Consider the following 55788-nt stretch of genomic DNA (forward strand, 5'->3'; position numbering starts at 1 on the left):
GCCTGACCAACCAGCTCAGCGGCGCGCTGGGCACGGCGCAGGCGCCTGCGCAGCAAGCCGCGCAGCCGAACTCGGCCGGTCAGGGCGGCGGGGCGTCTTCGGGCGTGGTGAATGCCGCGGTGGCGGCACTGAGCAACGGCGAAGTCGATCAGGGGCTGAAGACCGCACTATCGCGCGGCGCGGACATCGCGGTGAAAGAGCTGGGCCGCGAAAACGGCTTCTATGGCAACGCCAAGTGGCGCATTCCCCTTCCGCCCGCCATCGAGAAGGCCAGCGGCCTGATGCGTATGGCCGGCATGGGCGCTCAGGCCGACCAGCTCGATCTGGCCATAAACCGCGCCGCCGAAGCCGCCGTGCCCGAGGCCAAAACCTTGCTGGTGGATGCAGTGAAAAGCATGTCGGTGCAAGACGCCAAGGGCATTCTCACCGGTGGCGACGAGGCCGCGACCGATTACTTCAAACGCAAGACCGAAGCGCCCTTGACGCAAAAATTCCTGCCCATCGTCGCCAAGGCCACTGACAAGGTCGGCCTCGCCCAGACCTACAACCGCTTCGCCGGGCAGGCCGCGCAGTTCGGCCTCGTCAAGGCCGATCAGGCCAGCATTCAGCAGTACGTCACCCAAGAGGCGCTCAACCGCCTGTACCAGGCCATCGGCGAGCAAGAAAAAGCCATTCGCACCGACCCCGTGGGTACCGGCAGCAAGCTGCTGAGTAAAGTCTTTGGCGCGGCGTTGGGAAGGTGAGGACGGGGGCGCGAGGAGTGAGGTGCTACGAAGCTAGATCTGACCCTTCTTTCGTGCGTCGAGCACGTGACCCCCGTAACTCGTACGCGCGTTCATCGATTTCACCAGCGATCTTCAAGTTTATGGAATTTTAAAGTATTTGGAAATCGACGCCTTAGGCGCAAAATAAGCCTTAGTCCTATAATTATATAGATAGCCCCTAGATATGTGTATAAATAATCTATAGGCTTGTTATTAAAATAAAATCCACTCCGAAATTGCAGTGGAAAGAATAAATTGCCCACAAAAAACACGATGCCGCCAATAAAAACTATCCAACCTGAGAATGATTTGGAAATAAAAAATCCACTTTTAAGGTGTATTCTATTTGATTTTTTGGCTGCTGCAGATGCTGGCAATAAGCCATAATTCGTCAATCCATTTGGGATGCCTTTTATGGAGCCACATAGTTCTGCAGAATTTGGGTCACCTGTATGAAGAATCTCTAATGTAAATCCATCCTTTGCGTCAATATAATCAAAATATAATTCTACTGCAATATCATCCTGCGATGGGTATATGCATTTTATGCCCAAAAAATCTCTCGTCGTTTCAATTATCCTGCTGTCTAGTATTTTAAGGGATTTATCTTTCAGCCTGACTCGAACTGGATTGGATGAAACTATGTCGCTGCCATTTATTGTATTTTCCCCAGCATTCCAAATAATCGCCGTATAACGAGAAAGCTTTGGAATTTTATTTCCATCGTAGAGTATAGTAATCGCCTTTGGGAGCATTCCGCCTAATAATTTCTCATGCATTTCCTGAAATGCAATAATTGATCTTTTGCGGGATGAATAATAAAAATATATAGCCAATATTGCTCCTGCGATCCCAATAAAAGTTCCCACCCATGCTGTAGATAGAACATCACGAATCCCATCAATCAGAGCCACGTTCATTCTCAATACCTGCCGTTCCAAGTTAGAAAATTGCCCACTATTATCGGTGTTGAGTGTCATTACGGAAGATTACACGCATGGCTGCATACGGCGCATGGTTAGGGGTCACGCATGTTTGCACAGCTGGGGTCATATGATTGGCGTCAGGTCTAGCGGTTGCATCCATAACTAGATGCTTGTTAACGAGGAGCACCATAATCCAGACAGCTTACGCACCGCGAGAATGACGTGCGACGTATTTGCGGAGAACGCTGTCCATCAAGGACTGCCAACCTTCGCCAGTGGATTTGAAATAGGTGATGACCTCGGGGCTGTAGCGCACCGACACGAGCAACTTCTTGTTTGCGGACTTGGGGCGGCTACGAACCGAGGCTAGGGGAACCATGGCCTTGAGTTGCTTGGGAGTGAGCGGTTGAGCATCGGGGTCGCTTCGAGCGGCCGCAGTGATGGCTTTGTCCTCTTCGGTCGTCGGTATACGAACGATGGGGCGATTAGAAGTTTTGGACATAGTGTTTGACCTCACGTCGATTGGCGCGGCGAAGGCTGATGATCCTTCGCGTGTTGTCGCGATCGATAAATGCCACGTAGTAGAGGGTGCCGGTTTTTGGGGCGAGGGCGATCATTCGCGTCTCGCCGTAGTCAAACCGCGCATCGATCCACACCAACGCAGCTTCCCAGTCGAGTTCACCGGCAAAAGCCAACGACACGCCGTGCTTGGCTTGGTTCGAGAGATCCTTGGCTGGGTCGAACTCGATACGCATGCTTTACTGTAGCTACAGTAAAGACGAATTTCAATGGGCAAGCAACAGGGTTTCAAGCAAAGCGTCCGCCCGCGGTAGTGCCAAGACTTGCCCGCAGCTCGGGCGGTTGGGCTCTCAGTCAAGCGCGCCGCCGTTCGCAGCCAACCACTGCGTCCATTGCGCAAACAATCCCGCATCGCCCGCGCACACGGCCGAGCGTTTTTCCAGGGTGTTGTTGAACACGGCTTCGCCCGCCAAGGTCTGACCATGGCCGCCGGCCTCGCTGAGAATGAGGCTGCCTGCGGCGTAGTCCCATAGGCCCTGGCTGCCGTGCAGGTAGAGGTGGAAGCGGCCTGCGGCGACCCAGCACCAGTCGAGCGCCACCGAGCCGATGGAGCGTTGCGAGCTGTAGGGTGGGCGCATTGCCAACTGCGTGGCCAGCGGGGCTGAAAGCCGCTTGAAGTCGATGCAGGCGATGGTTTTGGATAGCGGCACCTGTGTTGCGGGTACGCGCAAGGGCTGGCCGTTGAGAAATGCGCCGGCGCTCAGGGCGGCGCTGAAGACTTCGTCGCGCATCACATCGACGACGACGCCCAGCCGAACCCGGCCGCCCTGCATCCACGCCAGCGAGGGGCCGAACACCGGCAGACCGGCGGAGAAGTTGCTGGTGCCGTCGAGCGGGTCGAGCACCCACAGGCCGGGGCCGTCTGGCGAGGCGGCTTCTTTCGCCATGAGTTGCTGTTGCGCTTCGGCGGACATTTCTTCGCCCAGTAAAGGGATGTGCGGCCAGAGGGCGGCGAGTTCGTGTTGCACACGGGTTTGCATGGCCAGATCGGCGTCGGTGACCCAGGTACCGTCGGCCTTCAGGCGCGGGTCGGGCGACTGCGCACGGGGCAGAATTTCGGCGCGTGCGGCGTTGCGCAGCAAGGCGCTGACCAGGGCGAGATCGGGGAGGGCGTGCGGTGTGGGCATGGGCATTCAGGGCACGAGAATGGTGGGTGCTGCGGGCGCGGCGGTCTGCGGCCAGTCGAGGCTGTAGTGCAGGCCGCGGCTTTCGTGCCGCAACTGCGCCGAGCGCACGATGAGGGCGGCGACTTGCAGCAGGTTGCGCAGCTCCAGCAGGTCGCGGGTGACGCGGAAGTTGGCGTAGAACTCGTCCACCTCGGCTTGCAGCAGGGCGATGCGATGGGCGGCGCGTTCCAGTCGCTTGTCGGTGCGCACAATGCCGACGTAGTTCCACATCATGCGGCGCAACTCGTCCCAGTTGTGGCTGATGACCACGAGTTCGTCGGCGTCGCTCACACGGCTTTCGTCCCAGCGGCGGGGCGTGGGCACGGCGGGGGGCGCGGCTTCCAGGATGGCGAGCGCAGCGGCCTTGCCGAACACCGCGCATTCAAGCAGGGAGTTGCTCGCCAGGCGATTGGCGCCGTGCAGGCCGGTGTAGGCGACTTCGCCCGCGGCGTAGAGGCCGGGCAGATCGGTGCGGCCCGACAGGTCGGTGAGCACGCCGCCGCAGGTGAAATGCACTGCGGGCACCACAGGTATGGGCTCGCGCGCCATGTCGATGCCGAGTTCGAGCAGGCGGGCGTGAATGGTGGGGAAGTGCTGACGGATGAAGGCTTCTCCCTTGTGGGTGATGTCGAGGTAGACGCAGTCGTGGCCGCGCTTTTTCATCTCGAAGTCGATGGCGCGGGCCACCACGTCGCGCGGGGCCAGTTCGGCGCGCGGGTCGTGCGCGGGCATGAAGCGGGTGCCGTCGGGCAACACGAGTTTGCCGCCTTCACCGCGCACCGCTTCGGTGATGAGGAAGCTCTTGGCTTTGGGGTGATACAGGCAGGTGGGGTGGAACTGGATGAACTCCATATTCGCCACGCGGCAGCCGGCACGCCAGGCCATGGCGATGCCGTCGCCGCTGGCGGTGTCGGGGTTGGTGGTGTAGCGATACACCTTGCCGGCGCCGCCGGTGGCCAGCACGGTGTGCGCTGCGGCGAAGGTCTCGACCCGGCCACTGGCGGTGTCGAGGGCGTAGGCGCCCCAGCAGCGCGGGCTGGCCTTGCCGTCCACATGACGGTCGGTGATGAGATCGACGGCAACATGGTTTTCCAGCAGGGTGATGTTGGGATGGGCCTTGGCGCGGGCGAGCAGCGTGGTCTGGATGGCCGCGCCCGTGGCGTCCACCACATGGGCGATGCGGCGTTGGCTGTGGCCGCCCTCGCGGGTGAGGTGCAGCGCGGCGCCCTCGGTGTCGAAGGGCACGCCTTGTTCGCGTAGCCAGGCAATGGCGTCCGGCCCGTGCTCGATGACAAAGCGTGTAGCCGGCAGATCGCCCAGCATCGCACCGGCGACCAGGGTGTCGTGTACGTGCTCCTCGAAGCTGTCGCCCTCGGCCAGCACCGCGGCAATGCCGCCCTGCGCCCATTGGCTGGACGAGACGTCAAGCGTGCGCTTGGCCAGCACCGTCACCTTGAGGCGCTCGGCAAGATGCAGTGCGGTGGACAGGCCGGCCAGACCGGCGCCGAGGATCAGAACATCACTTTGGGGCATGGTGGGTCAACGCGTGGGTCAGCGCTTGGAGGAGGGGCGTCAGTGAAGGGGTGATGAAAAGGTGATTGTCCCTTGTTCGCGCGGCCAGCGCCTTGTTCGCTGACAAGGCGCGCAAATGGGCCGAAAATCTGCTTCCGTAAGAACGAAGGAGACAAACATGAACATACCGAACCTGGAACACGCGGTGGACCCGCAGGAATGGGCGCTGCGCTGCGATCTGGCGGCTTGTTATCGGCTGGTGGCCTTGCACGGCTGGAGCGATCTGGTGTTCACTCACATCAGCGCCAAGCTGCCGCTTTCGCTGACCGGTGGCGACCACCAATTTCTCATCAATCCCTATGGCCTGATGTTCGAGGAGATCACGGCGTCGAGTCTGGTGAAGGTGGACGCCGAGTGCAACAAGCTGAGCGAGAGCCCCTATCCGGTCAATCCCGCAGGTTTCGTCATCCACAGTGCGGTGCACGAGGCAAGGCCGGACGCGGGCTGCGTGTTGCACACCCATACCCGCGCCGGAGTGGCGGTGAGCGCGCAGGAGCACGGCGTGTTGCCCATCAGTCAGCAGAGCACTTTCGTGCTGGCGTCGGTGGCCTATCACGACTATGAGGGCGTGGCGTTCCGTTCCGACGAAAAGCCGCGTCTGCAGGATGATCTCGGGGACGCCAACTTCCTCATTCTGCGCAATCACGGCCTGCTGACCGTGGGCGCGAGCATCGCCGATGCCTTTCTGGGCATGTATGTGCTGGAGAGTGCCTGTCAGATCCAGATCGCCGCGCTGGCGGGTCAGCAGGGGGCGGAAGGGCTGCGCCAGGTGCATCCGCGCATTCTCAGCGGCGTGGCAGAGGCCATGCGAGTGCAGACCGGTGGCATGGGGGGCGCCTTTGTCTGGCCTGCGCTGCTGCGCAAGCTCGAACGCACCGATCCCGGATACCGGGCTTGAGGGCGCCGTCTCAAGGTTGCCGGGGGGCGTTCAGCACTCCAGGTTGTCGATCAGCCGGGTACGGCCCAGGCGGGCGGCGGCCAGCGCGACGCAGGGCGTTCCGCGGTGCAGGTCTTGCGCGGTAGGCGGTTGCAGGTCGGCGCGGCGGCGCAGGGTGAGGTAGTCGGGCGTCCAGCCGAGTTGGTCGAGGCGGGTCATGGCCTGTTGTTCGAGCAGGTGAATCTGCTCGGGGGCGGTCGCGCTGCGGGCGTCTTCGGCCAGGGCGCGCAGCGCGGCCTGGAGTTGCGGTGCCTGCGCGCGTTCTTCGGGCGTGAGGTAGCCGTTGCGCGAAGACAGTGCCAGTCCGTCGTCGGCGCGCACCGTGTCGAGGCCGATGATGGTGATGGGCAGGGCGAACTGCTCGACCATGCGACGGATGAGAAGTAACTGCTGATAGTCCTTCTTGCCGAACACGGCATGGCGCGGCTGCACCATCTGGAACAGCTTCATCACCACGGTGGCCACGCCTTCGAAATGACCGGGGCGGGCGGCGCCGTCGAGAATGCCGGCGATGGCCGGATCGGGCAGCACGCGGAAGGTCTGCGGCTGCGGGTACATCTCGGCTTCGTCAGGGGCGAACAGCAGGTCGCAGCCGGCGTCGGCCAGCAGCGCCGCGTCGTGCGGCAGGGTGCGCGGGTAGCGGTCGAAGTCTTCGTTCGGCCCGAACTGCAGACGGTTGACGAAAATGCTTGCCACCACCGGGACGTTTTCCTGCCGCGCGCGGGCGATCAGGCCCAGATGCCCGGCGTGGAGATTGCCCATGGTGGGTACCAGGGTCCAATCGGGGTGCGGCTCGAGCGCGGCGCGCAGGTCGGCAACGGTGTGGACGGTCAGCATGGGCAAGGGCGGGAGGAAGAATCAGGCGGCATAGCCGTGCAGGGCCTCGTCGGGGAAGGTGCCTTGTTTGACGGCTTCAACATAGCCGCGCACGGCGTCGAGAAGGCTGGGCGCGCCCTGCATGAAGTTGCGCACAAAGCGCGGTTTGGGGCTGCGGGTGATATCGAGCATGTCGTGCAGCACCAGCACCTGGCCGTGGGTGCGCGCACCCGCGCCGATGCCGATGGTGATGCCGGGATAGGCCGCGCTGATCTGCGCCGCCACATCGGAGGGCACGAGTTCGAGCACCAGCATGGCCGCGCCCGCAGCGCCAACTTCGGCCGCATGACGGCGCAGGGTGTCGGCCGATTGCGCGTCGCGGCCCTGAATGCGGTACCCGCCGAGTGCGTGCACGCTCTGCGGCGTGAGGCCGAGGTGGGCGCACACCGGAATGCCGCGCTCCACGAGGGCGGCGATGACGGGCGCGGTCCAGCCGCCGCCTTCGAGCTTGACCATCTGCGCACCGGCCTGCATTAGCGCCACGCTGCTGGCCACGGCTTGCTCGACTCCGCCCTGGTAGCTGCCGAAGGGCAGATCGGCAATGAGCCAGGCGCTGCGATTGCCGCGCGCCACGCACTGCGTGTGATAGACCATTTGTTCGAGCGTGACGGGCAGGGTGGAGCCATGGCCCTGCATCACCATGCCCAGCGAGTCGCCCACCAGCAGGCAATCCACCCCGGCGGCGTCGAGCAGGCTGGCGCTGGCCGCGTCGTAAGCGGTGAGCATGGCGATTTTTTCACCGGCCTCACGTATGGCGCGCAGGCGGTGCAGGGTGAGCGGTTTGCGCGGGGCGCTATCACTGCGGGATGGAGCGCCGTAGGGAGCGGGAGAGTCTGCTGACATGGCTTGAGCTCAGGTGGAAACCGGGGCATTATGCCCGCGCCGGGTTGGTTTTTGCGAACGAGCGTTCGATTCCCAGCCTGGCGACATCAACTCGGGGTGTAAGCCAGCCGCACATAAAGCGGGGCGAAGGCTTCGGCCTGGGTGATTTCCACCAGCGCTTCCCGGGTGAGTTCGAGCAGCGCCACCAGTGTGACCACGGCGACGGGCACGCCCTGTGCGGGGTCGAACAGTTCGTGAAATTCGAGGAAGCGCTTGCCTTGCAACTGGCGCAGCACGCGGCTCATGTAGTCGCGCACCGAAAGCTGCTCGCGGGTGATCTTGTGGTGGGTATGCAACTTGGCGCGCTTGAGAATGTCGCTCCACGCCTGTTGTAGTTCGTCGGCCGCCACCTCGGGCAGGCGCGGTGCGGCGTCGCGGTCGAACAGCACTTGCGCACGCCAGAAGTCGCGTCCGAGCACGGGCAGGGCGTCGAGCTGCTGCGCGGCGAGCTTGAAGCGTTCGTATTCCAAGAGCCGGCGCACGAGTTCGGCACGGGGATCTTCGGGCTCGGCGCCGGGCTCGGTGGGCGGCCGCGGCAGCAACATGCGCGACTTGATCTCGATGAGCATGGCCGCCATCAGCAGATATTCGGCGGCCAGCTCCAGATTGTGTCGGCGGATTTGCTCGACATAGCTCAGATACTGCGCCGTGACCTGCGCCAGCGGAATGTCGAGGATGTTGAAGTTCTGCTTGCGGATGAGGTAGAGCAGCAGATCCATCGGCCCTTCGAAGGCTTCGAGAAAGACTTCGAGCGCATCGGGCGGGATGTAGAGGTCTTGCGGCAGCTCGAACAGCGGCTCGCCGTACAGCCGCGCGACCGCCATGCCATCGACCGTGGCCGGGGTGCTGTCCACCGCCGGAGACATCAGCGCGGCGTCGCCGGGCGCGGCGGTCATGGAATGGCCTGCAGCGAAGCTCGCCACGCTCGGGGCGACTTCAGTGACTGCCGTAAACGTAGGCTTTCTGCGGCACGCGGGCCGCCTGGAATTCCCGGGTCAGCTCGGGGTTTTGCGGTTTGTCCCAAAGACGGGCACGCCCTTCTTTTTGCTTGGCCTCAAGCTGCGGATCGCTGTGCTTCAGATCCTGGATGAAATGCGTCACTTCAGAAACGTAAGGTTTGACTTTGAAAGGCATGGACGTTCTCGAATGGAAACCGCAGGAGGAACAAATAGCCCGTCATTCTAAGCAAGCGGCTGCTCTGATCGATGCGCCCGAATACGGTGCGCAACGCCTTGATATGGTGCGAACCGAGCCCTGTCATGCACCGAAAATGCGCAGTTTGTGAGCGGTTGTGAACCCAACAGGGGCACCGTGCGCCATTTATGGGCACGAAGTTTGCTGTATCTATCTCACTCTTATCAGGAACCCCAACCATGCAAGACGCCTCCAGTGGAAATGTGTTGTTCATCCTTCTCGGCGCCATTCTGGTGCTCGCCATGCACGCCGGGTTCGCCTTTCTTGAGCTGGGCACGGTGCGCAAGAAAAACCAGGTCAACGCGCTCTCCAAAATCATCACCGACTTTTCCGTCTCGGCGATTGCCTACTTTCTGCTCGGCTACGGCATCGCCTACGGTCATCATTTTCTCGTGGGCGATGACGTGCTCACCCGCGACCATGGCTATGAGCTGACCCGCTTTTTCTTTTTGCTGACCTTCGCCGCGGCCATTCCCGCCATCATTTCCGGCGGCATTGCCGAGCGCGCCAAGTTCTGGCCCCAACTCATTGCCACCTTCACCATCGTCGCCTTCGTCTACCCGTTTTTCGAGGGCATTGTGTGGCACGGCAATCTGGGCATTCAGGCATGGTTGCAGTCCACTTTCGGCGCGCCCTTTCACGACTTCGCCGGCTCGGTAGTGGTGCATGCGATGGGCGGCTGGATCGCGCTGCCCGCCGTGCTCTTGCTCGGGCCGCGTCGCGGCCGCTATCACGCCAACGGGCAGATATCGGCGCATCCGCCGTCGTCCATCCCATTCCTGGCGCTGGGTTCGTGGATACTGATCGTGGGCTGGTTCGGCTTCAACGTGATGAGCGCGCAAAAGCTCGACCAGATCAGCGGTCTGGTGGCGGTGAACTCGCTCATGGCGATGGTGGGCGGCACCCTGGCGGCGCTGGCCGCGGGCAAAAACGACCCCGGCTTTCTGCACAACGGGCCTTTGGCCGGTTTGGTGGCGGTGTGCGCGGGCTCAAACGTGATGCACCCGCTAGGCGCGCTGGTGGTCGGCGCGGTTGCCGGGGCGCTGTTTGTCTGGATGTTCACCCTGACGCAAAACCGCTGGAAGATCGACGACGTGCTGGGCGTCTGGCCGCTGCACGGCCTGTGTGGCACCTGGGGCGGCATTGCCGCGGGCATTTTCGGCATGAAGGCGCTGGGCGGGCTGGGCGGGGTGTCGCTGGCCTCGCAGATCGTCGGCACGCTGATGGGCATCACAGTGGCCCTGATCGGCGGCTTCGTGGTCTATGGCGTGCTGAAAAAGACCCTCGGTATCCGCCTCGACGCCGAAGAGGAATTCAACGGCGCCGACCTCTCCATCCACCGCATCAGCGCCACCCCGGAGCGCGAGGCGTCGTGGTGAGGCGAAAGGTTCTAGCCCCAGCCCAGGTCGGCCAGCGCCAGGGTGTGCGACCACAGCAGCTTGCCGCCGACGTTCTTGGCTTGCAGCTCCAGCCGCCGCTCCTTGCCCTCGCCGCTGAATTTGAGCACGCCGTAGTTGCGCTCAGCGACTAGCGTGCCGGGTACGCGGTTGGGATTGCCGTCGCCTTTGGCCGGCCCGGAATTCAGCGGTGAGCAGGTGAACTCCACCAGCGGATAGTCGCGCTTGCCGCCGTAGGCCGGGCGCGGATACCGGATCAGCTCGGTGATGTGCCGGTCTCCCGAGAGAAACAACAAGCCGGGGATGCGGTATTGCTGCAGCCAGCCGAGAAATGCGGCGCGTTCTTCGGGAAACTGGTTCCAGCCCTCGTAAGCGTCGTCGTCGTTGAAAAACTGGCCGCCGGCGGCGACGATCTTGAAGCGGGCGCGCGAGAACAGCAGGGCGTTGCGCAGCCAGCGCATCTGCGCCGGGCCGAACATCACCTTGCCGCGGTCACCTGGGCTGGTGGCGTCTGCGCTGCGCCACCAACGATCATCGAGCAGAAAAATATCGGCATCGGCGATGCTGGTCTTAGTGAACACTCCGGCGACGTCGCCAACGCCATACGTCGGGTTGGCCCAATAGGTTTTGAACAGATCGAGCGAGGCGTTCTTGAACTCGAAACTCGCATCGCTGTCGTTCGGGCCGTAATCATGGTCGTCCCAGATCGCCACTTGCGGGGTTGAGCGTAAAAACGCATCCAGCGGAGCGAAGCCGCGCTGTTGGCGGTAGCGCAGCGCCATGCCTTGCGGGCTCTGACAATCCACCTCGCGGTAATAGAGGTTGTCGCCCAGCCACACCATCAGATCGGCGCCTTCCTGCGTCATCGGCTCATAAATTTCGTAGCCGCCGCCATAGGGCTGGCCCGGCCGGTCGAACAGCGGGTCGTTCAGATATGCGCAAGAACCCGTCAGGAGGGTGACATCGGGCGGCGGTGAACGAAACTGCCAGATGGGCTGCGTGCGCACGACGAGGGTGCGATTCGCAGCCGGTTTGCCATTGACCCAGGCCACAGCACGGTAGCGCGTGCCGGGAGAGAGATCGTCCATGACCAGATGAGCGCAGAACTGCCCTGCCGCATCGGTGCGAACCGACGCGGAGCGCTTTTTCTCGCCGGGCTGATTCTCTGGGGCATACTCCAACGCCACTTCGGCTGCGCCGGGCGTCTGCACCCAGATGAGGGCAGAGCGTGCAGCCACATAGCCCTGCATCGGCCCGGCGTAGAGCACGCCGGGGGCGGCTGGTTCAGCCCAGGCTGCAGGAAAGGGCCATTGCCCGGTGGCCAGCAGCGCGGAAGTCACCAGACCGCCCCGCAAGAATGCGCGGCGGGTCGGAGGGATCAACGCGGTCTTCGGCGCCGCGCCCATCAGAACTGCGCCTCCAGGCTGAGGTAGTAGCTGCGTGGCAGGTTGTATTTGATGAGCGGGTCTTTGGCGCTGCCCGGAAAGCCGGTGCTGTATTTAGTGATGTAGCGCTTGTCGAACAGATTGTTCACATTGAAGCCCACGCTGACTTTTTGCAGACCCAAGCCGCGCACCGTGTCGCCGCCCTTCCAGGTGTAGCGCAGCGAGGCATCGGCGATGGTGTGCGCCGGAATGGGGGACTTGAAGTCCGTCCAGTAAGCCTCGCTGGTGTGGCGCACGCCCAGCTTGGCTCGCCACGGGCCGACGGTGTAGATGCCGCCCAGCGCCATCGTGGAGTGTGGCGAATACGGCATGGGCACCTTGGCCGAGGTGAACTGCGCGTTGAGCAGCCCCAGGTTGGCGTAGGCCGACCAGTTTTTGTCGATCTGGAAATTGTTCTGCCAGGCGATGCCCTCATTCACAGCCTTGCCCACGTTGGCCAGAATGGAGATGGACTGGGTGGCGCCGGGCGGCGTGTAACTGAAACTCTGGATGTAGTCGTCGAAGTTGACGCGGAATACATCCACGCCGCCGCTCCACATGCCGAAGTCGTAGATCACGCCAGCGTCGTAGGTCGTGGCCTTTTGCGGGGCGAGATCAGGGTTGTAGGTGCCGGTGTAGTACTGGTTGTATTGCGGCGGATTGCTGTTGCGGGTGTAGTTGGCGTAAACGTTGATGCCCTGTGCCAGCTTGTAGTTCACGCCGAGAGAGGGCATGGTGGTCGAGAAGCTGGAGCTGTACTGCCCCGCAGTACCCTTGGATTTGGCGACTGCCGCATAGTCGATGAAGTCGCGTTCGGTTTTGAGGTATTTCAGTCCGGCCTGCAGGGTCAGGCGGTCGGTGGGCTTGAAGGTAAAGTTGAAATAGGGCTCGTAGAGTTTGGTTGAGACCGGTTCCTTGTACACCGAACCCAGATACTGACCCGTGGTGCTGCTGATGAACTGCTGGTCGTGCGTGGTGTCGTTCTTGTTGAACCAGATGCCAGCTTCCAGCCCCAGGTTGTCGGTAATGGGCGTGGTCAGCTTGAAAATATTGCCCCAGCGCCGGGTGTCGTTGATGCCATGCGACATGAACAGGCCGCCCACTGGCGCCTTGACCGAGCCATACACCCCATTGGGCTGCAGCAGGTTGTAGGTGCTGTTGGTGTAAGCGCCGCCGCTGTAGCCGTTGCCCCGGTAGTAATAAAGCTGGTTGGAGACGGTGACCTTGCCGAAGGTGGCTTCGTATTTGGCATAGGTCAGCCAGTTTTGATATTGGTTGTAGTTGTAGGTGGGCGAGAGACCGTTTTGTTTGCCATTGACGACCGGGTCGCCGCGATAGACGTTGCAGGTGTCGCCATATTTGGCGTAGTCGGCCTTGGTGCAACCGCCGTAGTAATTGAACTTCTGGTTGTTCTGGGTGTAGAACAGGGTCAGCGCGCCGGTGCCGAGTTGGGTCACGCTCTTGAACAAGTATTGCTTCTGGTCGCTGGGCGTGTTGTCGAAATAGCCGTCGCTGTGGGTTTTGTTCGCGTAGAACCACAGCGAAGTCGGGGCGCCGCTATTGGCGCCGAGCAGCCCGGAGTTGACCAGGGTGCCGAAGTTGTATTTGCCGAAGGAGCCGTATCCGCCGAGCAGGGAAACAGAAGGTTTGGCGCTCGGGTTCAGCGAATAGGTCTCGACCGAGCCGCCAAATGCGGCCAGACCCGGAATGGCGGCTGAAGCGGCTCCCGGAAAATATCGCGTCCCCGCGATCAGGCGTGTGGGGATGAACTCGTTGGTGTAGAAGGCGTAGCTGCCGTTGTCGTTCAGCGGTATGCCGTCGAGTGTCCAGTTGATGAGATTCTGTCCGAAGCCGTTGATGTACACCGTGTCGCCGTTCATGCTGTCGCCATCGCTGCTGACGACCACATTGGGCATGTTTTCCAGCCCGCGGGTGAACGAGTCGGTGGGGTCGAGCGACTGAAACTGGCCGGCAGTGATTTCGGTTTGGGCCTGTGTGGCCTCAGGGTTGAACTGCTGGATGGTGTTGAGCTGGCTTTCGGGGATGACGGTTACCGTGCCCGATGGCGCTTTGAGGAAAAAGCTGTCCCCCGGCTTTGTGGCGCTGGTCTGTCCTTGCGCCTGCACTTCGCCCAGACTGGTTTGCGCGTGGGCTTGCGCTGCGGTGCCGAATGCCAGCGCGAGGGCGACGGTGAGCTTGAGGTTTGATCGCTGGAGTGGGTTTTGTGATGGGCAATGCACAGCGGGTTTCATGGTGGTTGCAGGAGGGGGAAAGAACTCGTCATTTTTGAGACACGATGTGAAAATCTGTTGAATTCATGTGTCAGAACGATGACGTTGTTTTTCTGCAGACGCGGGATTTCTTGCCATGAAAAAGACCCATTTCGGGGCCTGGTGAGATGGGTTTGAATGCCGTTTTGGGGTGAATCGATTTCAGTCGTCGTCTTGACCGGCAATCAGGCTGGAGGCAGGTCGCCGCTGTGCTTTGGCCAGGGCTTGCACATGCGCAAGCATGGCGGCGTAGGCCGCTGGGCCTCGGCTGGCCAGCCATTCCTGCCGCATCTGCTCGGGGCCGGAAACCTTGAGCAGTGCGGTCGGGGTATAGCGGTGAGCAGGGGGCGGTGCGCTTTGGGCCACCTGGCCGACACCCGGCACGACGACTTCAGGCAGTGCGCGAAAAGGGGCGTCGACTGGGCAGACGCCAGGGTTGCGCTGCATCGGCACTAGAGACGGCAGCACGGGGTAGGGCGCGGCATCGGGCGTGCTGCGCCAGATGCCGGAAAGCACATGGGCGTTGGCGTCCCATTGCGACATCGGCGGAATGTCGGCCACGGTTTCGATGGTGCGCAGCAGATCGACCTGCGAGAGATGCTGCGTGACCCGCACGCCAGGCTTGACCCACGGCCCGGCGGCGACGGCGAAGGTGCGGTGGGCGTCGATGTGATCGGCGCCCGACTGCGCGTCGTCCTCGGTCAGCAGCACCAGGGTGTGCTTCCAACCCGGCAGTTTGGACAGGCTGTGGATGACCTGCGCGGTGGCTTCATCGTTGTTGGCCACATAGCTGTCCGGGCTGGGCAGGCAGGGGTGGCGGCCGGCGGTGTGGTCGTCGGGCAGCCAGATATAGAGCACGCGCGGCAGGGGGTGATGGCGCAGCCAGTTGTCCACGACTTTGGCGCGGTCGGTGTCGAGGATGAGGCGATCCCAGGCCGGGTAGTCCATGGCCAGATGGGCGCGCAGTGCAGGCGAGATGTCGCCGATTTTGTTGCGCGAGGCAAACTCCCCAAAGTCTTCGAAACTCACCTTGTGCGCGAGCAGATCGTTGAACAGAAACAGCCGCGCCGGGTAGGTGATCCAGGGGTTGCTCCAATGCCCGAGCGCGGAGAGATTTTTGTAGATCGCATAAGGGTTGCGCGCATCGCTGGCTCCGGGGGCGAGCGACTGCGTCCAACCCGAATTGGCGATGTAGCCGCGGTCGGAGTAGTACAACGGCCATGTGCGCTGAAGGAAGTCGGAGTCTGATCCGGCGGTCGTCCATTGATGACCTTGCGAGGTCACTTCGCCATCGGCGTAGAAATTGACGAACAGCGCACCCAGGTCGGCCATGCGGTAGAGGTTGGGCAGTTCGCGCGGGCCGTAGAGGTTGAGCGCGGGGTCGGCCCAATGACCCGCCGCAGCGTATTTGCCGAAGTCTTCATCAAAGGTCTTGTTCTCGCGCAGGATGAAAACGACATGCTGGATGTGGCCGTGCAACCAGGCTGCCGCTTTGGCGTTGTCGGACGCCAGTTGCCGACGCTGCGCGGCGCTGAAGCCGTTGTTCGACAAGGCAGCTTGCGTCCAGGCCGGGCCGTGTATGGGCAGCTCGCGCAGGTCGATGCGTTGCAGCACGCCCTGCATGAAATTGCCCACCCATTGATGGTGGATATTCGGCCCGCCATCCATGCCCTTGGCGCTAGCAACGTATAGGGCGTTGCCCTGTACCGTCACCGCTGTGGGATACCAAGCCGTCGGAATGAGGGCGATGCGTTTGCCACTGGCGAGGTCGTACACCGCGACATCGTTGTTGCCCGCGTTGGCCACGAACAACTTGCCTTGCGACACCGCCAGTGCGTCCGGGTAAGAGCCGGGCGGCGCGCCGGGGTAGGGGCTGTCGTCGATCACCCGCACGACTTTGAGGGTCTGTGTGTTCACCGCGACGAGGCGGTCGAGGTTGGCGTCGGCCACCCAGACGTTCGATGAGTCGGGCTGCGCCGCCAGCGCAGTGGGATGGGCGCCGGCCGCGCCGCTGCGCGGGCCGAGCACCGGGCCTGTGGGCACTGCGCCCAGCACCTTCCAGGCTCCGCGGTCGATGATGGTGACGCCATTGCCGCCCCAGTTGCTCACTACCAGCCGTTTGCCGCCATCGGCCAGAGTGACGGCGAAGGGGTAGCTGCCCACGTTGAGATAGTGGGTCACCCCAGTCTGCAGGTCGATGCGCGCCAGACTGTTGGCCAGCATCCCGGTTACATAGGCGTGCCGCCCGTGCGGGCCGATGACCACGCTGTCCGGATAGAAGTGACGGGTCTGCTGCCAGTCGCCGGCATATTGATAGGGGTATTGATCCCGCGGGAAGGGCTGCCACTGCAAGCGATAACGGCGAAGCAGATGCAGCGGGCCGTTGCCAGACGAGCCGAGGGCCAGAAGGTCGTCGCTATTGCCGCCCGTGGCGTAGAGCGTGCCGTCAGGCCCCGCGGCCAGCCCCTGAAACAGGCTTTGGCCCTTGATGACCTGCTCGCCGTCATCGGCTCTGCCACCATTCTGATCGCCCTGCGCCACCGTCGCTCCGGGTGCTGCATGCTTTTTGTCCTTGGCAAAAAGGGCACCCACACGGCCTTCGGGCTGCAGGGTCTCGGCAGCGAAACGCAGCACGTTTTGTTGTTTGCTCGCCCCTCCCGTGAGCACGGCCACATGACCGTCGCTGAGGGCGATCTGGGTGGGGAAGTTCGGGGTTTCAACGATTTGTCCTGCCGGGGTGAGCAGGCGGCCGCTGGGCAGGAGCGCACTTGGCGCTTGAGCCGCGAGGACGCTCTGGGACAGGCTAAGGGCGCCGAACACAAGGAGGGATGGGTAAGGGGGATAAGGGCGATAAGGGCGAGTCATCGTGGAGACCTCTGGTCATTGAATTTGGCGTTGAACAAGTAGCTGTTGAACATAGGCAGGAACAGCGTCACGGGCATGTCAAGATCAAAAAAAGAGGTGACCATTTGTGTCAGACAAGAGGCATCGCCTGCGCGAAATTGCGGTGTTGGAAAAACGGTATAAACTGTTTATTCGATTTTCATTGAAGGAGGCCGCCATGCCTGTTACCAAATCCAACCCGTCCGCCAAAGTCACTAAATCCGCCGTTGTGCCCGCACGAGCGCCCGCTTCCGCGCCACGCAAAACCGCCAAGCCCGCCACGCCGCAAAAGACCGCAGTGAAGCGGGCGACCCCTCATGCGGTAGCCAAGGGCGCTGCCAAGGGGGCGACTAAACCCGCCGTCAAGGCGCCCGCACGCAAGACGGCAGTCGCCAAGGCAGAGAAATCAACGTCCGCGCCTGCCGCCTTGAGCAAACCGCCCAAGATCAAACTGGTGCGCGACAGTTTCACCATTCCTCGCGCTGAGTACGAGATGCTCGATGCGATCAAGGATCGTCTGGTCAAGCTGACGCGTCCTGCGAAAAAAAGCGAAGTGCTGCGCGCCGGCATCGCCGTGCTGGCCGCGCTCAACGATGCCGCCTTGCTGGCCGCGCTGGAAGCCGTGCCCGCCATCAAGACCGGCAGGCCGAAAAAGGCGAAGTAAGACATTGCATCGGGGCTGAGTCCGCTCAGACTGCCTGCCAGAACGCCGCAGCGATCAGCGCGGCTACTAGCACCCAGCCGCTGGCTGCAGGCTGCCATTGCGCGGCGCCCCAGGCCAGCGCCACGGCCACGGCCACCGAGGCCACATTGCGAGCGTCGCCGAAGATGAGTTGCAAGACTTTTTTCATGCGCGGGCTCCTTGGGGGGTGAGTTGCGGTACGCGCAGCTTGAATGCAGACAGGCGGCCAGCGACGACATAAACGGCGAACAGCAAGAGCAGTGTGGCATCGCCCAGTGGCCATACCTTGGCTTCGTCGAGCAGGCCGCCAAGGCTCCAGAAAGTGCCGAAGGCCAGCAGGGCGCAGGCCACGGTGAACTTGAGGGTGTTCTCAGGCACTTTGGTCAGCGGTGCGCGCAGCACCAGGCCTACTGCGATGACGGCGAGCAAGGCGGCCACCGCGCTGCCCGCCGCCTGTCCGTAGCTGATGGAGCGGCCCAGCGCCACCACCAGCAGCCAGACTTCCAGCCCTTCGAGCAGCACGCCCTTGAAGGCCACGGCCCAGGCGACGCGGGCTTCGGCGTGGTCGATTTTGTGGCGGGTTTCGGCAAATTCCTTGGCTTCGTCGTGCAGCTTGGTGCGCCCGGCGTAGCGGCGGATGGCCTTGACGTACCAGCGCAGACCGAACAGCAGCAGAAACAGGCCGATGGCGGCGCGGATGAGGTCGATGTCGGCCTGCACCACATTCAGCGCCGTGCCGGTGACGGCGATGAGCGCGGCCACCACCGCCAATGCGGCGGCGGCTGCTCCGGCGGCGCGGGCCCAGCCGATGGTCAGCGCCACGGCGAGCACGATGGTGAAGGCTTCCACCCACTCGACGGCGGAGGCCAGGAAAATGGCGGTCATGCCGCCCCATTGGGTTGCGTTCATCAGGTGAGTTCCTCTGTCGTTGTTTTGCGTGTGGGATTCATGGTGGGGTAGAACAGGGTTTGCTCGGCGGCGATGCGCAAGGAGACGGTGCTCCCCGCAGCAGGCGCAAGGTCATCGGATACAGGCAGGCGCAGGGTCACGCCGTGCAGGTCGATGCGTAGTTCAGTGTGCTCGCCCACGGTGAGGTGACTGAGCACCCGGGCTTGCACTGGCCAGAGCAGAGCGTCCTGGTTGACGCGGGCATGGGGGAGGTGCAGCGCCGTGGTGCGCAAATACAGGCAGAGCGGCCCATCGGCCAGCGCCTTGCATTGCGGCGGGGCACACACCTCACCCCAAGGCGCATGCAGGCGCCCGGCACGCAGCTGCGCCGGCCACGGTCCATGCGCCCCGGTGAAGTGGGCGACGAACTCGGTTGACGGCTGGCGCAACAGGGCGCGCGGGCTGCTGAGCTGCAGCAGGCGGCCTTGCGCCATCACCCCCACGCGGTCGGCCAAGGCCAGAGCCTCACGATGGTCGTGGGTGATGTAGAGCGCGCTGATGCCGTGCTCGCGCACCACGCTGCCGATGAGATCGCGCAGTTCTTCGCGCAGCCCGGCGTCGAGGTTGGACAGTGGCTCGTCGCACAACAGCAGCCGAGGCCGCACCGCGAGCGCGCGGGCCAGCGCCACGCGCTGCTGCTGCCCGCCGGAGAGGGCGTGCGGATGGCGGTCGGCCAGATCGGCCAGGCCCACATCGGCCAGCATGGCGCGGGCTTGCTCGCGCGACTTGTCGCGGCCCAGGCGGTGCAGCGGCAGGGCGACGTTGTCGAGCGCGCTCAAGTGCGGCCACAGCGCATAGTCCTGGAACACCATGCCGAGCTGGCGCTGCTCTGGCGGCAGAAAGGGGCCGCCCGCGGCGTCGATCACGGTGGCGCCCAGGCGCATGCTGCCGCCATCGAGCCGCTCAAGTCCGGCCACCAGGCGCAGCAGCGTGGTTTTACCCGAGCCGGAGGGGCCGAGCAGACAGAGGATTTCCCCCTCCTGCAGTTGCAGGCTGAGGTCGTGCAGCGCGGTGGTGCCGCCGAAGCGCTTGCGCGCCGAATCGATGTGGAGCAGGGTCATGGTTCAGTGGGCGCCGAGTTGGCGCCAAGCCACGGGGGTGAAGCGCTGATAGACCCAGCGCGCCAGCAGCGCGAAGGCCAGCAGTACGGCCATGCCCAGCACCTGCAGCCGCGCCTGCTGATGCAACTGGAAACCTCCGGCGTATTGCAGCAGCGCCACGGCCAGCGGCGGATGCCCAGCGGGGTAGAGCAACTCAGAGGCCGGCAGCTCGAACGCGATCGACAGCACCGCCAGCAGCCAGCCATAGAACAGCGCGCCGGACAACAGCGGTAAATGAATATGGCGCAGGGTTTGCCAGCGCGACAGTCCATGCACCCGCGCCGCGTCGGCCAGTGAGCGGTGCAACTGCGCCACCGGCCCCATGAGCACGCGACTGGTGGCGGGCACGGCCAGCGCCACATAGGCCATGCCCAGCAGCAGGCTGCCGCCATACAGCGGCGCGTAAGGCTGGTTGTAGGCCTGCAGATAGGCGGCGGCCAGCACGATGAGCGGTAACGCCATCATCGCCAGCAAGGCCACGTCGAGCAGGCGGCCCACGCGACCGGGGCGGGCGATCAGCCAGGCAATCGGCAGGGCGATGCCCACCGTCAGGCTGGCGGCCACCAGCGCCAGTTGCAGCGAATAGCCGATGGCGGCAAGCAGCGGCGGCAATGACGCGGCAATCTGCATCCAGCCCGCCTTGGGCCAGGCCACGCCCAGTGCGGCGAAGCTGGGTAGCGCCAGGGCGAACAGGCCCAGCGCGATCAGCAAAACGCCGTGCAGCAACTGATGGCTGGCCCGCAGCCGCACCCGCGCGGCAGGGCGGTGCTTGGCGCCCAGGGTCTGGTGCTGGCTGGCGCGTTGCCCCACGCGGTGCTGCAGGATGAGCGCGGGAACCACCAGCCCGAGCAGCAGCCAGGACGTGGCCGCAGCCAGCGGAAAGTTCAGCGGCATGCCGTTGACCGCCTGATAGATGGCATACGTGCCCATGGTGAAACCGCTGCTCGCGCCCAATGTGGCCACCACCGCGAAGTTGCGCAGCGATTCGGCGTAGGCGATGGCAAACCCGGCTGCCAGTGCGGGCAGCAGGGCGTTGAGCCCGAGCCGCAGCCGCCACAGCCTGGACAGGCCATGCACGCGCGCCGCCTCCTGCTGTGCCGCGCTGGTGTGGCGCAGGCTGCCTTGCGCCACCAGAAACACATAGGGCACGACCTTGAGCGCCAGAGTGATGACGATGCCCACCGGCCCGAGCAGCCATTGCGCCGCATGCAGCGCCGCAGGCCATGCGGCCAGCGGGCCGATGGGCGCGGCCAGCAGCATCCAGCCCGAGGCGAGGAAGAAGTCGGGGAAGATCAGCAGCAGCCACACCCCGGCCTCGATCCAGCCGCGCCCGTGCAGATCGGTGCGTTCGCGCAGCCAGGCCAGCCACAGACCGAGCGGCAGCGCCGCAGCGCCCACGGTGAGCGCTACCCACAGCGAGTTGAACAGGGCGTGGAGTTCATAGCCCTGCACGGCGTGCCGCAAGGGCTCAAGCGTCGGTCGCAGGTCGCCTTGCAGTAAGTGCGGCATCGCCGCCGAAAGCAGAAAGCCCAGCAGCGGATAGGCCCAGAGTGCGATGAATACGGCGGCGGCGAGCAGCAGACCGAGGCGCGATACCCAATGTCGCAGACCAGCCGCCCTGCGGCCAGCCGCTGTTGAGGCGTCGGCGCCGGGCAGCCAGTTCATGGCTTGAAGCAGGGCGATCATGGTGCGTCGCTGTTCAATCTCAGCGGGCGATGTGCGCGGTGAACCAGTCGATCACCTGCGGCTCTTTCGGCCCCCAGACCGCGGGGTCGATCACCAGCGGCTGCACCGTGCCCAGTTGCTTGAGGCTGGGCAGCGGGGCGACGCCCTCGACCAGGGGCAGGTAGTTGGAATCTGCATTGGCATCACCCTGCTGCATCGCGGCCTGTCCCGCTGGCGACAACACCCATTGCACAAAGCGCTGCGCCTGCTGTTCGAGCGGGCCGGAAACCTGTTTGCCGATGGCCAGATCGGACGGCAGCACCGTGGCCGGAGTCGGGGTGGCGATGCGCAGACCGGGCATTTCGTGCAGGAAGCCGATGGCCGCCGAACTCTGCACCACGGCGGCGTCGATTTGGCCGTATTGCAGCGCGCGCAGGGTCACGCTATTGGTGGGGAAGACCTTGAGGCCGTTGGCCTTGAGGCGCGCGAAAAACGCCTTTCCAGGCGCATCGCCCAGGTGTTGCAGCAGACCAGCTACCAGTGGATAAGTCGGGCCGGAGATGGCCGGGTTGTCCATGCCCACCTTGCCGCGCAGCGCGGGCTTGGCCAGATCGTTCCAGGTCTTGGGCCAGTTGGCCGCAGCGATGGCCTTGGGGTTGTAGAGGATGACGCCGGCAAAGGTCACACCTACCGGCTGCCAGCAGTGGCTGAGCGGCACGAGTTGCTGGCCCAGCGCGGTGTAGCGCACCCCGGGCGTCCAGCCGCACTGCAGCAGGCCCTGCGCGGCAAAGGTCTGCATGGCCTGGTTGCCGTCGAGCCAGAGCACGTCCCACTGCGGGTTGCGGCTTTCGGCCTGCACCCGCGCCAGCAGCGGGCCGGTGCTCAGGTGAATGAGGTTGACCGGAATGCCGGTGGCCTGGGTGAAGGCCTGCGCCAAATGCTGGTCATAGCCCATGGCGCCATAGACGGTCAGGGTGGCGGCGTGTGCCGTGCCAAGGGCGGCGGCGCAAAGTGCGGTGCTGCCCAGCAGGCGCGCCAGCTTGTTGACGAAAGAACGGGTGGAGACTGACATCAGGAATCGCTCAGGTGAAACCGCACCCAGATGGTGAAGGCCATGTTCTTGCCTTGCAGTTCCTTGGGTGTTGCGGGGTAGGGGGCGTTGCGCACGGCTTCCAGCGCGGCATGGTCGAGCAGGTCGGCGCCGCTGGAGGTGACGACGCGCAGATGGCTGACGGCGCCGTCGCGGAAGTCGAAGCCCACCAGCGTCTTGCCGGTGAGCTGCATCATGCGGGCGGCCTGCGGATAGCGCACCGCGGCCTGGATGGCGCTGCGCAACTCGGCCTCGAAAGTGGCCTTGATCGAGGCCACATCTGGCGCTGGGGGAGCAGGGGGCTGCGGCGGTGCGGGCGCGGCCACCGGCATGGCGGGCCGGGTGTCGGGCGCGGGTGCGGGCGGCGCCTGCACCTTGGGTGTGGGTTCAGGTGCGGGATGGGGTGCAGGCTGCGGCGGCGGTGGCTGCACCGGCTTGGGTTGCACCTTGTGGACGATAGGCTTGGGTAGCGGCTTGACCACCGGCTTGGGCACGGGTTTGGGCTCCGGCGGTTTCGGCGTGGGCGGGGTCACGGTCTTGGGGGCGGGCTTGGGCGCTTCGAGCACGATCTGCACGGGCGGCGGCGGGGGTGGTGGCGCAGGGTGGCTGCTCCACCACACGATGGCGGCGATCAGTGCCGCTTCGAGCAACAGCGCCGCCAGCGCAGCCAGGGGCCAGCGTTTGCCGTCCTGGTCTTCGCGCCACGGGGCGGGGGGGGGATGCAGCACGGCGCTCATTGCCCGCCGTCCCTGGCTTGCCGGGCCGCCAGCCCGATTTTTGTGACCCCGGCAACGCGGCAGGCGTCCATGACCGTCATGAGTTGCTGCAGAGAAACGTCTTCTTCCCCGGCGATGGTGACCTGCATCGCATCGGTGTCCGGCTTGCTCTTGAGCAGGGCGGTGAGTTGCTGCGGCGACAACACCTTGCTGTCGTAGTGAATGGCGCCGGACTTGTCCACCGCCAGGGTGATCTGCGGCTTGGGCATGCTTTGCGCGGTGGAACTGGTGGGCAGGCGCGAGGCGATGCCAGCGTCTGGAATCATGTGCAGCGTGACCATGATGAAGAACACCAGCAGGAAAAACATGATGTCGATCATCGGAATGATCTCGATGCGCGCTTTTTTCGCTTCAAAATATTTCATGGCGATCAAACAAAAATGCCGCGGCGATTGCGCCGCAGCCCAAGCGTGCGAACTCCAGCGCACGCGACCTGGAGAAGTTGTGCGAACGGCGTCAGGCCATCTTTTGCTGCAGAGTTGCGGCTGGCTGTGCCGCCGGGCGCACGGCCTGCCCGTTCTGCGCCACGACCACCGGGCGCACGCCGCCCTCGCGGTAATGCGGGTACATGCGGTTGGACAGCATGAGCTTGATGCGCTCGAGCTGATGCATCACCAGACGCACGCGCTGGTTGAGCGCGTTGAAGGCCACCAACCCGAGCACGGCGATGAACAGCCCCGCAGCCGTGGCCAACAGCGCTTCGCCCACGCCGCCGGTGACCGCTTGCGTGGCCGCCCCCGGGTTGGACAGCGCCGAGAAGGTGTTGAACATGCCGATGATGGTGCCCAGCAGACCGAGCAGCGGCGCCAGGGTGACGATGGTGTCGAGCATCCACAGCCCGCGGTCGATGCGCGGGGCCTGATCCATCACCGCTTCTTCCAGCCGGTCGGTGAAGTGATCGAGCGGGTCGGCCAGGTCGTGCTGCAGCGCCACGGCGACCACCTGCGCCGCAGGCGAATCGGCGTCATCGTCCACCTTGGCTTTGAGCTGCTTCACATCCACATGCGCGTGGCTCTTTAGCTCGCGGATCCAGCCTTTGGCCGAAGCCAGCATGCGCGAAATCGCCCAGAAGCGCTCCACGCTGACGGCCAGCGCGACAAACAACAGCAAGGCCATGATGTAGAGAATCCCGCCCGAGGTCTGGGCCAGGTGGGTGAGGGTGTCGAGAGACATGATCTAACTCCAGATGTTCAAGGAACAAGTGTGCAGTTTGACCGGCCCAGGTGAAGAGCCGATGACGGATTGCGAGCAACCGGATTAACGTCAAAAACTTGCACTTAGACTGGCGTAAAGCGTGCGCGGCGCACCCGGAAGCCCCAGAATCTGCCCTTGCGAATTGCCGCCTAGCAGGCCACCGCTGGTCACTTCCTCAAACGGGTTGTATTGTTTGTTCAGCACGTTAAGAATATTCACGCTGAAACGTACGTCGTGCACTGCTGCATGGCTGAAGGGTACTTCGCCATCGAGCCCGACATTCAGCAGACCATAGGCAGGGATGGTTTTCTGGCTTGGGGCTCCGAGATTATTGTCGAACATATGCTGTTTGCCGACATATTGATACCATATGCGAGGTGTTAACAATATTCCAGAGATGTAGTCTTCGTAGGCAAAGCCGACATTGAAAGTCTTGTTGGGTACGTTTGAGACGGGAAGTCCTGCATAACTCACGCCGCCTGTTGTGTAGTTATTGAAATCGGCGCTCTCAAAATTCATGTTGGCAAACGCGTGCAGGTTGTACAGTATGTCGTCCGCTACCGCGATGTTGAAGCCCTTGTAAACCGAATCGCCATTGGCGTCGCCGAGGAAATTACCGTTTGCGTCACTCAGCGTGATGTACTGGTTCGTATAGTGCAGGTGGTAATACGACACACTCAGCAAGAAGTTGCGCAGCATGCCATCGTTTTTCAAATGCATCTTGAACCCGAGGTTGTAGTCCGTGCTCTTTTCCAGGTTGTAAACCGGGGGCGTGGACTGATAAATACCCCCGCCGCCGCCGACCTGTGGCTCTTTGTACGCCACTGCATAGTTTCCAAACAGCGCCAGCGTCGGTGTGATGCGCCAGTTGGCGGCGATCGACGGTTCGGTCTCATGATGTGTCACGTTCGCCGCAGGCAATTTGCCTTGGTCGTGCTGCGGATACAGTGCGTAGGCTTGGCTGAAATCGCTCTGCCCAGCAGGGTAGTAATTTGTTTGATAGTTGATAAACCGGATACCTGGAGTGATGTCGAAGTTCGCAATGGGACTGATCTTATCTTGCATGAACAGCGCTAGATCGGTCTGATCCCAATAATCACTGCGATATTTTGCGTTTGGCACGCCCTGGCTGCCGTTATAAGGCGGATTTGTATTGTAGAATGCGTTTCTGGAATTGTAATGGCTTTTCAGGAAAAAGCCACCTAGACTCACAAGATTATGAGGTAATGAAATATCTGCCCAGGCTTTGTCGCCATAAACCTGCGTGCTTGGGTTGTTGTATTCGTAAAGATTCGCAGGATTGCTCAGGCCATAATTATTGTAGTGATAATGCAGGCGTTCACCCATTCGATACCATACTAGATTGTGCAGTGACAAGGTCTCGTCCACCTGAATATTGGCCTTGCCATAAATGATGCGCGTCTTGTTGGTGTCGTCTTTGAACCAGACGTTGGCAGGGATTGAACTGTAATAGCCGGATGTGGATTGGCTGTACAAGGGTGTGTTCGGAGTGCCATCCAGTGTGACGCCACTGATCGGCTGCAAAGGGATCGGCACTGGGCGATATCCCTGACCTTCAGCCTGATAAAAGCCCAAGGAAAAATCGCCTTTTTCGAATGTCTTGCGTGTTTTCAGGAACCAGGCGTAGTTATGGCTATGGTTTTTGAAACCGTCGCTGCTGGTGCGATAACTGTCGGAGGAACCTACTCCTCCGGCGAGAACTGTGGCCCAGCCGTCGTGCATGCCGCTTTGCAGACTCAACGACAGATTGCGTGCGCCGTAGCTGCCGACACTCAGACCGACCGTGCCGCCAGCCTTGGCTGTGGGCTGCAGCGGCACGAAAGCAATTTCGCCGCCGATGTTGTTGTACCAACGATCTTTGGCGCTGCCTGGGCCATAGGTGATGCCGATTCCCTGTAGGAGGCCAAGCTGCGGCACTTCCGGCGATTCCCACAATCCGGTCGATGGATTCGACATGGGGACGCCATCGAAGGTCACGGCAATGCTGCCGTTGTCGATTTGGCCGCCTGAAAACCCGCCCCAACCCTGTTTGATGCCATTGATACTGATGGAGGTTTTGGTCGATCCCGTCGCTCCATAACCCGTTACGCCAACTCCGGGGGCCAGCGAGAGGGCTTGCGCGCTGCCGCCGACGGGGCCTGCTGCTTGTAACTCTCGCTTACTGAGTACTTTGATCGATTGGTCCGACTTGAACACATGGGTTTGTTCAAGCTTGGTTGCCTCGTGACTTTTCGCCGGCTGAGGTTTCTGACCTTCCTGCCCGCCCGCCTGCACCGTGCCCAGACTCTCGGGAGAGGTCTGCGCGTGGGCTGCGGCAAACGGCATGACGAGCAGGGCGGCCAGGACGGACTGGGTGAGTCGCGATGGCTTGAAGGTGGGTCGATGGCGAGACATGACTGATTGCTCCCTTGGGCGGTAGGCGGGTGGGTTGACGAAAGCTGTCATTCCATTCCTGCGACATGTCTGCGGGGTTGCAAGAACCTGTCTGAATCCTGTCCAGCCGTGCCAAAGATGTAAACAAATCTTGACAGTGCGAATGCTTCGCTTCACTGCATCGACTTTTCCGTGGCCCAGCGATACCCCGCGCCATGCACGGTTTGCACACGCTGATGCAGATCATGTGGACGAAGGTGCCGCCGCAGGCGAGCCACCGCGGTGTGCACGGTGTCGGCGTGCGCGCGTGCGGGAATGTCCATGGCCAATCGCAGCTCTTGCGGGCTCAGGATGTCGCCCGGACGTGCGCCCAGAGCCCACAACAGCAGAAACTGCTGCGAGGGCAGACTGAGGCAATGATCCTGAATGCGGAGCGTCCGGGTTTGTCCGTCGAGCTCCAGAAGGGGTTCCAGCTGGACGCGGTCTCCAGTCTGCGGTGCGAGGCGTTCACGCAGGCGAGCGAGCTGGGCGCGTATGAGCTGCGGCGGGCTGTCGATCGGCAGCAGGGCATCGGCGCCCGCGTTTAGCGCAGCCATGGCGCCGGGTGAGGCGCAGTCTGGCAAAAAGGCGATGACTCGGGACGTTTGGCCTCCGAGAGGATGTCGCAGGCGCATCAGCCAGTTGGTCAGTTCATGCACGTCCTCGCCGCTGACAGCCAGTACGGCCCAGGCATCACCGACTTTCAGCCGCCGTAGGGCCTCATCGGCATCGACAGGCTGGCTGTTCCTGTCCTGGCAGGGTGTGGGGGCTGAGGCGAATTGAAGCGATAGAACAGAATGTTTGATCGGCACGATCTGGGCAGGTGGTCCGCTGATGAGAGCCAAGTGTGCGTAACCGTTTTGACAAAAGCGTGACAGGTCGGCCCACTACCATGCGCAGCAATGAAACTCAGCACCCAAGCCAATCTCTACGCCCTCGGCGCCATTGCCCTGTGGGCAACGCTCGCTACCCTGGGGGTGGCGCTTTCTCAGGTGCCGGCCTTCGCGCTGACCGGGTTGGCGCTGATCATCGGCAGCGTGCCGACGTGGGGCCATTGGCGGCAGTGGCGCGTGTCTCGCGCGGCGTTGGCGTTGGGCGTGTATGGCCTGTTCGGATTCCATTTTCTGTTGTTCATCGCCTTGCGCCACGCGCCGCCGGTGCAGGCCAATCTGGTGAATTACCTCTGGCCCTTGTTCATCGTGGTGCTGGCGCCGCTGCTCTTGCCCGGGGTACGCCTGCGGTCGGCGCATGTGCTGGCGGCTGGCCTGGGTTTTCTGGGGGCGGGGCTGGCGATTCTGGGCGGTCACTCGTTAGAGGCGGCCTGGGCCTGGGGCTACCTTCCGGCCCTGGGGTCGGCTCTGATCTGGGCTACGTTCTCGCTGGGCAGCCGCCGCATGGCGCAGTCGGGCAAAGGGTTTCCCACGGCGGCGCTGGGCTTGTTCGGCCTGATTTCGGGCCTGCTCGCGCTGGCCTGTCATGTCTGGCTGGAGCCGCCTTTGCACCTCGGCCTGCGCGATGGCTTGCTGATCGGGGTGATGGGGCTGGGGCCCCTGGGCGGCGCCTTTTTGTTGTGGGACCGGGCGCTGAAACTGGGTGATCCGCGCACCATCGGGGTGTTGAGCTACCTCACGCCTTTGGCGTCGACCCTGCTGCTGATTGCCGTGACCGGGCGCACGCTGACGATCTGGATCGGTCTGGCAACGGTGCTGATCGTCGGCGCCGCGTTGTTGGCCGTGCGGGTGAAAGACTGAGTTTTTTCATCAGGTAGCGTGATTTTGGCGGGCCACACAGGCCGATCTCGATGCGCTCACCGCAGATCGGCAACTACAGGCAACTACCTCACGCGCAAGCTGGGGTTGCTGGGAGCCAGACAAGCCCTATAGAAACTTGCCCTGATTGGCCAGGGTTCGCGCTTGCTGCAAGTCCGCGGCTCGCCAGCCCAGGGTGCGCTCCGTGGCGCTATTCAGCCAGTGGGTTTGCGGTGTGACCAATATATCGGCTCGGTGTTCGGGTGGCCGGAGCAGGGGCACGGCCAGACGCACCGACATGGCGGCCGCATAAGCACCGCATCATCAACGCGGGATGCGAGTGTAGGTCAGCGCAACTCTTCGACCGCTTGCCAGGCGGCGTCAATGCTCGGCGTAATGCCATCGCCGCCAAGGGTGCGGGCCAGGTGGGGTGATGTGGGGGTGAACAGCTCGGGCCCAGTGCTGACGAACAGTCCCACCACCGGGCGACGCAGCGCCGCGGCGAGATGGGTGAAGCCGGTATCGACGCCCACCACCAGCCGACTCTGCGCAATGACGGGCAGCATGTCGAGCAGGCTGCGGCGGTCGAGAATCTGCGCGCTGCCCGCCGGAAGCGCGGCGATGATGCGCTGCGCACGCTCCTGCTCGGCGGCGTTTCCCCAGGTCAGTTGCAGCCGCAGCCCAGCCTGCACCAGACGGGCGGATAGCGCCTGCCAGTGGTCGAGCGGCCAGAGCTTTTCCGGCTTGGAAGCGCCATGCGCGAGGAAGACGGTATCGGCCTTGGCAGCGCCTGGCTCGCGGGCGTAGCGCTGATCGATCGCATAGTCCACCGGGCGGTGCAGGTCGGTGTCGAGCACAGCCTGCGCAAACACCCGCCGCCCCTCGGTGCCATGCAAGCCGACGGGTCGGGCGAAATGCAAGTGGTAAGCGCGAGCGGCGAGCGGTTCGCCGCCGCAGTCTTGCGCGCGATAGCCGACGCGCAGCGCGCCACGCGCTAGACGGGAGATGATGGCGCTTTTGAGCACGCTGTGCGGGTCCCAGATCAGGTCGTAGCGCTCGGCGCGCAGGGCGCGTAGCACAGCGCGCAACTCGCGTAATTCAGCGAGGCTGCGCTGTTGTTGCACTGCCTTGAGCGGCAGGGCAAAGACCTGACGCACGGCGGGGTGCAGCCGCGGAATGTCGGCGAAGCGGGCATCGACCGCCCAATCGATTTCGATGCCGGGCCAGCGTGCGGCGATGTCGGAAACGGCGGGCAGGGTCTGCACCTGATCGCCCATGGCGGACAACTGCACCAGCAGCATGCGCTGCGGGGCTGACGGCAGGGCGCCCTGACCCCACCGCAGTGGGAGCTGCGCTCGCGTCATGCGGCGGGCAGCAAGGCTTTGCCCATCAGGTCTTCGAGCACCTTGAGCGGCGCGGTGTGCGGATAGAGCTGGTGCCGAGGTTCGAGGTAGAAGGTTTGCTCCATCATGTATTGCCCGCCCATGACGGCGTGCAGCACCTGATCGGAAAACACCACCCAGGTCGTGCCCGGCGCGAAGTCCACACTGCGCTGCGGCGCGTCTTTCTGATAGGCCAGATCGGCCTTCATTTTGTCGTGCAACTGCAGCATGTAGTGGTCGTAGTCGGTGCGATGCGATTTGGTGATTTTGAGCGCGCGCAACACCGCCGCCGAGCCGGGCACGGGGGGGGTGAGCCGTGGTGCAAAACGCTGCAGAAATTCGGGGAAGGGCTCGCCCACCCGCCACTGACGCGGCCGCCCTTCGGGATTGAGATTGGTGAATACGCGCAGCAGCCGCACGCCATGAATCGGGTTGGAGGGGAAGGCATCGACGTGCAGCCGGGTATCGTCTTTGCGCCAGCTCGTCTCGCGACCCTCGACCTGAATTGGGCGATACGAGGCCTTGGCCGCGCGCAGCTTGCCCCGATAGTGCGGAAACAGCCGGTCGACCAGGGACTGGGCCTGATGGGAGAATCGCTGAATCATGTCGCGCAATTCGGCCTGGTCTTGGGGGCTGCCCGACGCGCCGCGAATGCTGCCGTCATCGCGCAAGCTGATATTTTTGGCTTTGCCGTCGCTGATGGACGGGGTGAGAAAGCGGCGCTCGCTTGCGCTCAGTTCGAAGTGCAGCTGCGGGAAGCACAGCACATGGCCACCTTCGAGCAGGTGCTCCACTCCTGCGGTAGGTGCGCGCTCGGTAGGGCTGGCATCCCAGGCGGTATCGGGAAAGTTGCGGATGGTGTCGTCGAGTGCGGCCATATGACCTCCTGCAAAAAATAGACTGCCTACGGTGCACAGAATAGGGTGCTCAGTGATTGTCCGCCTTGATGCCCGACAGCCGGTCCATGAGCGCAAACATCACGCCGGAAAACACCAGCACCAGATGGATGGCGATGGCCCACGCCATGTCGTCACGGCTGGCTTGGCGCACATTGATGAAATATTTGAGCAGTTCGACCCCCGAGATTGCCACGATGGAGCCGATGAGCTTGAGCTTCAGATCGGAAAAGGTGACGTGGCCCATCCAGCTGGGGCGGTCTTCGTGGCCGCCGGTGTCGATCTTGGAGACGAAGTTCTCGTAGCCGGCAAAAATGATGATGATCAGCAGATTGGCCACCAGGGCGATGTCCACCAAAGACAGAATGGCCAGCATGGCCTCGCCGCCCGTGCCGGAAAACACCACGGACACCGCGCCGACGAAGGTTTTGACAAACTTCACCAGCAGCAAAACGATGCCCAGCACCAGGCCGATATAGAACGGCGCCAGCAGCCAGCGGCTGCCGAAAATCAGAACTTCCAGAGCATGTTCGACGCGTTTCATGAGGGCTTTGCCAAAAGGAGAGACGGAGATGCGCGCGACTGTAACGAGGCTGCGTTACCGCACCCGCATGCCGGGCTGCGCTCCCGTATGCGGTTCGAGAATGTAGAGGCCGGGCTGCGCCTTTTCGTCGGCGGCGCTGGCGGCCAGCACCATGCCTTCGCTCAGGCCGAACTTCATTTTGCGCGGCGCGAGGTTGGCCACCAGTACGGTGAGCTTGCCGATCAGGTCTTCAGGCTTGTAGGCGCTGGAGATGCCGGAGAACACATTGCGGGTGCGCGGCTGGCCGTCGGGCGTGGTTTCGCCCACGTCGAGGGTGAGGCGCAGCAGTTTGGTCGAGCCTTCCACAGCTTCGGCATGGGCGATGCGAGCAATGCGCAGATCGATTTTGGCGAAGTCGTCGATGGTGATGAAGGGGTCTTGCGTGGCGTCGGCAGTCGGTGCTGTGGGCGTCATGGCTTGGGCGGCGGGCTTGGCAACTGGCTTGGCAAGGACGGGCGCTGCGGGCGGATCGGTCTCGAACAGGGCGTCGAGGCGCTTGGGGTCGATGCGGTGCATCAGGTGCTGATAGGGTGCGGCGTGTTGCGGCAGTTCGGTGGCGTCGCTCCAGACGAAATCGCGCTCCAGCCCGAACAGCTCGCGCGCCACGCGAGCGGTGAGCGCGGGCAGCACCGGGCTGAGCATGACCGACAGCAGCCAGAACCCGGCCAAGGCCTGCGAGCAGGCGTCTTGCAGCTCGGCGCGGCGGGCTTCGTCTTTCGCCAGAATCCAGGGCTGGGCGGCGTCGAACGCGGTGTTGATGCGGTCGGCGTAGGCCATGATTTCGCGCAGCGCACGGGCGTATTCGCGCGCTTCGAAAGCAGCGGCCACGTCGTCGGCGAGGGCCTTTGCGGCGTCGCGCAAATCGCCGGTGTTGTGGGCATAACCCAGCTTGCCGTCGAAGTATTGGCTGATGAATTTGGCGGCGCGGCTGGCGATGTTGACGTATTTGCCGATCAGGTCGCTGTTGACCCGGGCGACGAAATCTTCCGGCGTGAAGTCCACGTCTTCCACCCGCGCGGTCAGCTTGGCGGCGAGGTAATAGCGCAGCCACTCAGGGTTGAGGCCGATGTCGAGATACTTCAGCGGCGAGATGCCGGTGCCCCGGCTTTTGCTCATCTTCTCGCCGCCGACAGTGACAAAACCGTGCACATTGATCTGGCTCGGAGTCTTGCGGCCCGAGAAGTGCAGCATGGCCGGCCAGAACAGGGTGTGGAAGTAGACGATGTCCTTGCCGATGAAATGCACCTGCTCCACCGCCGGATCGGCGACGAAGGCGTCGAAACTCTGGGCGGTGCGCGAGGGCGCGTGCCAGTGCTGTGCGGCCTGCCCCTTGTCGAAATGGTTTTTCAGGCTGGCGAGGTAGCCGATGGGGGCGTCGAGCCAGACGTAGAAGTATTTGCCCGGCGCGTCGGGAATTTCGATGCCGAAGTAGGGCGCGTCGCGCGAGATGTCCCAGTCGGCCAGGCCGCCGTGGCCGTTTTCGTCGGTGGTGAACCACTCGCGCACCTTGTTGAGCACTTCGGTTTGCAGATGCGGCTGACCGTGGGCGTTGGCGGCCTGCGTCCAGTCGCGCAAATAGTCGGCGCAGCGGTCGGACGAGAGCTGAAAGAAGTAGTGCTCGCTCTTGCGCAACTCGGGCGTGGCGCCGGAAAGTGTGGAATAAGGGTGCTTGAGTTCGGTGGGCGCGTACACCGCCCCGCATACCTCGCAGGCGTCGCCGTACTGATCGGCCGCGCCGCACTTGGGGCACTGCCCTTTGATGTAGCGGTCGGGCAGGAACATGCCCTTGACCGGATCGAAAAACTGCTCGATGTCGCGCATCGCAATCAGGCCGTTCTTGCGCAGCGCGCGGTAGATGTCCTGCGCGAGTTGATGGTTTTCCGGCGCGTCGGTGTTGTGCCAGTTGTCGAAGCGGATGTGAAAGCCGTCGAGGTATTGCGCCCGCCCGGCGGCGATGTCGGCGACGAACTGCTGCGGCGTCTCGCCCGCCTTCTCGGCGGCGATCATGATGGGCGCGCCGTGGGCATCGTCGGCTCCGACGAAGTGCACCTCGTGGCCCTGCATGCGCTGAAAGCGCACCCAGGTGTCGGCCTGGATGTATTCCATGATGTGGCCGATGTGGAACGGGCCGTTGGCGTAGGGCAGGGCGGTGGTGACGAAGAATCGGCGCTTGGAAGTCATGGTGAACGGGGTGGAGTGCGCCCGGCCGGGAGTGCCGGGGCGTGCGGGCGTTGCCGCGCAAACGGCTATTTTAGGTGGCGACGGGCGAAAGGATTTGACGCGACAACTGGGCGATCGTGCGCCCTTCCGCTTCCACCTCGCGCAGGCGGCGCTCGATCGGGGTGTCGATGGCGCCGGTTTCGGCCGCTTCGATGCACGTCGCCTGCCCGTCTAGACCGAGACAGCCTTGCAACAGGGCTAGGGTGTGGCGCAGGCGGGCCTGCTCGGCGGCAGACAGCACCCGGTCGCCGCGCTGCGCCCTGAGCACGCGCAAGGTGGCGAGGTGGGCGCTGAGCAGATCGCTGTGGGCGATGAACGCGGCGAGTTCGCGCCGCATGAGCTGATGCTGACGCGGCTCTTCCAGCATGCGGGCGTGCAGGCCGCCCACGGCGGCGAGCGCGTCTTGAATGCGCTTGCGCTCGCGGCGGTAGTTCAGGTCGCTGACCTGCTGCGGGTCGAGCACGGCCCGCGCATAGCCCAGCGCGGCGCGCTGCAGGGCATCGACCTGGCGGCGCAGATCGTTGGCCTCCCACCTGGGCAGCACAAAGCTGAAAGCCCAGGCCAGCGCCGCACCAATCAGCGTGTCTTGCAGGCGCTGGGTGACCAGAAACTGGGTGCCCGGCTCCAGCAAGGCCACGAGCAGCAGGGCGTTGACGCTGGCGAACAGGGCGGTGAAGCGGTAGTTGAGAGTGATGAAGGTGCGCGCAAAGGCCAGGGAGACAAACACCCCCAGCGTCATCACCCCCAACGACGGGTGGGTGGAGAGCAGGGCCGCAACCAGGATGCAGCCCAGAAGCGTGCCCAGCACACGGTCTTTGATGCGCTGGCGGGTGACGCTGTAATTCGGCCGCAGAATCACGCCGATGGTCAGCAACACCCAGTAGTCATGCGGGTGATAGGGCAGGGCGCGCAGCACCAACTCGCCTGCGAACAAGGCCAGCGCTAGACGGATGGCATAACGCAGGATAGGTGATTCAAAGCGGATGGATTGCCACAGCGCGTTCGGGTCGTAGCGCAGCGGGCTGAGAAAGGCCTGCAGATCCATACCCTGCAGTGGATCGGGCTGAGTCGGCGACCCGACGGGTTTTTCTTGAGCGAGCAGATCGCTGATGCGCTGAAACTTGTCGGCACTGGCGCGCAAGGCCATGCGGGCCTGCTCGAATTCGGCGCTGGGCTGGCTGGGCTGCAGGGTGGCGAGTGCATGCTCGATGGTTTGCGCGCAGGGCAGGTGGGCCGGCAGGGTGTTGGCCGGCCTGCCGCGCAACAAGGCGTCGGCGCGCTGGTCGAGGGCATTGCCGATGCGCTGCGCCCAGTCGCGCAGCGCATCGGGCACGGGCGTGGCGTCGAACTGCTTGAGAATCAGGTCGCCATCGGTCTGGCCGGCCAGCAGGGCTTCGTTGACCTCCAGCAGCAGAATCAGCCGCGCCGCCAGGGCGCGATCCGCCGCGGTGCGCACATCCCGCAGCACGATGTCGCGCGTGTTCTGCAAGGTGTCGTTGATCGCGGTGAGTTGCGCTACCGCGCCGCTCAATCCAGAAGACTGCCCGCCGAAGTGATTCGCCAGCCAATGCGCAAACTGTCCCAACTGCGCCAGCAACTCGGCCAACGCCTGCTCTTTGGTTCGCCGACGCAGCCAGCGCGCCAGCAGCAGGGCATAGGCGGTGTAGAGCAATGCGCCGATGAAAAACAGCGCCACGGCCGCCGCCAGTTGCACCGGGCCTTGCAATGGCGGAGAACCCACGGTGATGACCGAAATGAACAGCACGCTGAAACTCATCGCCAGCGCCCGCTTGCCCCACACGGCGATCAACCCGCTGATAAAACCCAGCACGGGAATGAGCACGATCTGCACCGCAGGCCACCACAGGCTGGCGCCGACCAGCGCGAAGGCAACCGTGCTCGCCACGCTGGTAAACAACAACTCCACACGCTTGACCCGGGTGGGCGCCGGGTTGTCGGCGAAGCAGACGGTGAGCGCGCCGCTGCCCAGGGCGATCGCAGGGCCCAAGCCCGCGATTGCGTAAGTCACCAAGCCGAACAGGGCGACGCCCACGGCCGACACCAGCCCGCTAGTGAAGTAGCGGCCGTGGAGCAATACGAGGACTTGTCGCGGTGTCAGCATGGGAGGAGTTTTTTGCGTGCTATTGTCGTTGGAGAGTTGTCTATTTGCGCACGGCTGAACGTGCTACGAGGAGCAAGAGCATGGCATCCCCCTGGAAAATTCTGGTTGTTGGCGCAGGCGCCGTGGGCGGTACGCTGGCCGTTCGGCTTGCGGCAGCCGGACACACGGTCAGCGTGCTGGCGCGTGGTGCGCATCTGCAGGCGATTCAGCGCGCCGGGCTGTGTCTGGAAGACCCGCAAGAGCGGGTTTGTGTCGAGGTGCAGGCCAGCGACGATCTGGCCGATTTCGCGCCGCAAGATCTCGTGATTCTGGGCCTGAAGGCGCATCAACTCGGCCCCGTTCTGCCGCAGCTTCGCCCTTTGCTGCATGCCGATACGGTTGTGCTGCCCGCCATCAACGGCGTGCCCTGGTGGTATTTCCACGCCGACACCAGCCCGCAGGCGCGCACGGCGCAGGGGCGCACCGCGCATCTGGAAAGCATCGACCCCGGTGGCCGCTTGCTGGGCGCCATCGACCCGGCGCATCTCGTGGGCTGCGTCGTGCACGCCAGCGCCGAGGTGGCCAGCCCCGGCGTGATACGCGGCAATGGGCAATACCGCTATGTGATCGGCGAACCCACACACACGCGCAGCCCACGCGTGCAGGCGCTGGCCGACCTCTTGCGTGCGGCGGGCTGCGAGCCGGAAGTCACCGACCGCATCCGCGACGCTATCTGGATGAAACTCGTCGGCAATGCCACCTTCAACCCGGTGGCCGCGCTGACGCGAGCGCGCATGAACGCCATCTGCGACAACCCCGAACTCGTCGCCCTCATCCGCGACGGCATGGCCGAGATCATGGGCCTGGCGCGGGCCTATGGCTGCGATCCGCTGGTCAGCATCGAGCAGCGCATGGAGATCGCCCGCGGCATCGGCCCGGTGAAAACGTCCACCCTGCAAGACCTGGAGCGCGGCCGCGCACTGGAGATCGCCGCCTTGCTGCACGCTCCGCTGGAAATGGCCCGCCTCGCCCACCATCCCATGACCACCCTGCAAACGCTGAGCGCTCTGTTGGGTGAGCTTGATCGGCAGGTTTGCAAGGCTTGAAGATTGGCAAAAAAAAGCCGGTCAGAGACCGGCTGGAAGGGTACCTTTGGGGTACCGAGGAGACAACTGTTTGGGCGATAGGCGGCGCTTTTTGAATCGGCCGCTCAGCCACATGAGCCATCAACGCAGCGTGGGAGCAAAAGTTGACAAGCCACCACACCGCGAAATAACGGCTGAACGATCAGGCTGCGGCGCGCTTGGCGGCGGTGCGGCTGGTGGTTTGCGCCGCTTTCATTGCGGTGCTGGTTACGGCGTTCATATTGGCTTCCACTGCTTCGGCGGCCTGCTTGGTGACTTTCTGCACCGAGTCATAGGCGTTGTTGGCAGCGTTCATGGCGCTTTTCATCATGGCCACGGCGGTTTCCGAACCGGCCGGGGCATTCTTGGCGGCGGATTCGGCCAGGTCCATGAACTTCTTGTGGGTTTCAGAAATTTGCGACTCGGCGGTCTTGGCCAATTCGGCCTGGGCGCCAGAGGCAATTTCGTAGGCATGACGTGAGTAGGACAGAACCTTCTCGGCCATCGGCTGCATCCAGCCCGATTGCAGGGTCGACAGTTCTTGCAGGTCTTTGACCGACAGAAGCGCCATGGTGTGATCGGCGCTTTCTTGCAGCGAGGTCTTGACGGCTTGCATGTTCAGGTCAACCAGTTTTTCCATGTTGTCCATGGACTTGGCGGCCAGACCGAAAAAGGTTTCGAACTGGGCTTTTTGTGCTGCGGCGAATTGCTCGGGGGTCATCATGATGTCTCTCCTGGGTTGAGGGCGTTGGCTGCGGTTGAACTGCTAAAGGGGGCGGCAGCCAACACATTTTGAACCCGCAACGGTGTCACGAAGATGACGGCCTTCTCAGGTTCATTTGTGCACTGCACAATCCATATTGTAGAGATGACTTCTTGAATTGCAAGAAAAATTTGTGCGTTGCAGCAAAATTATTGAAATCTCAATAATTTCAATGAGTTGCCGATCTATTCCTTAGGGCGTTTGGGCTTGTAGACGGAAGGGGGAAGCGACTTTTCGGTTTGCCGCGGCTGGGCAACGTCGCTGGCTTTGATGCGGCGCGGTGCCGCCTTCACCCGTTTGCTTTCGGGTACGGCCAGAGTGCCCGATTTTTTGTCGGCCGCAGCAGTCATCAGCTCGACTTGAGCGGCGGTCATAGAGGAATCGGGCTCCGCGCGGCGCCCCGATTCTGATTCTGCTGGGGAGACTTTGGAAAACCGCTGCAACAGGCTGACGATCTGACCATAGACGCGGGGCGTGGCGGCGAGCACTTCACCGGTGAAAAGGAAGTCGCCATCGCCGGCAAAATTGCCCACCAGGCCACCGGCCTCGGTGATCAGCAGACTGCCGGCGGCAATGTCCCAGGGTTTGAGCCCTGTTTCGAAAAATCCGTCGTAGCGCCCCGCAGCCACGTAGGCCAGGTCGATGGCGGCAGCGCCCGGGCGGCGCAGGCCGACGCAGCGCTGCGCCACGAGCTTGAACATTTCGAGATAGGTGTCGATGTCGTCGTTCTTGCGAAACGGAAACCCGGTGCCGATGAGACTGTCTTCCAGCCGCACGCGGTTGGAAACGCGGATGCGGCGGCTGTTGAGAAACGCCCCGGCGCCGCGCGTGGCGGTGAAGAGTTCGTCGCGGGTCGGGTCGTAAACCACGGCCTGTTGCACCACGCCGCGATGGGCCAGTGCGATGGAGACGGCGTACACCGGCATGCCGTGTATGAAGTTGGTGGTGCCATCGAGTGGGTCGATGATCCACTGATATTCCGACGAGGCATCGCCGAAGGCGCTACCAGTCTCTTCTCCCAGAATGCCATGCTGCGGATAGGCCTTGAGCAGCACGTCGATGATGGCTTGCTCGGCGGCGCGATCGACTTCGGTGACGAAATCGTTGGCGGCTTTTTGCGCGACGCGCAGCAGGTCAATATCGAGACTCGCGCGGTTGATGATTTTGCCGGCTTCGCGCGCTGCGCGAACGGCCACATTGAGCATGGGGTGCATGGTGTCCTGAGCGCCAGCAACGACAATGGCGCGAGAAATTTCGGGAAGTGACAAAGAACAGATGAAAGACGCGCATTTTATCGACGCCGAGGCGGCCGCGTGTGCACCGTCGCTGGATGACACGGTCTTCGTGCTCGTGGGCACCAGTCATCCGGGCAATGTGGGCGCCGCGGCGCGCGCCCTCAAGAACATGGGTTTCGCCAACCTGCGGCTGGTCGCTCCGCGCTTTGCCGATGTGCTCACACAGCCCGAAACCCTGGCTTTCGCCAGCGGCGCGGAAGATGTGCTGAAGACTGCGCAAGTGCACGGAGAACTGGGTGACGCCGTGGCGGACTGCGGCGTGGTCGTGGCGCTGTCGGCGCGGGTGCGCGATTTCGGCCCTCCGCTGCACACGCCGGAGTGGTTGCCCCAACTGGCGCAGCGAAGTGCGGAGCAGGGGCGGCGCGTGGCGTTTGTTTTCGGTAGCGAACGCTTCGGGCTGAGCAACGCCGACGTGTATCGCTGCGATGCCCTGCTGAGCATTCCCGCCAATCCGGCCTACACCTCGCTCAATCTCGCGCAGGCGGTGCAGGTCATCGCGTGGGAGTGGCGTAAAGAGGTCGGGCTGCATGCGGTGCAGCCTGCGCAGACCGAAAGCGTGGCGGCGACGGCGGGAGAGGTGCAGGGGATGCTGGCGCATGTCGAGCAGGCTTTGCTGGCCTTGGAGGTGCTCGACCCCAACGCGCCGCGCAAACTGCTGCCGAGGTTGCAGCGTCTGGCTTCGCGAGCAGAACTCACGCGCGACGAAGTGCAGATTTTGCGCGGGGTGTGCACCGCCGTACTGCGCAAAGTGCCGAAGGGCTGATGCCGCGGCATGGAAAATCAGGGTTCAATACACTGACCTTTCCCTTCACTAGCTGTAAAGCGACCGATCCATGCTGCAACGATTGCGTGAGACCATCCAGATCATCTTGGAGCGCGACCCTGCCGCGCGTTCGACCTGGGAGGTTGTCACCTGTTATCCGGGCCTGCACGCCTTGCTGTTTCACAGCATGGCGCATGCCTGCTGGAAGCGCGGCTGGCACTGGCTCGGGCGGTGGATTTCGCACTGGGGGCGCTGGCTCACCGGCATCGAGATTCATCCCGGCGCCACCATTGGTCGGCGCGTGTTCATCGACCACGGCATGGGCGTGGTCATCGGTGAAACGGCGGAAATCGGCGACGACTGCACCATCTACCAAGGCGTGACGCTGGGCGGCACCTCGCTCTATAAGGGCGCCAAACGGCACCCCACTCTGGAAGCGGGCGTGGTGGTCGGCGCCGGGGCGCAAGTGCTCGGCGGCTTCACCGTGGGCGAGGGCGCGCGCATCGGCTCGAACGCGGTGGTCGTCAAGGCGGTTCCAGCCGGGGCGACCGCTGTGGGCAACCCCGCGCGCATCCTCCAGAAAGAAGTGGATCAGCAGCGCGAGGCCACGGCAGCGCGCATGGGGTTTTCCGCCTATGCCGTCACTCAGAACGGCGACGACCCGCAATCACGCGCGGTGCTCGGGTTGATCGACCATGCCGCGCAGCTCGAACATCAGGTCGCGCTGCTCTGGCAAGCGCTTGAGCGTCACGGCGTTTGCCCGGCCGAGACCTGTCCGCCCGAGGCGCTGCGCACCGAGCATTTCGATAAAGCCAAGCTGGAAAAACTGGTGGAGTGAAGGCGCAGGGGTGCGCCTTGCGCGCAGGATGATCGCCGCGTCAATGCCGATGAAGAGCGCGACGGTCGCGCAGCATGTGCTCCAGCTCATTCAGGCTGGTTGTACGCACGGCAAAAAGTCGGATCGTTTCGGCAGAGCTGCCGTTTGAGCCGAAGAAGAAATTGAGAATTTGTTTCACTATGCCCATGATGGCACCGATGTAAGTCTAGGGTTAACCCGCATTCTAAGGGGCGCCAGGTTTTTTTTGCTCGGCTGCCCCCTCGAGGGGGAGACCGCTCCGTGCGCAATGGGCGATGAAAAGGAACCGACTCATGAGACTTTTGATCTGGCTCACGCTGGCCTGTCTTTGTCTGAGCGCTTGCGCTGCGCCTGGGGCGTCGGCTGATCATCATTCCGGCGTGATCCTTTACGGTGAACTGGACGAGGGCATCCAAATCCATCCTTAGAACCGACCACAGCATTATGTTAGGCCGATGAGCGGCTGCCTGATTGGCATGATCTAGATCAAACTATTGTGCGATGCGCCTCAAGCGCGAGCCTTGGGGGCCGTTATCTAGATATTCGAATATGCCGCGTGTCATGCAGAAAAAGTTCTCCAGCATGCGGCTTTGAGGAGTCATGCGCAACAACCAGCCCGTCACCCAGACCGAGCGCCTGTTTGGGAAAAATGAATACATCGTCTCCAAGACCGACCTCAAAGGGCGGCTCACCTATGTGAATCGGCCTTTTCTGGAGATCAGCGGATTTTCCGAGGACGAATTGCTGGGTTCCGCCCACAACATCGTGCGCCACCCGGACATGCCGCCTGAGGCGTTTGATGACATGTGGCGCCATCTTCAAGCCGGCAAGCCGTGGCAGGGCATGGTGAAGAATCGTTGCAAGAACGGCGATTTCTACTGGGTTCAGGCCAATGCCAATCCCATCTGGGAAGAGGGCCGGATGGTGGGCTATATGTCACTGCGGGTGCTCCCCAGCCGCGAGCAGGTGAGGGCGGCGCAAGAGTTCTACGCTTCGCTGCGAGAAGGGCGCGCGCAGGGCTGGACGGTGCGGCATGGAAAGCCAGCGCGCACCGGCTTGCGCGGATGGTTGAGCGAGGGTGCGCAGGTGTTGCAACAGCGGGCCGTTTCCTTTTTCAGCGCGGGTTTGCTGCTCATCGCCCTGTTGATGCTGGCGCTTGGCGGAGCCGAGCAAGCTGGCTATCTGCAAATTGCAGGCTTGGCGATCAGCACACTGCAGATGGGGCTGTCGGTGGTGCTGATGGGCGGACTGGCATCGCTCGTCTGGACCGTGCGGCGTCAACTGTTGCAGCCCATCGATGCGCTGCAAAAAGAGATGGAAGCCGTATCGGCGGGCAATCTGATCTTGGGCGAAGTGTCCACCGACACGCGTGGCGCAAACCGTTTGCGCCAGACGCTGGACACCATGCGCGGAAACCTCAGCAGCATGGTGCAGGACATTCGCGCCGCCGCCGCGCAGATCACGACAGGTTCGCAGGAAATCGCCTCGGCCTCGCAGGGGCTGGCACAGGCCGCGTCGGAGCAGGCCGCCTCGGTCGAAGAGACGTCGGCCACGCTGGAGCAGACGGGTGCCTCCATCGAACAAAATGCCGAGAGCGCCCGGCAGACCAACACCCTTGCGCAGGCCGCTGCGCATCAGGCGAGCGAAGGCGGCACCGCGGTGGCGCAAACGGTGCAGGCGATGCAAAGCATCGCCGAGCGGATTTCCATCATCGACGACATCGCCTACCAGACCAATATGCTGGCGCTCAACGCCGCGATTGAAGCCGCGCGGGCCGGAGAGCAAGGCAAGGGATTTGCGGTGGTTGCGGCCGAAGTGCGCAAGCTGGCCGAAAAGAGTCAGGCGGCCGCGCGCGAAATCAGCGAACTGGCGACCTCCACGCTTCACCAAGCCGATCGGGCGGGTGATCTGCTCCAGGAGATCGTGCCCGCCATCGCCAAGACTTCGCAGCTCGTGGATGAAATCAGCGCGGCGTCAAGCGAGCAGGCCACGGGGGTTCAGCAAATCTCTCAGGCCGTCGCGCAACTCAACACGGTGACCCAGCACAACGCCTCGGCATCAGAAGAACTGGCCGCGACGGCGGAAGACTTGAGCGAGCAGGCGAAGTTTCTCGAAAAGGCCATGGTGCAGTTCCGCCTGAATGGTGAGCGCGTTCCCGTCGTGCTGTCGCGTGCAGAGCGCAAGCGGCAAGGCGCACAGGACATGCCGGGCGTGGGTTCGCTGGCCAGCGAAGGAGGATTCACCGCGTTCTGATGGGAAGAGTACTGCGGGAAGGGTGCAGTGATGCTGCAACGCAACATGCAATAGCCCTGATCGCGCAGCTTGTTGGCAAGCAGGCTAATATTAGGGTTATCCCTTATTCTTTTGCGGCTGTTCCCACAAGGAATCACCCGCACCTCATCATGAATCACTTCAAGCATTTTCTCGACAAACTCCTGTCCAGCATCGAGACGCACCAGGGCGCGGACGAGCACTATCTTGCCCAATCCGTCGACGCCTGTGACTTTGAACGCCGCGTGCGCGAGTTGGAAATGCGCGGCTCTCATACCCAAGATTGGACCTGGGTCGATGTGGCGCGAAATCAAACGGAGCGCCATTCATGGTGACGTCGTTTGCTGCAGCGCAGCACGGCCCGGTGTGCGCGTCTGCAGCGTCTGCGCCGTGGCTGGCTCTGTCCGAAGGCTGGGTAGGATCGGTCCATGCGGTCAGTCGGCAGGTGCTTTACTGGCCGTTCGACGCGCTGCGAGATCAGTACGCTACTGCCGTGCGTGCGGGGCTGATCGAGCGCTCGCTCATTGCGTCGTCCCAGTTCGAGCGCAAAACCGCGGCACTGGAGCAGGCCTTGCTCGGCAGCTATGCCCGGCGGGTCTGATTGCTGAGAGCGCCCCCAGACCTGCCGCGTTCGCGTCAGGCCCCCCGAGGGGGATGAGAAAACTTGGGGCGGCCCTGCGTTTTCTCATGAGCGGCTCACGTAGACGATCAGACTGAAATGCCGGTGAAGGGTTTGACCTCGGTGAGCACGAAGCTGGATTTCACGTCTTCGACGCTTTCGTGTTTGAGCAGGGTTTCGAGCACGAAGTGGGCGTAGTGCTCCATGTCTTGCACATGCACGCGCAGCAAGTAGTCCATCTCGCCGGTCATCGCCAGGCATTCCACCACTTCGGGCCAGCCTTGAACGGCGGCGCGAAAAAGGTCTTGCGGCGAACGCTGGTTGCTGGCACGGTGTTTTTCCAGGCGGACACTGAGCAGGGCGCTCAGGCTGAGGCCGAGTGCGCGCGGGCTGACGATGGCGCGATAGCCCTCGATGACCCCGATCTGCTCCAGCCGCCGGATGCGTCGCTGAACGGCCGAGGCGGAAAGCCCGATCTGCTCGGCCAGCTTTTCCTGCGTCAGTCGTGCATCGGTCTGCAGCAGGGCCAGCAGCTTGCGGTCGATGCGGTCGATGTCTTCAGTCGGGGGTTTGCGCATGGCGGGCGGGCTCACAGATCGGTGCGCAGAGTCCACAACTCGGGAAACAGCACGGTGTCGAGCATCTTGCGCAAATAAGGCACGCCGCCGGTGCCGCCGGTGCCGCGCTTGAAACCGATGACGCGCTCGACGGTGGTGACGTGGCGGAAGCGCCAGAGGCGAAACGCATCTTCGAGATCAACCAGTTCTTCGCCGAGCTGGTAAAGGTCCCAGTGATCTTCGGGCGAGCGGTATACCGTCAGCCAAGCTTGCTCCACTTCTGCGTGGGCGGCATACGGTTGCGCCCAGTCGCGATCGAGGTGGGTCTGGGGAATGGGCAGGCCGCGGCGGGCGAGCAGGCGCAGGGCTTCGTCGTATAGGCTGGGCGCGCGCCAGGCGGCCTCTACCGTGGCGAGGTGGTCCGGCCGGTGGGCATGCGGGCGCAGCATGGCCGCATTTTTGTTGCCCAGCCGGAATTCAATGCATCGATATTGCCAGCTTTGAAAACCGCTGGAACTGGCCAGATACGGCCGCAGCGCGGTGTATTCGCTGGGCGTCATGGTGGCGAGAACGTCCCAGGCGTGGACGAGTTGCTCCATGATGCGTGACACGCGCGACAGCATCTTGAACGCCGGCTGCAGCGCGTCGGCGCGCACGCAATCGAGCGCGGCGTGCAACTCATGCAGCATCAGCTTCAACCAGAGTTCGCTGGTCTGGTGCTGAATGATGAACAGCATCTCGTTGTGCGTGGGCGAGAGCGGATGCTGCGCGCCGAGTAGCTCGTCGAGATGCAGGTAGTCGCCATAGCTCATCGACTGCGAAAAATCGAGTTGCGCGCCTTCCTCGCGCACGATCTCCTCGCCTCTGGCTGCTGGCTGAGCGGCGCTCATGTCACTGCTCCCTTGCGGGCGAATCGCGCCTCTCGCCAGACGCCGCTGTCGAGTACGTCGCGCAGCGTCTGCACGGCGTCGAACACATCGACATAACGCAGGTAAAGGGGAGTGAAGCCAAAGCGCAGCAGGTCGGCATCGCCGCGGGTTTTGTCTCCGGCGCGGAAGTCGCCGATCACCCTGCGGGCGATCAGGGCCTGCATCACGGCGTAGCCGTCGCCGTCGAAGGTCAGCGAGACTTGGCTGCCGCGCCGGGCGGCGTCGAGCGGGGTGGCGAAGGTGAGCGGATACGCGCTCAGTTGCTCGTGAACGAGGCGGATGAACAGGTCGCTGAGCGCCACAGACTTGCGACGTAGCGCCTGCATGCCGCCCATGGGCTCGGCGGCGAGCAGCGTGTCCACGCCGCAATCGAGCGCGGCCAGCGAAAGCAAGGTCGACGTGCCGCAGAGGTAGCGCGCAATGCCCTGAGCGGGCTGGTAGTCGCGGGTGAAAACGAAGGGCGCCGCGTGGCCGTGCCAGCCTGACAGCGGCTGCTCCACCCGGTTGACATGGCGCGCATGCACCCAGACAAAGGCGGGCGCACCCGGGCCGCCGTTGAGGTATTTATAGCCGCAGCCGATGGCGAAATCGGCTTGCGCGCCGTTGAGATCGACCGGCACCGCCCCGGCGGAATGCGCCAGATCCCACACCGTCAGTGCACCCGCCGCGTGGGCCGCTGCGGTGACAGCGGCCATGTCGTACAGCGCACCGCTGCGATAGTTCACCTGCGTGAGCAGGAGCACGGCCACGTCGTCGTGCAGGCGGCCGAGGGCCTGGCCCTGCTCCACGAGTTCAAGCTGCATGCCGTGCTGCGCGGCGAGCGACTGGGCCATATAGAGATCGGTCGGGAAATTTTCCCGCTCGGAAACGATGACGCGGCGCTGCGGCGCATCGGCGCGGGCGATGGACAGCGCGGCGCTGAGCACTTTGTAGAGGTTGATGGAGGTGGAGTCGGTCACCACCAGTTCGTCGGGCGCGGCGCCCACGAGGCGGGCGATCTTGTTGCCCACGCGCCGGGGCAGATCGATCCAGCCCGCCGTGTTCCAGCTGCGAATCAGGCCTTCGCCCCATTCCTCGGTGAGCACGGTTTGCACGCGCGCGGCGGTTGCCCGGGGCAGGGCGCCGAGCGAATTGCCGTCGAGGTAGATGACGCCGTCGGGCAGGGTGAACTGTTCGCGCAGCGGGGCGAGGGGATCGGCGGCGTCGAGCGCGAGGCCGTCTTGGCGTTGTAGCGTTGGCATAGGAAGAAGGAGGAGGTCAAAGTTCGCGCAGCACCGCGCGCACCGGCGAGGCGCAGGCGCCTTGCAGCTTCAGGGGGAGGGCAATCAGCTCATAGTCGCCTTCGGGAACGTCATCGAGCACGAGGTTTTCGAGCACGCGCAGCTCATGCTGCAAGAGTTGCGCGTGGCTGTCGAGTGTCTTGCTGCTTGCGGGATCGATCGACGGGGTGTCGAGCCCGATGAGGGTCACGCCTTGCACGGCCAGCCAGCTCACCGTCGTGGGGGCGAACGCAGCAAAGTCCTCCGTCCAGACCGTCAGCGCGCGGTGGCGGGTACGCACCAACACGCGCGGGGGCAGGTTTGCTGCGGCATGTTGCAGATGGGCGATGTCGATCAGGGCGCCGCAATCCAGGGCGTGAATCACCCGGCATGGGCCCAGATACGGCGCAAGGCCTACCGCGTCGATGCTCGCGCCGTCGTTCGCGTAGTGCAGCGGCGCGTCCGCATGCGCGCCAACGTGGGGCGAAAACCGCACGGCGCTGAGATTGACCGGGCAGCCGGGGCCGAGCCGCGCCGTCCACTCCAGAGAAAACGGCTCGTCGCCCGGAAACACCGGGGCGGAGGGCGAGACAGTCGGGGAGATGTCCCATACGCGGCTCCTGGGCGGGCGGTTCATGGGCGGGCCTTCGCTCGGATTGGATAGTGGGTTGCGGATGTGTGCAGCTTATCGGATCGTACGGGATAATGCGCGCAGGATTTTCCCGCAATACGCCAAAATGGCGCGAGTTTTGCTGAAACCCTGCGCGAGTGCTGGCCTACAGTTTGTGTATTCCAAAAAAAGGAGACAGCCGCATGAATACCTTGAATACCTCCTCCGCCTCGAACCCCATGGGCACCGACGGCTTCGAGTTTGTCGAGTATGCCGCGCCGGAGCCCGAAAAGCTCGGCGCTCTGTTCGCCCAACTCGGCTTTCGCGCGGTGGCCCGCCATCGTCACAAGAACGTGACCTTGTGGCGCCAGGGCGGCATCAACTTCATCGTCAACGCCGAGCCAGACTCGTTCGCGCAGCGCTTCGCCCGGCTGCACGGCCCCAGCATCTGCGCCATTGCCTTCCGTGTGCACGACGCCAACGCCGCCTACAAGCGCGCGCTGGAACTGGGCGCCTGGGGCTTCGACAGCCGCAGCGGCCCGATGGAGCTGAACATCCCGGCGATCAAGGGTATCGGCGACAGCCTGATCTACTTCGTCGATCGCTGGCGCGGCAAGGATGGGCGCAACGGCGGCATCGGCGACATCTCGATTTACGACGTGGACTTCGAGCCAGTGAACGATGCTGCGGCGGAGCACGTGGGCGCCGGCCTGACCACCATCGATCACCTCACCCACAACGTGCACCGCGGCCGCATGGGCGAATGGGCGGATTTCTATACCCGGCTGTTCAACTTCCGCGAGATCCGCTACTTCGATATCGAGGGCCAGGTGACCGGGGTGAAGAGCAAGGCCATGACCAGCCCCTGCGGCAAGATCCGCATCCCCATCAACGAGGAGGGGCAGGAGAAAGCGGGACAAATTCAGGAGTATCTCGACCGCTATCACGGCGAGGGTATTCAGCACATTGCGCTGGCCACCGACGACATCTACGCCACGGTGGAAGGCCTTCGACGCGCCGGGGTGGAGTTTCTCGGCACCCCCGACACCTATTACGAACTGCTCCACAAACGCCTGCCTGGCCACGGTGAAGCGGTGGAGCGCCTGCGCGCCGATCGCATCCTGCTCGACGGCACGACGCAACCTGAAAAACGCCTGCTGCTGCAGATCTTCACCCAGACCGTCATCGGCCCGATCTTTTTCGAGATCATCCAGCGCAAGGGCGACCAGGGCTTTGGCGAGGGCAACTTCAAGGCGCTGTTCGAAAGCATCGAACTCGACCAGATGCGCCGCGGCGTGCTGGAAACGCAGAACGCCTGAGCATAGGAGGGCGATCATGTCCAGCGTTCCGGTGACTTACGGCGAAGCCAGTATCACCCCGCGCGGTGACTACGCGCATTGCGATGCCGACTACACCTGCGCGCAGCAATGGGCGCGCTACACCCCGCAAGAGCACGAGTTGTTCGCGCGGCTCTATGCGCGGCAGATGGCGCTGTTGCCGGGGCGGGCTTGCGAGGAGTTTGTGCGGGCTTTGCCGCATCTGCAGGCGCGCAGCAGCATTCCGCGGTTTGACGACATCAACGTCCGCCTGAAAGCGGCGACGGACTGGGAAATCGTGGCCGTGCCGGGGCTGATTCCCGAAGCGGCGTTTTTCAGCCTGCTGGCGGCGAGGCGTTTTCCGGTGACGGTGTGGCTGCGCAAGCCAGAGGAGTTCGACTACATCGTCGAGCCCGATCTGTTTCACGATCTGTTCGGCCATGTGCCGCTGTTGTTCGAGCCCCGGTTTGCCGACTATATGCAGGCGTTCGGTGCGGGCGGGCTCAAGGCGCAAGGGCAGCATGCGCTGCAGTTTCTGGCGCGGCTGTACTGGTACACGGTGGAGTTCGGACTGATTCGTACCCCGCAAGGTTTGCGGATTTATGGTGCGGGCATTCTGTCATCGGGCGGCGAGGTGGAACACAGCCTCCACAGCCCGCAAGCGCGGCGCGTGCGCTTTGATCTGCTTCGGCTGCTGCGCAGCCGCTATCGCATCGACTCATATCAGGCAACCTATTTCATCATCGACAACTTCCAGCAATTGTTCGATGCGACGGCGCCCGACTTCACCCCGTTCTACGACCAAGCCGCCATGCTTCCGGAGATCGAGGCCGGGGCGCTGCTGCCCGACGAGGTGGACGAAATGGTTAGCGCCGAAACGGACTGAGGCGGTCGGGCAGGAGGGTCTATTCGGCGTCGGGCTGACGCGCAGGCGCGGCGCGCGCGAAGGCGTCCAACTCGTCGCATTCCGCGCAGATGCGCTCCACGGTGGTCAGCCCCGCCAGGCTGCAGCCAAAGCGGCGGGCATTGAACACCTGCGGAACGAGGCAACAGTCGGCCAGGGTGGGCGTGTCGCCGTGGCAGAAGCGGCCGGTGCGCGGGTCGCTTGCGAGCATTTTCTCCACGGTCTGTAGCCCGCGTTCGACCCAGTGGCAATACCACTCGGCTTTCTGTGCCTCTCTCAGATCGAAGGTACGGGTGAGGTGCTGCAGCACGCGCAGATTGTTGATGGGATGAATGTCGCAGGCGATGATCTGAGCGATGGCGCGAATACGCGCGCGGTCTGCCGCCGATCCCGGCAGCAGCGGCGGGTTCGGGTGGGTCTCGTCCAGGTACTCGATGATGGCCAGGGACTGGTTCAGGATCTGGCCGTTGTCGTCCAGAGTGGGCACGGTTTCGTTGGGGTTGATCGCGGCATAGCCAGCGGCGTGTTGCTGGCCGCCGTCACGCAGCAGATGCACAGGCACCGATTCGAAAGCCAGCCCCTTGAGGTGCAGCGCGATGCGAACCCGATAGGCGGCAGAACTGCGGAAGTAGGTGTAGAGCTTCATCGGTCTCATTCCGGCAGCGCCTGCACGCGGTTGCGGATGCTGCCGAACAGGCTCAAACCCCGGTCATCGTGCATGCTGATCTCTACCCCGTCGCCGTCGCGCAGAAAGGGCGTGGTGGCCTCGCCCTGTTCGATCGTTTCGTAGGTGCGCACCTCGGCGATGCAGGCATAGCCCACGCCGCCGTGCTCGACCTTGGAGCCCCACAGCCCGCCCTGCTTGTTCGACACCGTGCCCGAGCCGATGATTGTGCCCGCAGCCAACCGGCGGGTCTTGGCCGCATGCGCGATGAGTTGGGCGAAGTCGAAGGTCATGTCCACCCCGGCATTGGGTTGACCGAACAGGCGGCCGTTGACCTCCACCCGCAGGGGCAGATGCAGCTTGTTGTCGTGCCACGCCGCGCCGAGTTCGTCGGGCGTGAGTGCCACCGGGCTGAACGCTGACGCGGGTTTGCTCTGGAAGAAGCCAAAGCCCTTGGCCAGTTCCGCCGGAATGAGATGGCGCAGCGAGACGTCGTTGACCAGCAGCACCAGACGGATGGCCTGCGCCGCCTGCGCGGGCGTGGCGCCCAGCGGCACCTCCCCGGTGATGACGGCCACCTCGGCCTCGAAGTCGATGCCCCAGCTCTCCTTGGCCACGATGGGGTCGCAGGGAGCGATGAAGCTGTCGGAGCCGCCCTGATACATCAGCGGGTCGGTGTAGAAGGTGGCGGGCACTTCGGCTTTGCGTGCCTTGCGTACCAGCTCGACATGGTTGATGTAGGCCGAACCGTCGGCCCATTGGAAGGCGCGCGGCAGGGGCGAGTGGCAGGCGGCGGCGTCGAAGGGCTGGGTGTGCCGTGCTGTTCCGGCTTGCAGGGCCAGCGCCGCATCGCGCAGCAGCGGGGCGCAGCGCGCCCAGTCGTCGAGCGCGGCCTGCAGGGTCGGGGCGATGTCGGGCACCGGCTGGCACAGGGTCAGGGTGTCGTTGACCACGACCAGTCGGCCGTCCGGGGCCGCGGTTTTCAGCGTGGCCAGCCTCACTGGAACATCTCCTTGTAGCGGCCGTCATGCATCCAGGCGGCATGCTTCGGGGCTTTGCGGGTCTGGCTCCATTCTTCGAGCATGTCCCACTTCACGGCGTCGAGCGCGGCGAGCATCTTGGGACTGGAGGTATTGCACGCTAATTCCAGGCGGTGGCCGTTGGGGTCGAAGAAGTAGATGGACTGAAACAGCGCATGGTCGGTCGGGCCGATGACGTCGATGCCGGCGTTCTGCAGGCGCTGCTTGGCGGCGAGGAGTTCGTCCATGGAGCCGACCTCCAGCGCGAGGTGCTGGGTCCAGACGGGGGTGTTGGGGTCGCGTCCCATCTCGGGCTGCGTGGGCAGCTCGAAGAAGGCCAGGATATTGCCCTGGCCCGCGTCGATAAAGATGTGCATGTAGGGATCGGCTTCGCCTGTGGAGGGCACGGTGTCTTCGGCGATGCACAGCACCAGTTTCATGTCCAGATGCTGCTCGTACCAGCGCGCGGTCTGCAGCGCGTCTTTGCAGCGGTAGGCAACATGATGGATCTTTTGGACCAGCATGATGAGTCTCCTGTTTTGTTAACTTTGAAACTCTAGTCCCAAAACAGTCGGTTTGCAGGCCCGCGGGAGACTACTGCAGCATGAAGGTCTGATACTCCAGCTTGCGGAACAGGCGCTGCAGCAACATCATGCCCAGCATCAGCGTGAGGAGCAGGGCCACGCCGAAGCCGTAGCCGAAGAAGGCCGGGCCAAGGTGGATGGAGAGCATGCTCAGCGCAAAATTCAGCACCGTCAACGTGGCCGTGATGACCACCACATCGCGTCTGCGGTCCAGGTAATAGAACACGTTGAGCACGGCCAGCAACATCACCTGGAAGCTCGCCGCTACGGCCTGCACCAGAAACAGCGGGATGTAGAGGCTGCTGATGCCGATCCACGAAAACAGCGCCGGCACGAAGGTGTAGACCGCCAACAACGTGAGCGCCTGCACCTTCAGAATTTGATAAAGCCCCTCGCGCACCACGCCCTGCATGCCGTCGTGATAGCGGGCGATGTCTTGCAGCGCGCCGCCTTCGCGCACGGCGGTGTAGAACTTGTCGTACCACTCGACGAAGTCGGTCTCGAACTTCACCAGAAAAATGCCCATGCCCGGGATGACGCACAGATAGGCGAGAAACACCGGCAGGTCGTAAATGGTGGAAGCGCGCAGCGGCCCGATGACCGGGGTGGACGTGCCGGTGGTGAACCAGAAGGTGAGCTTGTCCGCCCACACGCCCAAGTTGTAGAGCATGCCGCCCGCGATGAGCGAGAGATACATCTGCCGCGGGCGGAAGCAGGCCAGCGTGATGGGGCGAACCACGGGAAAGTTGCGTAGCACCAGCCACAGCATCAGCACCCACATGACAAACTGCCCGCCGATAAACCCGAGCAGCAAGCCGTCGAGCCCCCAGCGGCGGGCGAAGTATGACAGCAGCACCGAGATGCCGTAGCCCAGCGCATACAGGCCGACGATGGCGCGGTACTGCTTCAGGCCCGAGAGGAACACGGTGGTGATCCACAGGTTCGACAGCAGCGTGAGCCCGACCACGATGAGCACCCGGTATAGATTGCCCACGCCGTCAAACCCCAGCAGCGCCACCAGCCAACCCAAGGCGCCGCTCACTGCCGTGGTCACGAGCACCACACCGAAATAGGCCGGAGCGATGTCGTCCTTGCGCTTCTCGAACAGTCGGTCGGCCACCCACCGGGTGAAACCCAGTTGCAGCCCGCCGGTGAGAATGAGCGAGGCCATGATGAGATAGGTCACCGTCACCTGGAACTGGGTGATGAGCGCGTCGGGCGTGACCACGCCGAGCGACAGCACGCCCACCGCGATGAGGCCGATGATGGAAAACACCCACGGCCCGGAGCTGATGATGGACGCATAGGTGTAGGCGCGCAGCAGCCCGAGGTAGGACTCGGAGCGCAACAGCTTGCGCAGTTCGAAGCCGATGCCGGCCATTTATGCCAAGTCCTTTTCGTCTGCCTTCGAATCGACTGCGAGGGGCGGCTCGTCCAGCGGCGGCTCGCCGCGCAGCCAGGTGGCGACTGCGCCGACTTCATCGCTCAGGCCGACGTCGCGGGCGGCGCTGCGTTGCAGGGCGTCGTCGTACACCGCGCGGTAGTTGTCGAACATCATGGGTTGGGTGTAGTAGCGCTCGACCCGGGCGATGCCTGCGGCGCTGGCGGCTTGCCAGCGGGCCGTGTCGCCTAGCAGTTCGGCGCAGGCTTCGCCCAGCGCCTGCGCGTCGGCGATGCCGACCACGGCGCCTGAGGCGCCCAGCGCTTCGTCTTCCGCGCCCAGTCCGTAGATGAGCTGACGGCACGAGCCCACGTCGGTAGTGACCGAGGGCACGCCCCCGGCATAGCCTTCGAGCATGACCAGCGGCAGCGCCTCGCTGATGGACGACAGCACCACCAGCCCGATCTTGGGCATGAGCTCGGTGAGCTTCTGGAAGCCGAGGAACTTGAGGGTGTCGCCCAGTTGCAGACTCTCGGCGAGATCGTGGCACTCGCGGGCATATTCCGGGTGCTCGTCCTCCGGCCCGGCGATCCAGCCTTCGAGCCCGGGCAGGCGGTTGCTGGCCACGCGTACCGCGCGGATGAAGGTCTTGATGTCCTTGATCGGCACCACCCGGCCGATGAGGCACATCACCAGCGGGGGCGAAGCAGGGCGCAAGGCGCGGGTCGCGGCGAAGGGCGGCACGTTGATGCCGTTGGCGATGCAGCAGGTGGTGATGGGGTTGGCGCCGTCGGCGATCTGCCGCAGGCGGTTGGTTTCGTACAGCGCAATGACGGGATCGGCGGCGTCGTAGCACATGCGGCCCAGCGACTCGAACAGACGTATCCAGAGCTGGCGGAAATAGCCGGCCTCGCCCGCGGTACGTTCGAGCACCGGGGTGTTGTCGCTGATCCAATTGGCCGAAAACAGGTCGATGCGCCGCTCCTTGGTGTAGATGCCGTGCTCCGACAGCACCAGCGGCTTGTTGTAGAGCCGCGCGAGAACCGCGCCCAGATACCCGGCGTAGCCGGTGGAGACGGTGTGATAGATGCGGGCGCGTGGCAGTTCGCGGGCCAGCGTCGCCAGCGTCCAGATGGGGGTGTGCATGGTGCGCACTGTCCAGAAGTAATCGACGAAGGACGGATCGGTGCAGCGAAGTTGGTACTGGGCGGTGAGGTAGCCCCACGATTGATGCGAGTGCAGAAAGTAGTGCAGATCGAGCTTGTCCTGCATGGCTTGCAGGCTGGCGCGCAGCACTTCGGCGCGGCTGGCGGCGTCTTGGCCATCGCGAATCAGGGTGTGCAGGTTTTCCACCAGTTCGGCGGTCGCGGCGTCGCCGCGTTCTTCGCGCGCGGCGGGCAGCACCGCGTCGCTGAACAGATAGTGATGGGTGAGCCCGACCACATTGGGCGGCATCTGGTAGCGCGGCTTGCCATAGTCTTCCTCGCGCGAGCCGAGAAACACCAGATGAAAGCGCAGGTGCGGAAATCCGCTCACGATCTGGTGCACCCAGCTCGACACGCCGCCCGAGACATAGGGGTAAGTGCCTTCGAGTAGCAGCATGACGTCGATCTCAAAGGGGGCTTCGCGGCCCTCGGGTTGCGTGTCGGTGAAGTCGGGTTGCGTCATGGGCAGGGAGAAGATCAGCTCAGCAGCAGGCGGTCGGCATCGCTCAGCGGGCCGGGCGCCGGGGTGGGCTCGGCAGGGCGCGGCGCACTGCCTGGGCGCTGCAAGGCGGGTGTGTCGGAGATGACCGGCTCGCTTCGAGTCGGGGTTTCGGTCTGCCAGACCCGCACCACGGGACGCAGCCGGGGGGCCACCTGCCGAGTGCCCAGCGGTTGCAGCACGCCGGTGATGCGGCCGAATCGCCGCTCAATCCATTCCAGCTCCGCGGCGTAAGGGCGCCACAACGTCGGGCTGGCGCCTTCCGAGGCGAGATGTTCGAGCACCTCGCGTGCCGCATCGGTCTTGCCCGCGGCCAGAGACAGGCGCAGGAACATCATCTGCAGGCCGGTGTCTTGCGGCAGCGCGTCGCGGGCGATCGTGCAGTAGTGCAACGCCTGCTGCAAGGCGAAGTCGCGCAGATCGCCCTGGGCCAGGCCCTGATAGATGAACTCCATCTGCAACTCGGCGACGCGCTGCGCAGCACGCGCCAGTGCCGCTCCGCTGGGCGCGGTGTGGCGTAAGACTTCGACTTCGCGCAGGGCGTCCTGCAGACTGTCGGTCAGTCGCTGCTCCCAGGTGTTGCTGATGCCGTAGGCCAGCAGGCGGATTTCTTCATCGGGGTCGGACAGCAGCTTGCGCAGCACCGGCAGGGTCATGCGCGGCGACATTTCGCGCAGCGCCAGCACGGCGCGAATGCGCTGGGCCTGCGGCTGGCTCTGGTCTCGGGCAATGCGCGCGGTTTGGCCGGCGGGCAAGTCGCGGCGCTGGTCGTCGTCTATATGCGAGACGGAGAACACCTGCAGCGACGGCGCTTCGCGCAGGTGCTCGGTGGCCTGGTGGCGCATGGGCAGCCATTGCGCCAGCCGCGCGGCGATCAGCAGGCCGAACACGCCGACGACCGGAAAGAAAAACGCCAGCAAGGTCAAAAGGGTGAGTGACAGCCGCTTGGGTTTGCGCAGTTCGGCGGGCAGCAGCGTCCACAGCAGCAGCCCGACCAGCACGGCCGCCGCACCATGCACCGCCCAGAACAGCAGCAGGTCCGTGTCGTCGCGGCTGACCAGCAGCCAGGCCGCCACCGTCTCCAGCAGGACGATGAGCGAGCCGAGCTTGTAGAACAGGGGATTCATGAGGTCTTGGTTTCCGCGGCGGCGCTGCTCAGCAGGCGGCGCAACTCCAGGAAGCTGGGGGCGCCCGAGACTTCTAGAAAGTCCAGATCGAAGGCCTGATCGGGGCGCTGGTTGCTGCGGCTGAGAATCTGCACGAGCTGGCTCGCCATGTCGCGGCGGTAATTCGCCAGCCCGCCGGAACTCAACAAGGGCAGCAGCACGATCAGCGCGGGTTTGCCGCCCCGGCCCTTGAGCGTCCAGGTGGAGCTCTCCACCGGCTGCAGACCGGCGAACTCGGCCAGCACGTCGTCGCTCACACGGCCTTGCCCGCTCCACACTGCGCAGTAGCTGCGCAGCTTGAAGTTCTGCCCCAGTT

Annotated in this window: 54 protein-coding genes (2 of these 54 running past the window's edge); 13 read left to right on the forward strand and 41 right to left on the reverse strand. The window is 63.6% G+C overall.

Going from position 1 to position 55788, the window contains the following annotated elements; translation table 11 throughout:
- Positions 1-743, forward strand: partial view of a DUF4197 domain-containing protein gene (locus THI_RS05530; protein WP_013105250.1) — the 3' portion only. It extends 91 nt beyond the left edge of the window; only the last 743 of its 834 coding nucleotides appear in the window; its start codon lies off the left edge, out of view; the stop codon is at positions 741-743.
- Between the two features lie 101 nt (positions 744-844).
- Here the strand turns inward: THI_RS05530 and THI_RS18760 are convergent, their stop codons facing one another.
- The 5 genes from THI_RS18760 to nadB form a co-directional block, all read right to left on the reverse strand.
- Entirely contained in the window at positions 845-1744 is a 900-nt protein-coding gene (locus THI_RS18760; RefSeq protein ID WP_013105252.1) for a hypothetical protein, read from the reverse strand.
- A gap of 148 nt (positions 1745-1892) precedes the next feature.
- The gene (locus THI_RS05535) at positions 1893-2192 is read right to left on the reverse strand and encodes a BrnA antitoxin family protein (RefSeq protein ID WP_013105253.1); all 300 of its coding nucleotides are present in this window, start codon (positions 2190-2192) and stop codon (positions 1893-1895) included.
- Positions 2176-2445 carry a BrnT family toxin gene (locus THI_RS05540; RefSeq protein ID WP_013105254.1) on the reverse strand — a complete coding sequence of 90 codons (270 nt, stop codon included), beginning with the start codon at positions 2443-2445 and terminating at the stop codon, positions 2176-2178. The genes THI_RS05535 and THI_RS05540 overlap by 17 nt, the downstream gene beginning before the upstream one ends.
- A gap of 114 nt (positions 2446-2559) precedes the next feature.
- Positions 2560-3396, reverse strand: coding sequence for an inositol monophosphatase family protein (locus THI_RS05545; RefSeq protein WP_041609164.1), 837 nt, complete (start codon positions 3394-3396; stop codon positions 2560-2562).
- Positions 3397-3402: 6 nt separating this feature from the next.
- Positions 3403-4968, reverse strand: a complete 1566-nt coding sequence (gene nadB / locus THI_RS05550) for an L-aspartate oxidase (protein WP_013105256.1) — start codon at positions 4966-4968, stop codon at positions 3403-3405.
- Between the two features lie 157 nt (positions 4969-5125).
- Here nadB and THI_RS05555 point away from each other — a divergent pair, with 157 nt between their 5' ends.
- Positions 5126-5905 (forward strand): class II aldolase/adducin family protein, encoded by a 780-nt coding sequence (locus THI_RS05555; RefSeq protein WP_013105257.1) that lies wholly within the window; start codon positions 5126-5128, stop codon positions 5903-5905.
- Positions 5906-5935: 30 nt separating this feature from the next.
- Here the strand turns inward: THI_RS05555 and panC are convergent, their stop codons facing one another.
- From panC to THI_RS05575, 4 genes are all read right to left on the reverse strand, one after another.
- On the reverse strand, positions 5936-6781 hold the full coding sequence (gene panC / locus THI_RS05560; protein ID WP_013105258.1) for a pantoate--beta-alanine ligase: 846 nt from the start codon (positions 6779-6781) through the stop codon (positions 5936-5938).
- 21 nt (positions 6782-6802) lie between these two features.
- A complete protein-coding gene (gene panB, locus THI_RS05565; protein ID WP_013105259.1) occupies positions 6803-7663 on the reverse strand; it encodes a 3-methyl-2-oxobutanoate hydroxymethyltransferase in 861 nt (286 codons plus the stop codon).
- Positions 7664-7749: 86 nt separating this feature from the next.
- Positions 7750-8598, reverse strand: coding sequence for a segregation and condensation protein A (locus THI_RS05570; RefSeq protein ID WP_013105260.1), 849 nt, complete (start codon positions 8596-8598; stop codon positions 7750-7752).
- A 40-nt stretch (positions 8599-8638) separates the two neighbouring features.
- Positions 8639-8836, reverse strand: coding sequence for a DUF3460 family protein (locus THI_RS05575; protein WP_013105261.1), 198 nt, complete (start codon positions 8834-8836; stop codon positions 8639-8641).
- Positions 8837-9075: 239 nt separating this feature from the next.
- Between THI_RS05575 and THI_RS05580 the strand changes: the two genes are divergently transcribed.
- A complete protein-coding gene (locus THI_RS05580; protein WP_013105263.1) occupies positions 9076-10275 on the forward strand; it encodes an ammonium transporter in 1200 nt (399 codons plus the stop codon).
- Positions 10276-10286: 11 nt separating this feature from the next.
- On the opposite strand, the gene THI_RS05585 is transcribed toward THI_RS05580, so the two are convergent.
- The 3 genes from THI_RS05585 to THI_RS05595 all read right to left on the reverse strand — a co-directional run bounded on the left by THI_RS05585 (position 10287) and on the right by THI_RS05595 (position 16852).
- Complete coding sequence (locus tag THI_RS05585) at positions 10287-11675, reverse strand: alkaline phosphatase D family protein (protein ID WP_231836403.1); 1389 nt, start codon at positions 11673-11675, stop codon at positions 10287-10289.
- A gap of 23 nt (positions 11676-11698) precedes the next feature.
- The gene (locus THI_RS05590; RefSeq protein ID WP_013105265.1) at positions 11699-13969 is read right to left on the reverse strand and encodes a TonB-dependent receptor; all 2271 of its coding nucleotides are present in this window, start codon (positions 13967-13969) and stop codon (positions 11699-11701) included.
- Between the two features lie 180 nt (positions 13970-14149).
- Entirely contained in the window at positions 14150-16852 is a 2703-nt protein-coding gene (locus tag THI_RS05595; protein ID WP_013105266.1) for a bifunctional YncE family protein/alkaline phosphatase family protein, read from the reverse strand.
- A gap of 196 nt (positions 16853-17048) precedes the next feature.
- On the opposite strand from THI_RS05595, the gene THI_RS05600 reads away from it, so the two are divergent.
- A complete protein-coding gene (locus THI_RS05600) occupies positions 17049-17534 on the forward strand; it encodes a hypothetical protein (protein ID WP_013105267.1) in 486 nt (161 codons plus the stop codon).
- A 25-nt stretch (positions 17535-17559) separates the two neighbouring features.
- Here the strand turns inward: THI_RS05600 and THI_RS19130 are convergent, their stop codons facing one another.
- The 10 genes from THI_RS19130 to THI_RS05645 all read right to left on the reverse strand — a co-directional run bounded on the left by THI_RS19130 (position 17560) and on the right by THI_RS05645 (position 27570).
- Complete coding sequence (locus THI_RS19130; protein WP_013105268.1) at positions 17560-17721, reverse strand: hypothetical protein; 162 nt, start codon at positions 17719-17721, stop codon at positions 17560-17562.
- Positions 17718-18461: a COG4280 domain-containing protein gene (locus THI_RS05605; RefSeq protein WP_013105269.1), complete on the reverse strand. Its 744-nt coding sequence runs from the start codon at positions 18459-18461 to the stop codon at positions 17718-17720. The genes THI_RS19130 and THI_RS05605 overlap by 4 nt, the downstream gene beginning before the upstream one ends.
- Complete coding sequence (locus THI_RS05610) at positions 18461-19561, reverse strand: ABC transporter ATP-binding protein (protein ID WP_013105270.1); 1101 nt, start codon at positions 19559-19561, stop codon at positions 18461-18463. Before THI_RS05610 ends, THI_RS05605 begins: the two co-directional genes overlap by 1 nt.
- 3 nt (positions 19562-19564) lie before the next feature.
- Entirely contained in the window at positions 19565-21286 is a 1722-nt protein-coding gene (locus THI_RS05615; RefSeq protein WP_013105271.1) for an ABC transporter permease, read from the reverse strand.
- A 19-nt stretch (positions 21287-21305) separates the two neighbouring features.
- Positions 21306-22337 carry an ABC transporter substrate-binding protein gene (locus THI_RS05620; RefSeq protein WP_013105272.1) on the reverse strand — a complete coding sequence of 344 codons (1032 nt, stop codon included), beginning with the start codon at positions 22335-22337 and terminating at the stop codon, positions 21306-21308.
- Positions 22337-23092 carry an energy transducer TonB gene (locus THI_RS19485; protein ID WP_013105273.1) on the reverse strand — a complete coding sequence of 252 codons (756 nt, stop codon included), beginning with the start codon at positions 23090-23092 and terminating at the stop codon, positions 22337-22339. The genes THI_RS05620 and THI_RS19485 overlap by 1 nt, the downstream gene beginning before the upstream one ends.
- Positions 23089-23496: an ExbD/TolR family protein gene (locus tag THI_RS05630; RefSeq protein ID WP_041608917.1), complete on the reverse strand. Its 408-nt coding sequence runs from the start codon at positions 23494-23496 to the stop codon at positions 23089-23091. The genes THI_RS19485 and THI_RS05630 overlap by 4 nt, the downstream gene beginning before the upstream one ends.
- Positions 23497-23587: 91 nt before the next feature.
- Positions 23588-24304 carry a MotA/TolQ/ExbB proton channel family protein gene (locus tag THI_RS05635; RefSeq protein WP_013105275.1) on the reverse strand — a complete coding sequence of 239 codons (717 nt, stop codon included), beginning with the start codon at positions 24302-24304 and terminating at the stop codon, positions 23588-23590.
- A gap of 90 nt (positions 24305-24394) precedes the next feature.
- Positions 24395-26740, reverse strand: coding sequence for a TonB-dependent receptor (locus THI_RS05640; RefSeq protein ID WP_013105276.1), 2346 nt, complete (start codon positions 26738-26740; stop codon positions 24395-24397).
- 152 nt (positions 26741-26892) lie between these two features.
- A complete protein-coding gene (locus THI_RS05645; RefSeq protein ID WP_064135032.1) occupies positions 26893-27570 on the reverse strand; it encodes a winged helix-turn-helix domain-containing protein in 678 nt (225 codons plus the stop codon).
- A gap of 90 nt (positions 27571-27660) precedes the next feature.
- Between THI_RS05645 and THI_RS05650 the strand changes: the two genes are divergently transcribed.
- Positions 27661-28509 carry a DMT family transporter gene (locus THI_RS05650; RefSeq protein WP_013105278.1) on the forward strand — a complete coding sequence of 283 codons (849 nt, stop codon included), beginning with the start codon at positions 27661-27663 and terminating at the stop codon, positions 28507-28509.
- Between the two features lie 344 nt (positions 28510-28853).
- Here the strand turns inward: THI_RS05650 and waaC are convergent, their stop codons facing one another.
- The 5 genes from waaC to THI_RS05675 all read right to left on the reverse strand — a co-directional run bounded on the left by waaC (position 28854) and on the right by THI_RS05675 (position 35709).
- Positions 28854-29870, reverse strand: a complete 1017-nt coding sequence (gene waaC / locus THI_RS05655; RefSeq protein ID WP_013105280.1) for a lipopolysaccharide heptosyltransferase I — start codon at positions 29868-29870, stop codon at positions 28854-28856.
- Positions 29867-30766, reverse strand: a complete 900-nt coding sequence (locus THI_RS05660; RefSeq protein WP_013105281.1) for a Kdo hydroxylase KdoO — start codon at positions 30764-30766, stop codon at positions 29867-29869. The genes waaC and THI_RS05660 overlap by 4 nt, the downstream gene beginning before the upstream one ends.
- Before the next feature lie 49 nt (positions 30767-30815).
- The gene (locus THI_RS05665; RefSeq protein WP_013105282.1) at positions 30816-31328 is read right to left on the reverse strand and encodes a TIGR00645 family protein; all 513 of its coding nucleotides are present in this window, start codon (positions 31326-31328) and stop codon (positions 30816-30818) included.
- A 54-nt stretch (positions 31329-31382) separates the two neighbouring features.
- Positions 31383-33548 (reverse strand): methionine--tRNA ligase, encoded by a 2166-nt coding sequence (gene metG / locus THI_RS05670; RefSeq protein WP_013105283.1) that lies wholly within the window; start codon positions 33546-33548, stop codon positions 31383-31385.
- A 70-nt stretch (positions 33549-33618) separates the two neighbouring features.
- Positions 33619-35709, reverse strand: coding sequence for an FUSC family protein (locus tag THI_RS05675; protein ID WP_013105284.1), 2091 nt, complete (start codon positions 35707-35709; stop codon positions 33619-33621).
- Between the two features lie 80 nt (positions 35710-35789).
- Here THI_RS05675 and THI_RS05680 point away from each other — a divergent pair, with 80 nt between their 5' ends.
- The gene (locus tag THI_RS05680) at positions 35790-36794 is read left to right on the forward strand and encodes a ketopantoate reductase family protein (RefSeq protein ID WP_013105285.1); all 1005 of its coding nucleotides are present in this window, start codon (positions 35790-35792) and stop codon (positions 36792-36794) included.
- Between the two features lie 181 nt (positions 36795-36975).
- Here the strand turns inward: THI_RS05680 and phaP are convergent, their stop codons facing one another.
- A complete protein-coding gene (phaP, locus tag THI_RS05685) occupies positions 36976-37536 on the reverse strand; it encodes a TIGR01841 family phasin (RefSeq protein WP_013105286.1) in 561 nt (186 codons plus the stop codon).
- A gap of 224 nt (positions 37537-37760) precedes the next feature.
- Positions 37761-38789: an inositol monophosphatase family protein gene (locus tag THI_RS05690; protein ID WP_041608918.1), complete on the reverse strand. Its 1029-nt coding sequence runs from the start codon at positions 38787-38789 to the stop codon at positions 37761-37763.
- A 61-nt stretch (positions 38790-38850) separates the two neighbouring features.
- On the opposite strand from THI_RS05690, the gene THI_RS05695 reads away from it, so the two are divergent.
- Entirely contained in the window at positions 38851-39633 is a 783-nt protein-coding gene (locus THI_RS05695; protein WP_013105288.1) for an RNA methyltransferase, read from the forward strand.
- A gap of 70 nt (positions 39634-39703) precedes the next feature.
- Positions 39704-40471 (forward strand): serine O-acetyltransferase, encoded by a 768-nt coding sequence (gene cysE, locus THI_RS05700; protein WP_013105289.1) that lies wholly within the window; start codon positions 39704-39706, stop codon positions 40469-40471.
- A 40-nt stretch (positions 40472-40511) separates the two neighbouring features.
- Here cysE and THI_RS18765 read toward each other — a convergent pair whose 3' ends face one another.
- Positions 40512-40658 (reverse strand): hypothetical protein, encoded by a 147-nt coding sequence (locus THI_RS18765; protein ID WP_155816238.1) that lies wholly within the window; start codon positions 40656-40658, stop codon positions 40512-40514.
- 431 nt (positions 40659-41089) lie between these two features.
- Here THI_RS18765 and THI_RS05705 point away from each other — a divergent pair, with 431 nt between their 5' ends.
- From THI_RS05705 to THI_RS05715, 3 genes are all read left to right on the forward strand, one after another.
- A complete protein-coding gene (locus THI_RS05705; protein WP_013105290.1) occupies positions 41090-42742 on the forward strand; it encodes a methyl-accepting chemotaxis protein in 1653 nt (550 codons plus the stop codon).
- A 149-nt stretch (positions 42743-42891) separates the two neighbouring features.
- Positions 42892-43095: a DUF3563 family protein gene (locus THI_RS05710; RefSeq protein ID WP_013105291.1), complete on the forward strand. Its 204-nt coding sequence runs from the start codon at positions 42892-42894 to the stop codon at positions 43093-43095.
- On the forward strand, positions 43089-43361 hold the full coding sequence (locus THI_RS05715) for a hypothetical protein (protein WP_041608919.1): 273 nt from the start codon (positions 43089-43091) through the stop codon (positions 43359-43361). Before THI_RS05710 ends, THI_RS05715 begins: the two co-directional genes overlap by 7 nt.
- 107 nt (positions 43362-43468) lie before the next feature.
- Here THI_RS05715 and THI_RS05720 read toward each other — a convergent pair whose 3' ends face one another.
- The 4 genes from THI_RS05720 to kynB are packed head-to-tail and all read right to left on the reverse strand — an operon-like array spanning position 43469 to position 46761.
- On the reverse strand, positions 43469-43957 hold the full coding sequence (locus THI_RS05720; protein WP_013105293.1) for an Lrp/AsnC family transcriptional regulator: 489 nt from the start codon (positions 43955-43957) through the stop codon (positions 43469-43471).
- A gap of 11 nt (positions 43958-43968) precedes the next feature.
- Complete coding sequence (gene kynA, locus THI_RS05725) at positions 43969-44826, reverse strand: tryptophan 2,3-dioxygenase (protein WP_013105294.1); 858 nt, start codon at positions 44824-44826, stop codon at positions 43969-43971.
- Entirely contained in the window at positions 44823-46106 is a 1284-nt protein-coding gene (gene kynU / locus THI_RS05730) for a kynureninase (protein WP_013105295.1), read from the reverse strand. The genes kynA and kynU overlap by 4 nt, the downstream gene beginning before the upstream one ends.
- Positions 46107-46122: 16 nt before the next feature.
- A complete protein-coding gene (gene kynB, locus THI_RS05735) occupies positions 46123-46761 on the reverse strand; it encodes an arylformamidase (RefSeq protein ID WP_013105296.1) in 639 nt (212 codons plus the stop codon).
- A gap of 176 nt (positions 46762-46937) precedes the next feature.
- Here kynB and hppD point away from each other — a divergent pair, with 176 nt between their 5' ends.
- Both hppD and phhA read left to right on the forward strand, forming a co-directional pair.
- The gene (hppD, locus tag THI_RS05740) at positions 46938-48053 is read left to right on the forward strand and encodes a 4-hydroxyphenylpyruvate dioxygenase (protein ID WP_013105297.1); all 1116 of its coding nucleotides are present in this window, start codon (positions 46938-46940) and stop codon (positions 48051-48053) included.
- A gap of 16 nt (positions 48054-48069) precedes the next feature.
- On the forward strand, positions 48070-48936 hold the full coding sequence (phhA, locus tag THI_RS05745; RefSeq protein ID WP_013105298.1) for a phenylalanine 4-monooxygenase: 867 nt from the start codon (positions 48070-48072) through the stop codon (positions 48934-48936).
- 19 nt (positions 48937-48955) lie between these two features.
- Here phhA and maiA read toward each other — a convergent pair whose 3' ends face one another.
- The 7 genes from maiA to THI_RS05780 form a co-directional block, all read right to left on the reverse strand.
- Complete coding sequence (gene maiA, locus THI_RS05750; protein WP_013105299.1) at positions 48956-49600, reverse strand: maleylacetoacetate isomerase; 645 nt, start codon at positions 49598-49600, stop codon at positions 48956-48958.
- 5 nt (positions 49601-49605) lie between these two features.
- A complete protein-coding gene (locus tag THI_RS05755) occupies positions 49606-50619 on the reverse strand; it encodes a fumarylacetoacetate hydrolase family protein (RefSeq protein WP_013105300.1) in 1014 nt (337 codons plus the stop codon).
- Positions 50616-51161 (reverse strand): VOC family protein, encoded by a 546-nt coding sequence (locus THI_RS05760; RefSeq protein ID WP_013105301.1) that lies wholly within the window; start codon positions 51159-51161, stop codon positions 50616-50618. The genes THI_RS05755 and THI_RS05760 overlap by 4 nt, the downstream gene beginning before the upstream one ends.
- 70 nt (positions 51162-51231) lie before the next feature.
- Positions 51232-52602 (reverse strand): exopolysaccharide Pel transporter PelG, encoded by a 1371-nt coding sequence (gene pelG / locus THI_RS05765; RefSeq protein ID WP_013105302.1) that lies wholly within the window; start codon positions 52600-52602, stop codon positions 51232-51234.
- The gene (pelF, locus tag THI_RS05770) at positions 52603-54270 is read right to left on the reverse strand and encodes a GT4 family glycosyltransferase PelF (RefSeq protein WP_013105303.1); all 1668 of its coding nucleotides are present in this window, start codon (positions 54268-54270) and stop codon (positions 52603-52605) included. It lies immediately after the preceding gene.
- A gap of 14 nt (positions 54271-54284) precedes the next feature.
- Positions 54285-55433 carry a HEAT repeat domain-containing protein gene (locus tag THI_RS05775; protein ID WP_013105304.1) on the reverse strand — a complete coding sequence of 383 codons (1149 nt, stop codon included), beginning with the start codon at positions 55431-55433 and terminating at the stop codon, positions 54285-54287.
- On the reverse strand, positions 55430-55788 hold the final stretch of the coding sequence (locus THI_RS05780) for a hypothetical protein (protein ID WP_013105305.1). It continues 1117 nt past the right edge of the window; only the last 359 of its 1476 coding nucleotides appear in the window; its start codon lies off the right edge, out of view; the stop codon is at positions 55430-55432. The genes THI_RS05775 and THI_RS05780 overlap by 4 nt, the downstream gene beginning before the upstream one ends.

It is taken from the genome of Thiomonas arsenitoxydans, from assembly GCF_000253115.1.
Classification (GTDB): Bacteria; Pseudomonadota; Gammaproteobacteria; order Burkholderiales; family Burkholderiaceae_C; genus Thiomonas; species Thiomonas arsenitoxydans.

Excerpts from the sequence above, each read along its gene's own strand:
- THI_RS18760 (WP_013105252.1), bottom strand. The coding sequence starts at position 1,744 with ATGACACTCAACACCGATAATAGTGGGCAATTTTCTAACTTGGAACGG.
- THI_RS05535 (WP_013105253.1), bottom strand. The coding sequence starts at position 2,192 with ATGTCCAAAACTTCTAATCGCCCCATCGTTCGTATACCGACGACCGAA.
- THI_RS05540 (WP_013105254.1), bottom strand. The coding sequence starts at position 2,445 with ATGCGTATCGAGTTCGACCCAGCCAAGGATCTCTCGAACCAAGCCAAG.
- THI_RS05545 (WP_041609164.1), bottom strand. The coding sequence starts at position 3,396 with ATGCCCACACCGCACGCCCTCCCCGATCTCGCCCTGGTCAGCGCCTTG.
- nadB (WP_013105256.1), bottom strand. The coding sequence starts at position 4,968 with ATGCCCCAAAGTGATGTTCTGATCCTCGGCGCCGGTCTGGCCGGCCTG.
- THI_RS05555 (WP_013105257.1), top strand. The coding sequence starts at position 5,126 with ATGAACATACCGAACCTGGAACACGCGGTGGACCCGCAGGAATGGGCG.
- panC (WP_013105258.1), bottom strand. The coding sequence starts at position 6,781 with ATGCTGACCGTCCACACCGTTGCCGACCTGCGCGCCGCGCTCGAGCCG.
- panB (WP_013105259.1), bottom strand. The coding sequence starts at position 7,663 with ATGTCAGCAGACTCTCCCGCTCCCTACGGCGCTCCATCCCGCAGTGAT.
- THI_RS05570 (WP_013105260.1), bottom strand. The coding sequence starts at position 8,598 with ATGACCGCCGCGCCCGGCGACGCCGCGCTGATGTCTCCGGCGGTGGAC.
- THI_RS05575 (WP_013105261.1), bottom strand. The coding sequence starts at position 8,836 with ATGCCTTTCAAAGTCAAACCTTACGTTTCTGAAGTGACGCATTTCATC.
- THI_RS05580 (WP_013105263.1), top strand. The coding sequence starts at position 9,076 with ATGCAAGACGCCTCCAGTGGAAATGTGTTGTTCATCCTTCTCGGCGCC.
- THI_RS05590 (WP_013105265.1), bottom strand. The coding sequence starts at position 13,969 with ATGAAACCCGCTGTGCATTGCCCATCACAAAACCCACTCCAGCGATCA.
- THI_RS05595 (WP_013105266.1), bottom strand. The coding sequence starts at position 16,852 with ATGACTCGCCCTTATCGCCCTTATCCCCCTTACCCATCCCTCCTTGTG.
- THI_RS05600 (WP_013105267.1), top strand. The coding sequence starts at position 17,049 with ATGCCTGTTACCAAATCCAACCCGTCCGCCAAAGTCACTAAATCCGCC.
- THI_RS19130 (WP_013105268.1), bottom strand. The coding sequence starts at position 17,721 with ATGAAAAAAGTCTTGCAACTCATCTTCGGCGACGCTCGCAATGTGGCC.
- THI_RS05605 (WP_013105269.1), bottom strand. The coding sequence starts at position 18,461 with ATGAACGCAACCCAATGGGGCGGCATGACCGCCATTTTCCTGGCCTCC.
- THI_RS05610 (WP_013105270.1), bottom strand. The coding sequence starts at position 19,561 with ATGACCCTGCTCCACATCGATTCGGCGCGCAAGCGCTTCGGCGGCACC.
- THI_RS05615 (WP_013105271.1), bottom strand. The coding sequence starts at position 21,286 with ATGATCGCCCTGCTTCAAGCCATGAACTGGCTGCCCGGCGCCGACGCC.
- THI_RS05620 (WP_013105272.1), bottom strand. The coding sequence starts at position 22,337 with ATGTCAGTCTCCACCCGTTCTTTCGTCAACAAGCTGGCGCGCCTGCTG.
- THI_RS19485 (WP_013105273.1), bottom strand. The coding sequence starts at position 23,092 with ATGAGCGCCGTGCTGCATCCCCCCCCCGCCCCGTGGCGCGAAGACCAG.
- THI_RS05630 (WP_041608917.1), bottom strand. The coding sequence starts at position 23,496 with ATGAAATATTTTGAAGCGAAAAAAGCGCGCATCGAGATCATTCCGATG.
- THI_RS05635 (WP_013105275.1), bottom strand. The coding sequence starts at position 24,304 with ATGTCTCTCGACACCCTCACCCACCTGGCCCAGACCTCGGGCGGGATT.
- THI_RS05640 (WP_013105276.1), bottom strand. The coding sequence starts at position 26,740 with ATGTCTCGCCATCGACCCACCTTCAAGCCATCGCGACTCACCCAGTCC.
- THI_RS05650 (WP_013105278.1), top strand. The coding sequence starts at position 27,661 with ATGAAACTCAGCACCCAAGCCAATCTCTACGCCCTCGGCGCCATTGCC.
- waaC (WP_013105280.1), bottom strand. The coding sequence starts at position 29,870 with ATGACGCGAGCGCAGCTCCCACTGCGGTGGGGTCAGGGCGCCCTGCCG.
- THI_RS05660 (WP_013105281.1), bottom strand. The coding sequence starts at position 30,766 with ATGGCCGCACTCGACGACACCATCCGCAACTTTCCCGATACCGCCTGG.
- THI_RS05665 (WP_013105282.1), bottom strand. The coding sequence starts at position 31,328 with ATGAAACGCGTCGAACATGCTCTGGAAGTTCTGATTTTCGGCAGCCGC.
- metG (WP_013105283.1), bottom strand. The coding sequence starts at position 33,548 with ATGACTTCCAAGCGCCGATTCTTCGTCACCACCGCCCTGCCCTACGCC.
- THI_RS05675 (WP_013105284.1), bottom strand. The coding sequence starts at position 35,709 with ATGCTGACACCGCGACAAGTCCTCGTATTGCTCCACGGCCGCTACTTC.
- THI_RS05680 (WP_013105285.1), top strand. The coding sequence starts at position 35,790 with ATGGCATCCCCCTGGAAAATTCTGGTTGTTGGCGCAGGCGCCGTGGGC.
- phaP (WP_013105286.1), bottom strand. The coding sequence starts at position 37,536 with ATGATGACCCCCGAGCAATTCGCCGCAGCACAAAAAGCCCAGTTCGAA.
- THI_RS05690 (WP_041608918.1), bottom strand. The coding sequence starts at position 38,789 with ATGCACCCCATGCTCAATGTGGCCGTTCGCGCAGCGCGCGAAGCCGGC.
- THI_RS05695 (WP_013105288.1), top strand. The coding sequence starts at position 38,851 with ATGAAAGACGCGCATTTTATCGACGCCGAGGCGGCCGCGTGTGCACCG.
- cysE (WP_013105289.1), top strand. The coding sequence starts at position 39,704 with ATGCTGCAACGATTGCGTGAGACCATCCAGATCATCTTGGAGCGCGAC.
- THI_RS18765 (WP_155816238.1), bottom strand. The coding sequence starts at position 40,658 with ATGGGCATAGTGAAACAAATTCTCAATTTCTTCTTCGGCTCAAACGGC.
- THI_RS05705 (WP_013105290.1), top strand. The coding sequence starts at position 41,090 with ATGCGCAACAACCAGCCCGTCACCCAGACCGAGCGCCTGTTTGGGAAA.
- THI_RS05710 (WP_013105291.1), top strand. The coding sequence starts at position 42,892 with ATGAATCACTTCAAGCATTTTCTCGACAAACTCCTGTCCAGCATCGAG.
- THI_RS05715 (WP_041608919.1), top strand. The coding sequence starts at position 43,089 with ATGGTGACGTCGTTTGCTGCAGCGCAGCACGGCCCGGTGTGCGCGTCT.
- THI_RS05720 (WP_013105293.1), bottom strand. The coding sequence starts at position 43,957 with ATGCGCAAACCCCCGACTGAAGACATCGACCGCATCGACCGCAAGCTG.
- kynA (WP_013105294.1), bottom strand. The coding sequence starts at position 44,826 with ATGAGCGCCGCTCAGCCAGCAGCCAGAGGCGAGGAGATCGTGCGCGAG.
- kynU (WP_013105295.1), bottom strand. The coding sequence starts at position 46,106 with ATGCCAACGCTACAACGCCAAGACGGCCTCGCGCTCGACGCCGCCGAT.
- kynB (WP_013105296.1), bottom strand. The coding sequence starts at position 46,761 with ATGAACCGCCCGCCCAGGAGCCGCGTATGGGACATCTCCCCGACTGTC.
- hppD (WP_013105297.1), top strand. The coding sequence starts at position 46,938 with ATGAATACCTTGAATACCTCCTCCGCCTCGAACCCCATGGGCACCGAC.
- phhA (WP_013105298.1), top strand. The coding sequence starts at position 48,070 with ATGTCCAGCGTTCCGGTGACTTACGGCGAAGCCAGTATCACCCCGCGC.
- maiA (WP_013105299.1), bottom strand. The coding sequence starts at position 49,600 with ATGAAGCTCTACACCTACTTCCGCAGTTCTGCCGCCTATCGGGTTCGC.
- THI_RS05760 (WP_013105301.1), bottom strand. The coding sequence starts at position 51,161 with ATGCTGGTCCAAAAGATCCATCATGTTGCCTACCGCTGCAAAGACGCG.
- pelG (WP_013105302.1), bottom strand. The coding sequence starts at position 52,602 with ATGGCCGGCATCGGCTTCGAACTGCGCAAGCTGTTGCGCTCCGAGTCC.
- pelF (WP_013105303.1), bottom strand. The coding sequence starts at position 54,270 with ATGACGCAACCCGACTTCACCGACACGCAACCCGAGGGCCGCGAAGCC.
- THI_RS05775 (WP_013105304.1), bottom strand. The coding sequence starts at position 55,433 with ATGAATCCCCTGTTCTACAAGCTCGGCTCGCTCATCGTCCTGCTGGAG.